The sequence below is a fragment of the Burkholderia sp. KJ006 genome, assembly GCF_000262695.1.
Classification (GTDB): domain Bacteria; phylum Pseudomonadota; class Gammaproteobacteria; order Burkholderiales; family Burkholderiaceae; genus Burkholderia; species Burkholderia vietnamiensis.
This window is the reverse complement of record NC_017921.1, coordinates 1605077-1662747: the sequence shown is the minus strand read 5'-3', so window position 1 is coordinate 1662747 and position 57671 is coordinate 1605077. Positions and strand designations below refer to the sequence as shown.

At 68.3% G+C, this 57671-nt stretch carries 48 protein-coding genes and 1 pseudogene (2 of these 49 running past the window's edge); 28 read left to right on the top strand and 21 right to left on the bottom strand.

Features of this window, described 5'->3' with window-relative positions:
* Window positions 1-13 carry the 3' end of a flippase gene (locus tag MYA_RS21380; protein WP_014725014.1) on the top strand. It extends 1241 nt beyond the left edge of the window, so only the last 13 of its 1254 coding nucleotides appear in the window; its start codon lies beyond the left edge, outside the window; the stop codon is at window positions 11-13.
* Window positions 14-140: 127 nt separating this feature from the next.
* Here MYA_RS21380 and MYA_RS21375 read toward each other — a convergent pair whose 3' ends face one another.
* Complete coding sequence (locus tag MYA_RS21375) at window positions 141-1322, bottom strand: polysaccharide biosynthesis/export family protein (RefSeq protein WP_011882055.1); 1182 nt, start codon at window positions 1320-1322, stop codon at window positions 141-143.
* A 589-nt stretch (window positions 1323-1911) separates the two neighbouring features.
* On the opposite strand from MYA_RS21375, the gene MYA_RS21370 reads away from it, so the two are divergent.
* From MYA_RS21370 to MYA_RS21355, 4 genes are all read left to right on the top strand, one after another.
* Window positions 1912-4227, top strand: coding sequence for a GNVR domain-containing protein (locus tag MYA_RS21370; protein ID WP_014725013.1), 2316 nt, complete (start codon window positions 1912-1914; stop codon window positions 4225-4227).
* Window positions 4228-4386: 159 nt separating this feature from the next.
* Window positions 4387-5811 carry a DUF6418 domain-containing protein gene (locus tag MYA_RS21365; protein WP_011882057.1) on the top strand — a complete coding sequence of 475 codons (1425 nt, stop codon included), beginning with the start codon at window positions 4387-4389 and terminating at the stop codon, window positions 5809-5811.
* 220 nt (window positions 5812-6031) lie between these two features.
* Complete coding sequence (locus MYA_RS21360; protein ID WP_014725010.1) at window positions 6032-7177, top strand: acyltransferase family protein; 1146 nt, start codon at window positions 6032-6034, stop codon at window positions 7175-7177.
* 96 nt (window positions 7178-7273) lie between these two features.
* The gene (locus MYA_RS21355; protein ID WP_041494150.1) at window positions 7274-8506 is read left to right on the top strand and encodes a right-handed parallel beta-helix repeat-containing protein; all 1233 of its coding nucleotides are present in this window, start codon (window positions 7274-7276) and stop codon (window positions 8504-8506) included.
* Window positions 8507-8597: 91 nt separating this feature from the next.
* Here MYA_RS21355 and MYA_RS21350 read toward each other — a convergent pair whose 3' ends face one another.
* Both MYA_RS21350 and MYA_RS21345 read right to left on the bottom strand, forming a co-directional pair.
* Entirely contained in the window at window positions 8598-10118 is a 1521-nt protein-coding gene (locus MYA_RS21350) for a mannose-1-phosphate guanylyltransferase/mannose-6-phosphate isomerase (RefSeq protein WP_014725008.1), read from the bottom strand.
* Window positions 10115-10699, bottom strand: a complete 585-nt coding sequence (locus MYA_RS21345; RefSeq protein ID WP_011882061.1) for a drug:proton antiporter — start codon at window positions 10697-10699, stop codon at window positions 10115-10117. Before MYA_RS21345 ends, MYA_RS21350 begins: the two co-directional genes overlap by 4 nt.
* Window positions 10700-10977: 278 nt before the next feature.
* Between MYA_RS21345 and MYA_RS21340 the strand changes: the two genes are divergently transcribed.
* Together MYA_RS21340 and MYA_RS21335 are read left to right on the top strand one after the other, a co-directional pair.
* Entirely contained in the window at window positions 10978-12210 is a 1233-nt protein-coding gene (locus MYA_RS21340) for a glycosyltransferase family 4 protein (protein ID WP_014725006.1), read from the top strand.
* Between the two features lie 689 nt (window positions 12211-12899).
* Complete coding sequence (locus MYA_RS21335) at window positions 12900-14291, top strand: sigma-54 dependent transcriptional regulator (protein ID WP_011882064.1); 1392 nt, start codon at window positions 12900-12902, stop codon at window positions 14289-14291.
* A 45-nt stretch (window positions 14292-14336) separates the two neighbouring features.
* Here MYA_RS21335 and MYA_RS21330 read toward each other — a convergent pair whose 3' ends face one another.
* The 6 genes from MYA_RS21330 to MYA_RS21305 all read right to left on the bottom strand — a co-directional run bounded on the left by MYA_RS21330 (window position 14337) and on the right by MYA_RS21305 (window position 21190).
* Window positions 14337-16778 carry a glycosyl hydrolase 2 galactose-binding domain-containing protein gene (locus MYA_RS21330; RefSeq protein WP_233624131.1) on the bottom strand — a complete coding sequence of 814 codons (2442 nt, stop codon included), beginning with the start codon at window positions 16776-16778 and terminating at the stop codon, window positions 14337-14339.
* A gap of 29 nt (window positions 16779-16807) precedes the next feature.
* A complete protein-coding gene (locus tag MYA_RS21325; protein WP_041494294.1) occupies window positions 16808-17863 on the bottom strand; it encodes a DUF1839 family protein in 1056 nt (351 codons plus the stop codon).
* On the bottom strand, window positions 17860-18840 hold the full coding sequence (locus MYA_RS21320; protein ID WP_041494149.1) for an amino acid--[acyl-carrier-protein] ligase: 981 nt from the start codon (window positions 18838-18840) through the stop codon (window positions 17860-17862). The genes MYA_RS21325 and MYA_RS21320 overlap by 4 nt, the downstream gene beginning before the upstream one ends.
* A complete protein-coding gene (locus tag MYA_RS21315) occupies window positions 18837-20033 on the bottom strand; it encodes an acyl-CoA dehydrogenase family protein (RefSeq protein WP_014725002.1) in 1197 nt (398 codons plus the stop codon). Before MYA_RS21315 ends, MYA_RS21320 begins: the two co-directional genes overlap by 4 nt.
* Entirely contained in the window at window positions 20030-20281 is a 252-nt protein-coding gene (locus MYA_RS21310) for an acyl carrier protein (RefSeq protein WP_011882069.1), read from the bottom strand. The genes MYA_RS21315 and MYA_RS21310 overlap by 4 nt, the downstream gene beginning before the upstream one ends.
* A 168-nt stretch (window positions 20282-20449) precedes the next feature.
* The gene (locus MYA_RS21305; RefSeq protein WP_011882070.1) at window positions 20450-21190 is read right to left on the bottom strand and encodes a Crp/Fnr family transcriptional regulator; all 741 of its coding nucleotides are present in this window, start codon (window positions 21188-21190) and stop codon (window positions 20450-20452) included.
* Between the two features lie 957 nt (window positions 21191-22147).
* On the opposite strand from MYA_RS21305, the gene MYA_RS21300 reads away from it, so the two are divergent.
* The 3 genes from MYA_RS21300 to MYA_RS21290 all read left to right on the top strand — a co-directional run bounded on the left by MYA_RS21300 (window position 22148) and on the right by MYA_RS21290 (window position 25675).
* Entirely contained in the window at window positions 22148-22930 is a 783-nt protein-coding gene (locus tag MYA_RS21300; RefSeq protein ID WP_011882072.1) for a Crp/Fnr family transcriptional regulator, read from the top strand.
* 11 nt (window positions 22931-22941) lie between these two features.
* On the top strand, window positions 22942-24348 hold the full coding sequence (locus MYA_RS21295; protein ID WP_041494293.1) for an undecaprenyl-phosphate glucose phosphotransferase: 1407 nt from the start codon (window positions 22942-22944) through the stop codon (window positions 24346-24348).
* A gap of 154 nt (window positions 24349-24502) precedes the next feature.
* Window positions 24503-25675, top strand: coding sequence for a glycosyltransferase family 4 protein (locus MYA_RS21290; RefSeq protein WP_041494148.1), 1173 nt, complete (start codon window positions 24503-24505; stop codon window positions 25673-25675).
* Between the two features lie 152 nt (window positions 25676-25827).
* Here the strand turns inward: MYA_RS21290 and MYA_RS31975 are convergent, their stop codons facing one another.
* Window positions 25828-26001, bottom strand: a complete 174-nt coding sequence (locus MYA_RS31975; RefSeq protein ID WP_014724999.1) for a hypothetical protein — start codon at window positions 25999-26001, stop codon at window positions 25828-25830.
* A gap of 335 nt (window positions 26002-26336) precedes the next feature.
* On the opposite strand from MYA_RS31975, the gene MYA_RS21285 reads away from it, so the two are divergent.
* Window positions 26337-26729, top strand: a complete 393-nt coding sequence (locus tag MYA_RS21285; RefSeq protein WP_011882075.1) for a TraR/DksA family transcriptional regulator — start codon at window positions 26337-26339, stop codon at window positions 26727-26729.
* A 66-nt stretch (window positions 26730-26795) separates the two neighbouring features.
* On the opposite strand, the gene ald is transcribed toward MYA_RS21285, so the two are convergent.
* Window positions 26796-27911, bottom strand: coding sequence for an alanine dehydrogenase (ald, locus tag MYA_RS21280; protein ID WP_011882076.1), 1116 nt, complete (start codon window positions 27909-27911; stop codon window positions 26796-26798).
* Between the two features lie 322 nt (window positions 27912-28233).
* On the opposite strand from ald, the gene MYA_RS21275 reads away from it, so the two are divergent.
* The 5 genes from MYA_RS21275 (at window position 28234) to MYA_RS21255 (ending at window position 35073) form a co-directional block, all read left to right on the top strand.
* A complete protein-coding gene (locus MYA_RS21275; RefSeq protein WP_014724998.1) occupies window positions 28234-28650 on the top strand; it encodes a DUF3995 domain-containing protein in 417 nt (138 codons plus the stop codon).
* 553 nt (window positions 28651-29203) lie between these two features.
* Entirely contained in the window at window positions 29204-29944 is a 741-nt protein-coding gene (locus tag MYA_RS21270) for a gluconate 2-dehydrogenase subunit 3 family protein (protein WP_014724996.1), read from the top strand.
* Window positions 29944-31722 (top strand): GMC family oxidoreductase, encoded by a 1779-nt coding sequence (locus tag MYA_RS21265; RefSeq protein WP_014724995.1) that lies wholly within the window; start codon window positions 29944-29946, stop codon window positions 31720-31722. The genes MYA_RS21270 and MYA_RS21265 overlap by 1 nt, the downstream gene beginning before the upstream one ends.
* Complete coding sequence (locus MYA_RS21260) at window positions 31719-33143, top strand: c-type cytochrome (protein WP_014724994.1); 1425 nt, start codon at window positions 31719-31721, stop codon at window positions 33141-33143. The genes MYA_RS21265 and MYA_RS21260 overlap by 4 nt, the downstream gene beginning before the upstream one ends.
* A 214-nt stretch (window positions 33144-33357) precedes the next feature.
* The gene (locus MYA_RS21255) at window positions 33358-35073 is read left to right on the top strand and encodes a cation:proton antiporter domain-containing protein (protein WP_011882081.1); all 1716 of its coding nucleotides are present in this window, start codon (window positions 33358-33360) and stop codon (window positions 35071-35073) included.
* A gap of 426 nt (window positions 35074-35499) precedes the next feature.
* Here MYA_RS21255 and MYA_RS21250 read toward each other — a convergent pair whose 3' ends face one another.
* Together MYA_RS21250 and MYA_RS21245 are read right to left on the bottom strand one after the other, a co-directional pair.
* Entirely contained in the window at window positions 35500-37386 is a 1887-nt protein-coding gene (locus tag MYA_RS21250) for a peptidoglycan D,D-transpeptidase FtsI family protein (protein ID WP_014724992.1), read from the bottom strand.
* 376 nt (window positions 37387-37762) lie between these two features.
* On the bottom strand, window positions 37763-38110 hold the full coding sequence (locus MYA_RS21245; RefSeq protein WP_041494147.1) for a DUF3564 family protein: 348 nt from the start codon (window positions 38108-38110) through the stop codon (window positions 37763-37765).
* A 562-nt stretch (window positions 38111-38672) separates the two neighbouring features.
* Here MYA_RS21245 and MYA_RS21240 point away from each other — a divergent pair.
* Window positions 38673-39878, top strand: a complete 1206-nt coding sequence (locus MYA_RS21240; RefSeq protein ID WP_014724990.1) for an SDR family oxidoreductase — start codon at window positions 38673-38675, stop codon at window positions 39876-39878.
* Between the two features lie 82 nt (window positions 39879-39960).
* Here MYA_RS21240 and hpaR read toward each other — a convergent pair whose 3' ends face one another.
* On the bottom strand, window positions 39961-40401 hold the full coding sequence (hpaR, locus tag MYA_RS21235) for a homoprotocatechuate degradation operon regulator HpaR (protein WP_011882085.1): 441 nt from the start codon (window positions 40399-40401) through the stop codon (window positions 39961-39963).
* Window positions 40402-40553: 152 nt separating this feature from the next.
* Here hpaR and MYA_RS21230 point away from each other — a divergent pair, with 152 nt between their 5' ends.
* From MYA_RS21230 to hpaI, 7 genes are read left to right on the top strand one after another with little or no spacing between them, the layout of a single operon-like run.
* The gene (locus MYA_RS21230; protein WP_014724988.1) at window positions 40554-41240 is read left to right on the top strand and encodes a fumarylacetoacetate hydrolase family protein; all 687 of its coding nucleotides are present in this window, start codon (window positions 40554-40556) and stop codon (window positions 41238-41240) included.
* Window positions 41237-42001 (top strand): fumarylacetoacetate hydrolase family protein, encoded by a 765-nt coding sequence (locus MYA_RS21225; RefSeq protein WP_041494146.1) that lies wholly within the window; start codon window positions 41237-41239, stop codon window positions 41999-42001. The genes MYA_RS21230 and MYA_RS21225 overlap by 4 nt, the downstream gene beginning before the upstream one ends.
* Before the next feature lie 22 nt (window positions 42002-42023).
* The gene (hpaE, locus tag MYA_RS21220) at window positions 42024-43487 is read left to right on the top strand and encodes a 5-carboxymethyl-2-hydroxymuconate semialdehyde dehydrogenase (RefSeq protein ID WP_014724987.1); all 1464 of its coding nucleotides are present in this window, start codon (window positions 42024-42026) and stop codon (window positions 43485-43487) included.
* Between the two features lie 51 nt (window positions 43488-43538).
* Window positions 43539-44387, top strand: coding sequence for a 3,4-dihydroxyphenylacetate 2,3-dioxygenase (gene hpaD / locus MYA_RS21215; RefSeq protein ID WP_011882089.1), 849 nt, complete (start codon window positions 43539-43541; stop codon window positions 44385-44387).
* 29 nt (window positions 44388-44416) lie between these two features.
* Window positions 44417-44809 carry a 5-carboxymethyl-2-hydroxymuconate Delta-isomerase gene (locus MYA_RS21210; RefSeq protein WP_014724986.1) on the top strand — a complete coding sequence of 131 codons (393 nt, stop codon included), beginning with the start codon at window positions 44417-44419 and terminating at the stop codon, window positions 44807-44809.
* Window positions 44810-44829: 20 nt separating this feature from the next.
* Window positions 44830-45633, top strand: a complete 804-nt coding sequence (gene hpaH, locus MYA_RS21205) for a 2-oxo-hept-4-ene-1,7-dioate hydratase (protein ID WP_014724985.1) — start codon at window positions 44830-44832, stop codon at window positions 45631-45633.
* Between the two features lie 14 nt (window positions 45634-45647).
* Window positions 45648-46454 carry a 4-hydroxy-2-oxoheptanedioate aldolase gene (gene hpaI / locus MYA_RS21200; protein ID WP_041494145.1) on the top strand — a complete coding sequence of 269 codons (807 nt, stop codon included), beginning with the start codon at window positions 45648-45650 and terminating at the stop codon, window positions 46452-46454.
* A gap of 91 nt (window positions 46455-46545) precedes the next feature.
* Here the strand turns inward: hpaI and MYA_RS21195 are convergent, their stop codons facing one another.
* Entirely contained in the window at window positions 46546-47343 is a 798-nt protein-coding gene (locus tag MYA_RS21195; RefSeq protein WP_011882093.1) for an AraC family transcriptional regulator, read from the bottom strand.
* A 96-nt stretch (window positions 47344-47439) separates the two neighbouring features.
* Between MYA_RS21195 and MYA_RS21190 the strand changes: the two genes are divergently transcribed.
* Window positions 47440-47691, top strand: coding sequence for a hypothetical protein (locus tag MYA_RS21190; protein WP_014724983.1), 252 nt, complete (start codon window positions 47440-47442; stop codon window positions 47689-47691).
* Between the two features lie 43 nt (window positions 47692-47734).
* Window positions 47735-48697, top strand: coding sequence for a quinone oxidoreductase family protein (locus MYA_RS21185; protein ID WP_014724982.1), 963 nt, complete (start codon window positions 47735-47737; stop codon window positions 48695-48697).
* A gap of 115 nt (window positions 48698-48812) precedes the next feature.
* Here MYA_RS21185 and MYA_RS21180 read toward each other — a convergent pair whose 3' ends face one another.
* From MYA_RS21180 to MYA_RS21165, 4 genes are all read right to left on the bottom strand, one after another.
* Entirely contained in the window at window positions 48813-49904 is a 1092-nt protein-coding gene (locus MYA_RS21180) for a porin (RefSeq protein ID WP_014724980.1), read from the bottom strand.
* Window positions 49905-50067: 163 nt separating this feature from the next.
* A complete protein-coding gene (locus MYA_RS21175) occupies window positions 50068-51135 on the bottom strand; it encodes an ABC transporter ATP-binding protein (RefSeq protein ID WP_014724979.1) in 1068 nt (355 codons plus the stop codon).
* Window positions 51128-52900 (bottom strand): ABC transporter permease, encoded by a 1773-nt coding sequence (locus tag MYA_RS21170; RefSeq protein WP_014724978.1) that lies wholly within the window; start codon window positions 52898-52900, stop codon window positions 51128-51130. Before MYA_RS21170 ends, MYA_RS21175 begins: the two co-directional genes overlap by 8 nt.
* A 117-nt stretch (window positions 52901-53017) precedes the next feature.
* Complete coding sequence (locus MYA_RS21165) at window positions 53018-54106, bottom strand: ABC transporter substrate-binding protein (RefSeq protein WP_011882099.1); 1089 nt, start codon at window positions 54104-54106, stop codon at window positions 53018-53020.
* A 231-nt stretch (window positions 54107-54337) separates the two neighbouring features.
* Here MYA_RS21165 and MYA_RS21160 point away from each other — a divergent pair, with 231 nt between their 5' ends.
* A complete protein-coding gene (locus MYA_RS21160; RefSeq protein WP_011882100.1) occupies window positions 54338-55012 on the top strand; it encodes a response regulator in 675 nt (224 codons plus the stop codon).
* A gap of 31 nt (window positions 55013-55043) precedes the next feature.
* Window positions 55044-56441 (top strand): annotated as a pseudogene (locus tag MYA_RS21155) (sensor histidine kinase N-terminal domain-containing protein).
* A gap of 144 nt (window positions 56442-56585) precedes the next feature.
* Here MYA_RS21155 and MYA_RS21150 read toward each other — a convergent pair.
* Window positions 56586-57452: an MOSC domain-containing protein gene (locus MYA_RS21150; protein ID WP_014724977.1), complete on the bottom strand. Its 867-nt coding sequence runs from the start codon at window positions 57450-57452 to the stop codon at window positions 56586-56588.
* A 122-nt stretch (window positions 57453-57574) separates the two neighbouring features.
* Window positions 57575-57671 carry the 3' portion of an ABC transporter substrate-binding protein gene (locus tag MYA_RS21145; RefSeq protein WP_014724976.1) on the bottom strand. Its footprint extends 860 nt past the window's final position, so 97 of the gene's 957 nt are visible here — the last part of the coding sequence; its start codon lies beyond the right edge, outside the window — the gene reads right to left on this strand; the stop codon is at window positions 57575-57577.

Here is a 57671-nt window from a genome sequence, read left to right as displayed (position 1 = left end):
GCGTTCGGGATGACGCGATCATGCGCGGGGTGGGGTGGTAGGGAGAGCGGTGAGGGTGTGACGCGCCGGATCTCCATGCAGCCGCGGTGCTGCGCCGGAAAGGCGGCGCGCACTGCCGCCGCCTTTCCGCGATCTGCCGCCTACTTCGTGATGAGCGCGCCGGTCAACCCGGCGCTGATGGCCGGCAGCAGCAGGTTCAGCACGCGGCTCGCGCGGACCAGTCCGGTATTGTCGACGTAGACGATGTCCTTCGACGCGAGCGGAAACTGGTTCGCGAGCAGCATCGAAACGGGCGATTCGAGGTCGAGGTGATAGATGACCGGCGGGCTGTCGGCATCCTTGCGCAACACGAATACCTGTCCGGCGTTCGACGTCTGCTGATTCAACTGGCCGGCCTCGGACAGCGCCGCGCTCAAGGTGAGCGTGCCGTCGCGCTGCGGCGGCACGGCCAGCGGCTTGTTCACTTCGCCCATCACGTATACGGGATTGTCGTCGCGCGCGGCCACGTGCAGCAGGTCGCCCGGCTGCAGCATGATCGCGGCGGGGCTGCGGCCGGTCTTCGTCATCTGCGCGACGTTGACCGGATAGATCGTGCCGTTGCGCGTGATCGTCACGCGGCTCTGGTCGGCGCTCGGCGCAAAGCCGCCCGCGCGATTGACGGCTTCGACGAGCGTCATCGGGATGTCGTTGATCGCCTGCGAGCCGGGCGCGCGCACTTCGCCGTCCACATAGATCTGCTCCGCGCGGAACGACGCGACGCGCACGGTCACCTGCGGCTTGATGAACACCTTGCGGAGTTCGGCGTCGAGCTCGCGCTGCACCTGCGCGGCCGTCTTGCCGGCCGCGTGAATCGGCTGCGGCACGAAGGGAAACTGCACGTTGCCGTCGCTGTCGACGACGAAGCCGGGCGCCGCGTCGGACGGCCTGGTATTCGGCGTCGGCTGGCCGACCGCGGCCGCGAATTCGGGGTGATCCCAGACGGTGATCTGCAGCACGTCGCCGGGGCCGAGCTTGTAGCCGCTCGGCTTGCCGAGCAGATTGCCGGGGATCGGCGCGGCGGTATGACCTTTCTGGGCCGCATGGATCTGGCCGATCAGCGTCAGATCGATCTGTTTGACCGCGACCTTCATGTCGCTCGTCACGTCGCCGTTGTCGGCCGTCGTGACCGGCAACGCGGCCGGCGCGGTCATGTGCTGGCCCGGCGCCATTGCGCAGGCGGACAGCAGCGCGGCAAGCGCCACGGCGAGCGCGACGCGCGTCTGTCGCAGCGGCGCATCGTTGCGCGTCGGCGCGAGCGTATCGGATAGCGAGTGGTTGTTCATGTCGTCATTCGCGATGGTAGACAGAAGAGCATTGCGCGACGTCTCTCAAGTGCTGCGTCGCTTCGGTTCGAAGCGACGCAGCACGGACGCCGACGCGACACGATGTTGCCCGGCGCGCGATCGGCCATTCGGCTTGCCGGCCGGCCATGACCCGGATTCGAATCAAGCGGGCGATTGCACGTCGTTTGATAAAGACCGTTAAATCGAGGTGAAGCGACGGACGAACGAGATGGAATCGCGCGCTCGTGAAACGGCACCGGTTCTTGATGTCATCGCTTGCGCGCACGTTTAACAACAGGCCACCCAACATAGCATGAGACCGGTCGGCGACCCAGTGGTCGGCGCACTGAGTGGCCATTAATGTAAGCCATCGCACTTAGTGGCCGGCGGGTTTAACGCATAGTGGCTCGGGTAAACAGAATCAATGGCGTTTCGTGGGCGGCGGCCGGCGCGTGCATGCTTCGCCGGCCCGCCATCCGGTGCGGCGCAGGCGCGCCGGCGGGCCGTGCCCGGACGAGCCGCGCGGCACGGACGGCCTGCGCGTATCGTCGCCACCCGCCTGTGTGGGCAGCAATTTGGGAGCATATGCATGACACTGGATAGAGCCGCATCTAATGAATACCGGGACGGAGCGGGCAGTATTTCCCGCGACGCGCCGCGGTTTGCGCTGACCGAATTGCTGGAGAACGTGCTCGATTATCGTTATGCATTTATTTCGGTCTTTCTGGGCTGTTTTTTATTGGCATTGATTTATGCCGTTTCGGCTGCGCCGGTTTACTCCGTCGATACGCTGATTCAGGTTCAGGAAAACAAACATAGCGCGTTGGGCGCGCTTTCCGAAATATCGAACGCACTCGACATTCAGAACTCTGCGGTAATCGGCGAAATCGACGTCGCGCGTTCGCGCACGGTCGTCACGCAAGCCATCGAAGAAACCGTCGCGCAGGCCGAGGCGACCGTCGGCAACCGGATTCCGCTCGTCGGCGGGTTCGTCGAATCGGTGTTGCCGAAGGACGCGGACGGGCTCGTCATCGCGCCGTTCAGTACGCCGTTCTTCGCCTGGGGCGGTGAGCGCATCGAATTCCGCAGGTTCGACGTACCGGAATCGCAGATCGACAAGAAGCTGGAGCTCGATTATCTGGCCGGCAACCGGTTTTCGCTGAAGGACAGCGACGGACAGGAGGTGCTGAAGGGCGTAATCGGCAAGCCGAGCGAAGCCAACGGCTATCGCGTCGACATCGCGCGCATCGTCGCGCGCGCCGGTACGGAATTCCGCGTACGGCGGGTGACCACGGCCGAGCGCCTCGATTCGGTCCTGACGAAGCTGGCGGGCGCGGAAACGAAGCGGCAGTCGGGGATCATGCAGCTCAGCCTCGAAAGCCGTGACCCGGTGTCCGCCGCGCGGCTGCTCAATGCGATCGCCGCCGCTTATCTCGACGTGAACGCAAGGCGGCGTTCCGAGGACGCCGAGCACAGCCTCGCGTTTCTCGAGACGCAACTGCCGGTGGTGAAGGCCCGTCTGGAGCAGGCGGAGCAGGCGCTGAATTCGTTTCGCAACGCGCAGGGCTCGATCGATTCGCAGGGCGACGTGAGGTTGCTGATCGATCAACTGGCGCTCGTCGACAAGGCGCGGCTCGAGGCCAAGCTCGAGTATCAGGACTTGTCGTCGAAGTACGTGGCCGGGCAGCCTCAGCTGACCGCCGTCGTCAACAAGCTGAAGACGCTCGATCAGCAGTCGGCCGAGTTGAAAGACAAGGTCGCGCATCTGCCTTCTCAGCAGCAGACCTATCTGCGGCTCGCCCGCGATGTCGAGGTCAACAACCAGCTGTACGTGGGCTTGCTGAACAACACCCAGCAGCTGCAGATCGCGAAAGCAGGCACGGTCGGCAATGCGTCGATCGTCGACAAGGCGGTTCCGACCGACAAGCCGATTCGCCCGAAGCGGATGCTCGTGCTCGCACTGGGCGCCGCGGTGGGCCTGATCCTGGGCGCCGCGGCCGCGCAAGGCTACGCGTGGTTCTTCCGGCGCGTGCGCGATCCGAAGCATCTCGAGGCGGCGGTCGGCGTCCCGATGCTCGGCATACTGCCGTCGTTGCCGCAGCCGGTCGATGGCGATGCACTCGGTCGCCCGGCGTCGGTCGCCGTCAGGGACGACCCCGACACGCCGCTCGCCGAAGCGCTCGCCAATCTCGCGTTGCTGCTGCGTTGCAAGACGGGCGTCGAGCACGGCCGCTCGAAGACGGTGCTGATCACGTCGCCGGAGCCGGGGCAGGGCAAGTCGATGATCGCCGCGAACCTGGCGTGCCTGTTCGCGGAAGACGGCCTCAAGACGTTGCTGCTGCGCGCCGACGCGCGGCAATCCGGCATCGAGCACGCGCTGCGGGTGAAGGCGGACCGAGGCTTGTCGGACGTACTGAAGCAATCGCTGGATCCCGAGCGGGCGATTCGCCGCGTCGACGAGAACCTCGACGTGCTGCCGGCCGGAACCCACGCGCAGCCCGCGCGCAATTTGTACGGCGCCGACAAGCTCGACGCGCTGCTCGCACGACTGCGCAGTCAATACGACATGATCGTCGTCGACGCGCCGCTGACCCGTCCGGCCGCCAACGTCGCCATGTTGGCGCGGTTCGCCGACATCACGCTGATGGTCGCGCGGCAGGGCTCGATCGGCAGCGCCGACGTTGCGGAAGCGGTCGAGAACCTGCAACGGATCGGCGCGAAGGTCGACGGCCTCGTATTCAACGGTTTCGATCCTTCGCCGCTTCGCTACGGTTATTACGCGAACGCGTATCGCGATGCGAAGGGGCCGCGCGCGCAGCCGGACCGTCGCGACGTTGCGGCCGAGACGTTCCTGTTCAGGGCCTGGACGCGCGTAAGAAAGGAACTGCTCGGCAAGGCTGCGTGACGGCGATCGCCACGGAGCGCGACACATGACCGATCGCAACGGGATGGACCGCGCGCGGCAGCCGGGCGCGCCTTACCGGCCGCAACGCGCGGCGCCGACGGTCGAACGCAACTTCGGGTTGCAGCAGCATGAATCAGCATGAGCCATGCATGAGCCAGCATGAATAGAACCACGGGAACGATGGGCGGCGGCCGCGGCGTCGCTTCTGCGAGCGGCGTGATGTTGCTGACGCTGTTCGCGCTCGCGCTGCTGTTCAATGCGGCGATGCCGGCGCTCGGCCTGAAAGAATCGAGCGCGCTGTGCACGCTGCTGTTGGCGACGGCGGCGCTGGTCGGCCTGGTCAGGTCGCGGCCGGTGTTCGCGGTGTCGATGCTGTACGTGCTCGCGATCGGCATGACCGCGTTCCTCGCCGGCGTGGGGCTGGAGAACGGCGGCTATCTGACGGAAACGGACGTGATCGGCGACGCGACCGGCGCGTTCAGCCGGCTGCTGTCGTTCTATGTGATTTTCGTGGTCTGTGCGCTCGTTGCGTTCGACCGGTTCCTGGACGAGCGTCCGGTGCGCGTACCGATCAAGGCGCGGATCACGTTGCAGCCGCACAGCATCGCGATCGGATTCGTGCTCGCGGCGACGATCATCGCGATCGGCGTGCTCGCCGGGCTGACGTCCGGGTTCTCGCTGTTTTCCGGCATCAACCGCTATGCGCTGCGCAACGACTCGTCGAACGGGACGATGTTCAACCTGTTCCTGAACAACCAGTCGTTCATGGGCTTCCTGCTGGGCACGATCGCGACCAGCCCCGACAAGCGCATCCGGGCGGCCGCGATCCTGACGATGGCGGTCGATCTCGCGCTCAACGTGATGCACGGCGAGCAGTTCATGGCCGTGCTGCACATCGGGCTGTGCTCGCTCGCGCCGTTCATCGCGATCCATGCGATGAACGGCAAGCCGGTCGTGCGTTATCTGGGCATCGGCGCGGGCCTCGCGCTGTTGCTCGGCGCCGTGTCGATCATCTACTCGTATCGCGGTCAAGGGCTGGAAGTGGCCGACATGCTGTCGTCGCGCTTCCTGCTGCAAGGGCAGCCGTGGTACGTGGTCGACAACGACGCCCATATGTTCACCGCGCCACGGCTCGGCGGCACCGATGCGTTCTGGCGTTTCGTGAGTTCGCTGCGCTCGTGGACCATGCCGACCTTCTTCGACGAATCCGAGCCGAGCGGCTTGCGCGATCTGATGATGTCGTACACCGAGCCGAGCGTGCTGCGCGCGTACATGTTCGACGACGTCACGTTCACGATGGGGAACATGGCCGTGCCCGTGTACTGGTTCGGCTATGCGGGCGGCGCGCTGTTCGTCGCGATGACGGGGCTGGTGTATGGCGCGCTCGGCGCGCTGCAGATCCTCGTCGCGATGCGCGGCGGCGTCGTGATGCTGTGGCTCATCGCCAAGGTGTTCTCCTATGCGACGTTCGCCGTTCAGCAGGGCGAGTACTGGATGATGTTCGGCTCGCGCACGGCGTTTTACGCATTGCTCGCGCTGATCTGGTGGTATTGCGTCGACGCGAGACACGCGCACGCCAGGTGAAGCACGGCGGGCGATGCCGGACGTCGCCGCCGCGCTCGTGTCGTCGTCGTCGCCACGCGGCGTGGCGCGACGAAGTTTTCGAAGCACGCTCGGCCATGGCGCGCAGGTGATCCGCCTGCGAACGGGGCGGGCGATTCCGTCTGCGTTGTCGGTGATCGGCGCCGGATGTTCCGATTCCCGTACGGGCAGCCCCGTGTGTTGAGCCGTCACCATTCCAGTCATGTCAACAGCGAAAAATCCGGAGCGATTTCAGCATATCGACGCGATGCGCGCGATTGCGGTGATCCTCGTCATATGGACGCATTACGCGGAGCGGTTCGTCGAGCTGGCCGGCTCGCAGCAGGCGCTCGACGCGCTGCAGCGGTCGGTGAACTTCGGCCGGATCGGCGTCGTGATCTTCTTCGCGATCAGCGGCATGCTGATTCCGACCAGCCTGCACGGCGACCTCGGCCCGGGCACGAAGCGGTTCGTCATTCGGCGCTTCTTCCGGCTGTATCCCGCGTATTGGCTCGCATTGCCGGCCGGCTACTTCGTTCACTGGGTGCTGTTCGACAAGACCATGGACGCGCACGGGATGCTGGCGAACGTGACGATGATCCCGGCTGCGTTCGGCGCGAGCCTGATCCTGCCGCATGGCTGGACGCTCGAGACCGAGCTGTATTTCTATGTCGTGTGCCTGCTTCTGTTCTGGTGCGGCTGGCTGCATCGGATGCTGAATTTGTGTGTCGTCACGGTCGCGCTGTGTGCGCTGTTCGCGTCGACGGTCGCGCTGCACGTGTTCCCGGCGGAGATGCTCAGTCAGTACAAGACGATGCCGTATCACCTCGGCATCATGTTCTGGGGCGCCTGTTTCCGCCAGGCCTATGACGCTCCGTCGAAACTGCTGCGTCTGCGGCTGGCCGCAAGCGGGCCGTTGTCCCGGCTGTCGATGACGTACCGGGCGGCGCTCGCGTACGTGACGATAGCGGTGGTCGGCGTCGCGCTCGCGGGCGCGATCGACGACTGGCGGCATCACAACGCGTTTCATCTGCCGATCTCGCTCGCATACATGATCGGCATCGCGGCGTTCGCGATGCTGGCGACTGTGCTCAAACTGCGCAACCGTCCGCTCGCGTGGATCGGCAAGATCAGTTACTCGGTCTATCTGTTGCACAGCCTTCCGCTGTTTGCGGCGTTCTGGTTGTGCCAGCGCTTTCATCTGGTCGGATGGCCGCTCGGCGTTTACATGATCGTGCCGCTGCTGCCGTTGATTCCGTTGTCGTGGGCCGGTTACCTGCTGTGCGAAGCGCCGTTCGTGAAGCTCGCGCATGCACTCACGTCGCGGCGCGCGAGCGGTGTGCTCGCGACCGGCGAAGCGAATGGCTGAGCGGATCGAATGGCGGATTCGTCGAGGCGTCGGTTGAGCGGCGCTCGATCGTCTCGCCGACCGCCACGCGCGGCCGATACGGAGAAACGTTTCGATATGCGCAGACCGGGATGCTTGTCTCGCGTGCTGGCCGGCATGACGCTGGCCGGCGCGCTCGGTGCACCGGCGCACGCGGACGATGTGTCGCGCGCGCCGGCACGCAGCGCGCGTCCCGCCGACAGCGCCAACGTTTACGTTCGTCCCGCGCCGAATGCGACCGACCAGGCGGACGAGCTGCAACGCGCGCTGGACGCGCTGCGGCCCGGTCAGCGATTGACGTTCGTGCCGGGGCGTTATGTCGTCGGCCGTTCGCTCGTCGTGCGGCAGCCGCACGTCCTGGTATCGGGTTACGGCGCGACGCTGAGCGCAACCGATGCCGCCGATCAGACGATCGAGTTGCGCGGCGACGGCACGACGCTCGCCGGCTTCCGCCTGGGCGGAACGGGCGCGACGCGCCTCGATACACCGGCGTCGACCAAGGTCGAAGTCACCGGGCGCGACGTGCAGGTGCTCGACAACGTGATCGACGGCGGCGCCAGCGCGGGCATCTTCGTGTTCGGCGGCGCGGACGTCGCGATCGTCGACAATCGCGTGCTGTCCACGCTCGCGGACGGCATCCACATCACGCACGGCGCGCGCAACGTGCTCGTCCGGCACAACGTCGTGCGCGACACCGGCGACGACATGATCGCCGTGGTCAGCTACGCCGCCGACGGCGCGTTGAGCCGCAACGTGCTCATCACCGGCAACGTGCTCGAGGGCAACGCCTGGGGCCGCGGGATCACGGTGGTCGGCGGCGCCGACGTGACGATCTCGGACAACGTCGTGCACGACGTGCAGGTGAGCGCCGGCATCCTCGTCGCGCAGGAGGACAGTTACCACACCTATGGCGCGTCCAACGTCCGCATCGAGCGCAACGTGATCGCATCCATCCAGACCGCGAGCGGGCGCAGCGATCCGCGGCCGCTCACGCAGCAGGCGGCGATCGACGTCAGCACGTGGTCGGGCACGGTGACGCGCGTGGCCGTGATCGGCAACCGCGTGTCGCATGCGCGGTTCGACGGCATTCGGCTGTGGGGCAACGTGTCGGGGGTTCAGCTTGCCGACAACCGCTTGTCGGAGATCGGCGGGATGCCGGTGCGGGTCGGTCCGGGACGCGATTGCACGGCCGCCGACGCGATGGCCGCACCGTGCGCGGGCGCACTGCGATCACGAGCGATCGCGCCTGACGTGGTTGGCGCGAACGTCGCGCTGCTGCCGCATGTGCGCGCAGTCGCGAAGCGCGAATGACGGCGGCAAGCACGGGTCGAGCGCCAGCGCGTAAGCAGCGTTAGCGGCGTTCGACCGCGCGCCGCTCACGGCGCGCGGTATCGCCGCCGCGCTATGCCTGCTCCGCAGGCAGCGCGTCGACCGGCCGGCCGTACTGATCGTCGAACCGCACGATATCGTCCTCGCCGAGATAGTCGCCCGATTGCACCTCGATGATCTCGAGCGGAATCCTGCCGGGATTCTCGAGGCGATGCACTTCGCCGACCGCGATGTACGTCGATTCGTTCTCGCTGAGCAGAAACGTCTCGCTGCCGCGCGTGACGCGTGCGGTGCCGCGCACGACGATCCAGTGTTCGGCGCGGTGATAGTGCATCTGCAGCGACAGGCGCTTGCCCGGCTCGACGACGATCCGCTTCACCTGGAACCGTTCGCCGAGGTCGATCGAATCGTAGTGTCCCCACGGCCGCTGCACCTTGCGGTGCTCGATCGCCTGCGGCCGCCGGTCGTTCTTCAGCCGCGCGACGATGTTCTTCACGCGCTGCACGTCGTGCTTGTTCGCGACCAGCACGGCGTCGGGCGTTTCGATCACGACCACGTCCCTCATGCCGACGCACGCGACGAGCCGCCCTTCGGAGCGCACGAAACTGTCCTGCGTGTCCTCGAACACGATCGGGCCGCGCGCGACGTTGCCGTGATCGTCCTTCGGCATGATTTCCCAGATCGCGTCCCAGGTGCCGACGTCCGACCAGCCGGCCGCGAGCGGCACGACGATCCCTTCGATGCCGAGCTCGCCGTGTTCGGGCAAGCGCTCCATGACCGCATAGTCGATCGAATCGGACGGGCATGCGTCGAACGCGGCCGCGTCGATCCGGAAGAACGGATCTTCGGCGATACCCGCGCGCCATGCCGCTTCGCAACACGCATGAATCGCGGGCGCGAGCGCGCGGATCGCCTTCAACCAGACCGACGCGCGCGTGACGAAGATCCCGCTGTTCCACCAGTAATCGCCCGATTGCAGATAGCGCTCGGCGAGCGCCTCGTCGGGCTTCTCGACGAAACGCCCGATCGAATAGCCGCCCTGGCTACCGTGGCAGCCGTTGCGCGGCGCGCCGACCTGGATGTAGCCGTAGCCCGTTTCCGCGCGGCGCGGCAACACGCCGAGCGTGACGATCGCGCCTTCCTCTGCGTAACGCGCCGCGCGTGCGATCGCGTCCTGGAACGCGCCGACGTCGACGATCACGTGATCGGCCGGCATCACCGCGAGCACCGGATCGTCCGCGAACGCGCTCGCGTCGAGCGCGGCGAGCGTGAGCGCGGGCGCCGTGTTGCGCGGCGCCGGCTCGAGCAGGATGCGCGCCGGCGCGGCACGGTCGGTCACCTGCGCAGCGCTGAGCGTCCGATGCTGTTCGCTACAGACGAGCAGCAGCGTGTCGTCGAGCGACGCGTTCGCGATGCCGTTCAGACGACGCGCGGTCGCCGACAGCGGCGATTCGTTCGACGTCAGCTCGATCAGCTGCTTCGGAAACTGCTCGCGCGACAGCGGCCAGAGGCGCGTGCCGGAGCCGCCGGCGAGGATCACGGGAAGGATGCGCGGCAGCGCGGGATCGGGGACTTGGCGAAGGGTGCGGATCATCGGTTGGCTCCGGAATCGGCGGCCAGTCGGCCATGAGCGCGGCCGTCGGCGCGCGCCTCTTCGTTGCGGTCGCGCTGTACCGACACCGCGCGAGACAGCAGCTGACGCAGCGCGCCGGCAGCGCGTTGCGCCGGGCGAATCATGCCGACGAACGGCGCGCCCTGATGGAGAAACGGACCGTAAGCCTTGCGGAATCCGAACTGCTTGTAGAACGCCTGCCGCGCGGCGGGCACGTGCGTGCGCAGCGCGGCATCGGGCCACGCGGCGTGCGCGGCGGTCAGCGCGCGTTCGAGCAGATGCTCGAGCGTATCGTCGTCGCGACACGCCTCGCTCGTCAGCACCTTGTCGATCACGACGTCGGGATCGATGTCGTCGCCGGGCAGGATGCGCGCGTAGGCGGCGACTTCGGCCACGTCGCCGTGGCGCTGCGTCGCGTAGACGTGCAGTGCGCCGGCGTCCTTGCCGTCGATGTCCAGATGCGTATGCGCATCCTCGACCACCAGCACGGCGTTGCGCGCGCGCAGGATTGCGTAGAGATCGACGGCGCTCAGATGTTCGAATTCACAACAATGCCATTCCATGATGCGGTCCTCGCGTGAAGCATTCAACACGCAGTGCCGCACGGGCCGTGCGGCGCGTGCGGTGCGGCAACGTCGATGATCCGGATGCGCCGTATGCCGGTCTGTTCGAAAGCGTACTGACGCTACGTATACGTGCAGGAGCGCGCAGCGCGAACGGCGCAGTGTGCGGCAGCACACATCGGCCGCGCTGCTCCCTTCGGATAATTGCTGCAGACGGCCGGCGCACGAACCGTGTGGCCGGCTCATGGCGAACGTGAAGGAAGAACCAGGGGCCGCACTTGAAGATAGCGATCGTTCACGACTGGCTGGTGTCGCCCGGCGGCGCCGAGCGCGTGCTGGCACATATGATCGACTGCTTTCCGCAGGCCGACCTCTATAGCCTCGTCGACTTCCTCGACGATCGCGAGTGCCTGCGCGGCCGCGCGGTACGCACGTCGTTCATCCAGAAGCTGCCGTTCGCGCGCACGCGCTATCGCAGCTATCTGCCGTTGTTTCCGCTGGCGATCGAACAGTTCGACCTGTCTGACTACGACGTCGTGCTGTCGAGCTCGTATGCGGTCGCGAAGGGCGTGCTGAGCGGCCCCGACCAGTTCCATGCGAGCTACGTGCATTCGCCGGTGCGCTACGCGTGGGATCTGCAGCATCAGTATCTGAACGAAGCCGGCCTCGCGCACGGCGCGAAGTCGGCGCTCGCGCGCGCGTTGCTGCACTACATCCGCAACTGGGATGCGCGCTCGGCGAACGGCGTCGATCGCGTGGCCGCGAATTCGCGCTTCATCGCGCGGCGCATCCGCAAGACCTATCGGCGTGACGCGACGGTGATCTATCCACCGGTCGACGTCGAGCATCTCGCGTTGCGCACCGACAAGGAGGCGTTCTACCTGACCGCGTCGCGGCTGGTGCCGTACAAGCGGATCGACCTGATCGTCGAGGCGTTTTCGCGGACGCCGGAGCGGCGTCTCGTGGTGATCGGCGACGGGCCGGAGATGGCGAAGATCCGCGCACTGGCCGGCCCGAACGTCACGCTGCTCGGCTATCAGCCGTTCGACGTGCTGCACGACCACCTGCAGCGCGCGCGCGCCTTCGTGTTCGCGGCCGAAGAGGATTTCGGCATCTCGCCGGTCGAGGCGCAGGCCTGCGGCACGCCCGTGATCGCATACGGCAAGGGCGGCGTGCGCGAGTCGGTGCGCGCGTGGCCGGGCGCGGGCGCTACCGGCCTGTTCTTTCGCACGCAGTCGGTCGACGCGCTGCTCGACGCGCTCGCGCGCTTCGAGGCGCTGCCGCGCGGCTCGATCAGCCCGCACGCATGTCGCGCGAATGCGGAGCTGTTCGGCGCGGCGCGCTTCCGGCGCGAGCTGACGCGCTTCGTGCTGGACGGCCATGCCGCGTTGCTGGACGAGATGGCCGGCGCTCCCGGCCTTGCCGATCCGGCCCAGCACGACGACGTGGCGGTCGACGGCCTCGCGCGCGACGGGCAGGCTGGGCGGCCCGCGGCGCTGGGGAGGGTCTGAGCGGCCGGGCGGCGGAGGCGATACGACGTGTAACAGTCGTGCGCGCTGCGCGCCGCCTGGCCTCGAAGCGGCGGCCCGGCCACGCCGGCAATTATGTGACGTGAGGGCGATGGTGGCGGTCGTTCTTGGGTATTTCGACAAAAATCGCGGATAATCCGCGGCGCGTATGTTGCGAAAATGTGGTATTCGCCACTAAACCTCTCGATTGTTCATGGATAATCAAAACTGGTGATCGAAAGTCGGCTGGAGGCGGCGTGCCGGCGCGGTTACCGCCGGATTCAGCATTATCTTTTGGTAACACGACCGTCCGGCGACCGGGTGTAAATTCCGGGCGGATGCAACGAGGCGGCCAGTCCGGGAGCGATATGGCGGCCGGCGGTTCGGTATCGAGCACGGCTGTCGTGTACGACTCGACGCGACTGCAAGCGGAAATTCCGTTTACCGGCGTGCCCATTGGTAATGGCGCGTCGCATGTAAGCCGGGACGTCGTGGCTTCGCGGCCGCACGTTCCTCTTCAAGTTCGATGAAAACGAGGCCGGATGACATTCGGCTCGACCTCCGGGGGTTCTCGCCGTGTGCAGTTTCGATCTTCGCCAAGGCTGCGGCAACGCAGCGCGGACCGGTGGCTATGCGCCGCCGCCCGGAGCGCACGCGAACGATTCGCGGAGAGGAGAAAGTGATGGTGCGCTATGAATATCCCAATAACGCGCGATAAAAGTGCCGGCGAAGGGAGGGCCAACGGGCAGCGTCCGCTGATCTACTGGACCCAGTCGCCGTCCGTCATGCTTCGCAAGGAACTGACGCGGCGCAACTGGAAGGTCACGGTAGTCGCGAACGCGAGCCAGTTGCGCGACACCTCCGGCGAAATCACCTGCGGCATCCTCGATCTGAGCGGCGGCCATGCCGACGCGATCGGCAGCATCGCGTCCACCTGTGCGTCGATGCGCGGCGTCGTGTGGGTCGCGCTCGTCGAGACCGGCCAGACGGCGTCGGCGAACGTGCGCGCGCTGTTGCGCGACTATTGCTTCGACTACATCACGTTGCCCGCGTCGCACCAAAGGATCGCGGATACCGTCGGCCATGCGTACGGCATGGAATGTCTGTTCGCGCGCGATCGCGAGCGGCTCGAATCGCAGGAAAACGGGATCGTCGGCACCTGCAGCGCGATGCTGAGGCTGTTCGACACGGTGCGGCGTTTCGCGCGCACCGACGCACCGGTGTTCGTGTTCGGCGAGACCGGCACCGGCAAGGAGCTGACGGCGGTCGCGATCCATCGTCATTCGGAACGGCGCAACGGCCCGTTCGTCGCGGTCAATTGCGGCGCGATTCCGCCGCACCTGTTGCAGTCGGAGCTGTTCGGCTATGAGCGCGGCGCGTTTACCGGCGCGAACGCGCGCAAGGTCGGCTACGTCGAAGCTGCGAACGGCGGCACGCTGCTGCTCGACGAAATCGGCGACCTGCCGCACGAGAGCCAGGCCAGCCTGCTGCGATTCCTGCAGGAGCGCTCGATTCATCGGCTCGGCGGCAGCGATCCGGTGCCGGTCGACGTCCGCATCGTGTCCGCGACGCACGTCGACCTGCGCGAAGCGATGGAGGAAGGGCGGTTCCGCGCGGATCTGTTTCATCGCCTCTGCGTGATGCGGATCGACCAGCCGCCGCTGCGCGCGCGCGGCAAGGACATCGAGCTGCTCGCGCATCACATGCTCGAGCGCTTTCGCAGCGACGCGCGCCATCGCGTGCGCGGCTTCTCGAGCGATGCGATCACCGCGCTCTACAAGCATGACTGGCCCGGCAACGTCCGCGAGCTGATCAACCGCGTGAGACGCGCGGTCGTGATGACGGAAGGACGTTTGATCACCGCGCACGATCTCGAGCTCGAATATTGCCTCGATGCGGCATCGCCGTCCGTGGCCGACATCCGCAAGTCGATCGAGCGCGAAGCGATCGAAACCGCGCTGCTGCGCACGCGCGGGCGCGTCGCCGCGTCCGCGCGGGAGCTCGGCGTGTCGCGCGCGACGCTGTATCGCTGGATGGAAGCGTACGGCATCGAGCGGCCGCGCGGCACGGGCTCGTCCGACTGACGCGCGACGGCCGCCGCTGCAGCGGGCGGTTCATTTCTCTCGGCGTCAGACGGCCAACGCTGCGCGTACCGTTCGCGCGGCGTTGACCGCGCGAATGTCGACGCTCGGCGGCGCGTCGTCGATGCGCGGCGTGCCGATAGGTTGCGGGATCAGCGCGACGCGCGCGGTCGCGCCGGGCGCGAGATGGAACCAGTCGTCGAGCGGCATGAAGCCCGGTGCATCGATCTGCACGTGACGCGCGACGTGGCGCGTGTCGATGTCGACGTGCCACGCGTCGCCGGCGCGCGACACGCGCGCTTCGATGCCCGGATCGCGTCGCGCGAACACGGCCGGATGCGTGCGCGACGGAAAGTGGAACGCCTGCGACAGCAGCGCGCCGTCGTCGCCGCGCAGCGACGCGACGACGGTGTCGTGCTCGCACGGTCCGAAGCGATACGCGTAGGTCCAGTCGAAGAAGCGCCCGAGCAATTCGGCCGAGCCGAGCCGCACCGCATCGTGCGCGGCGAGTCGAACCTGCCCGCCGCAGCGCGCGACCGGCGTGCGGCCGTCGCGCAACGCCACCAGCTCGACGCTCGCCGTCAGCGGCGCCGGGCGTTCGTTGATCACGTGCACGTCGAGGCCGTTCAGTCCTTCGTCGACCACGACGATCTGCACCGGCTGCAGCACCTGGCGCAGTGCGTACCATCCCGATTTCGGCAGATGCGCGGCATCGAGCAAGCCCCATCCGGCGCCCGGCATCACGTCCTGGAACTGCCACACGAGCGCGCCCGCGCAGCGCGAGCCGGTGCGGCGCCACTCGGAGAACGTCTCGCGCATCACGTCGGCGATCACCGCGCGCGACAGTTCGAAGTAGCGCGCCGGGTCTTCGCGCCGCAGGCGCTCGGGCGCCACGTCGTACAGCGTGCGCAGATAGTGGTCGCGGACGTCGTCGAAGTCCCACGACGCGCCGGGATCGCGCGGGACGGCCGCCTTCCATCGCGGTTCGTGCGGATGCGGCCGGCCGATGCGCTCCAGCGTCGCATCGCACGGCACGTTCGCGAAGGCGAGGCATTCGCTCGCGAACCGCACGTCGGCGCGCCGCGCATCGTCGAGCGGCCGCAGGTATGCGCCGACGCCGTAGTAGTGCGACACGCGCTCGCGCGGCACGAACGGCAGCACGCCGCCGTCGGGCGAATCGGAGACGTACGGTACGTCGGGCCGCCATGCCGCGGCGCGGGCGGCGAGACGCTCGGCCGTCAATTCGACGGCGCGTTGTTTCGGGCCGAGCCCCGACATCGCCGCCTGTTGCGCGATCTCGCTGCCGCCGCACAGCACCGCAAGCGACGGCGATGCGCGGCGCCGCGCGAGGAACTGGTCGGCTTCCGCGTCGACGGCGTCGGCGAACGCGCGATCGTCGAGCGCGTAGTCGAAGTTCGCGAACATGAAGTCCTGCCAGACCATCAGCCCGAGCCGGTCGCACCAGGCGTGGAAGGCGTCGGCTTCGTAGGTCATCGTGCCGCCGACCCGAATCATGTTGAAGCCCGCGTCGCGCGCGAGGCCGAGCAGGCGCGCGTAGGTCGCATCGTCCGCATGCAGCGCGAGCGGCGCCGCGCTGCTCCAGCATGCGCCGCGCGCGAACACGGGCGTGCCGTTCACGCGCAGCCCGAAGCCGTTGCCGTCGTCGCCCGCGTGCTGCTCGATCGTGCGAAACCCGGTTGCACCGAGCACGATGCGCTCGGCGCCGACATGCAGCGCGATGTCGTACAGCACCGGTTCGCCGTGCGTGTGCGGCCACCAGAGCCGCACGTTCGGCACGGCGACGGTCGCAAGCAGCCGGTCGGCGCCGGCGCGTTCGAGCGTCGCGTGGTGCTCGCCGCAGGACAGCCTGGCCGCGAACGCGTCGGGCAGCGGTGCGGCGAACGTGAGCTCGGCGTCGAGCCAGCCGGTGTCGCCATCGACGCGCGCATGCAGGTCGCAATGCGCGGGCACGGTGCCCTCGGCCGGGTCGAGCACGTCGATGGGCCGCCACGGACCGGTCGGCACGTAATGCGGAAACCAGCCGGGCATGTGTCCGAGCAGCGACGTGCGTACCGTGCGCAGCGTCGCCGGCTCCGCGAGCCGCGTGCGCCAGCGTGCGCGCCGCGCCGCGCGTGCGGTGCGCAGGTGCGGCGCGAGCGCGCGAAAACAGACGAACAACGTGTGCTGGCCGGCGAGCGTCACGCGCACGTCGTGCGTGACGAACATGCTGTCCGAGTGCAGGATCGGCGTGTCGTCGAGCCACGCTTGCGCGAGCGTCGCGAGACCGTGAAAGCGCAGCAGGCGCGCGCCGTGCCCGCGCAGCTCGACGCGATACCAGTGGTCGCGCTCGTCGAGCGACGCGGCCTCGTCGAGACGGCCCGCGACGGCGAGCGCCTGCGCGACGGTGCCCGGCACCGGCGCCGCGATCCACCCGGCGCCGGCCGGAAGATCGGACGGCGCGGGCGCCGCGCCTGCCGGCGTCGCGAGCATCGACCACGCCGGCATTGCCGACGCGCGCGTCACCGCGTCGCCGGCACGGCGGCCGCTTCGCAGCGAACGGGCGCCGGGTGCCGCAGCGGCGGGCTGATCTGCTGCGCGCATGCGATCAGGTCGGTATAGGCCGCTTCGATCGCGTCGAGCGTCGCATCGCCGCGCTCCTCCTTGCCGCGTGCGCAGGCGCGCGCAAGCCGGAATTCGAGCACCATCGATTCCGCCGCGATGCGCTCGCACGCCGTGCGTATGTCGGCGAACGGGCCGATGCAGCCGCTCGCCTGCAGCCAGCGCGCGTAATGACCGAACAGCTCGAAGTTCGCGCCGAGCTGCCGCACCGAATTGAACGAGTACCCGTGGAAGCGTTCGAGCGGCGACGCGGCGAGCGACTTCGCATCGGCCTGCAACTGGCGGCGGAACGCCGCCACCGGATTGACCAGCGGCAGGCGCCGCAGATGCCGCTGCAAGGCGGCGAGCGACACGTCGCACAGCACGCGCTCGTCGAGCGGCGCGAAACGCCGCTTCGCGCACTCGACGTACGGCGGCAACGGCATCGGCGAGCTGCCGCCGACGAGCCCGTCGTAGTCGATCTCCTCGGCCACGTAATAGCCGCTGTTGTGGAAGTAGCCGAGCTGGCGGCGCACGCGGTCGATCGCGTCGATGCCGATCGTCGTCTTCGTATGCTGCGTGCGATAGGCGCTGCCGCGCGTATCGGGCAGGAACCACGCGTCGACCTCGACGATCATCAGATGGCCGCGCGCGACCTGCGTCTCGATGTGCTGGGCGAGCGGCTCGTAGATCGAGTGTTCCTGCACGACGATGCCGTACAGTCGTTCCAGCTCGTCGTGCGGAAACTTGAAGAACGTGAACTGGTCGCCCTCGAAGTCCATCGCGATCGTAAACGGCAGCGCCGCGTACGGATTGAGCCCCCACCAGCGCAGCACCTCGAGCCACATGTCGACGTAGCAGTTGGTCTGCTTCCAGACCATCTCCTGACTGTGCAGCGGGTGCGGCCGGTAGTGGCGCGCGCGATGACGCACGTCGTCGAACGACGCGTCCTCGCCGTCGCGTGACACGAAGCTCATCGCGTGCCCCACAGCGCGTCGCGCACGTCGGCCGGCCACGCGTCGAGGTCGAAGCCGTGATGGCGGAACAGCGCGAGCGTGAGGCGCTCGAGGCCGAAGCCGACGCAGCCCGTGTGCGCGACGTCGCCGCTCGCGGTGCGGATGTCCCACAGCAGCCCGAAGTGGTCCATGTGGTAATTGAAGCTCAGGCAGGCGGTCTGACGGCCGTCGTGCTCGATCGGGATCAGCAGCTCGAACTTGAGGTTCTGCTCGCGCTGGCTGTCGGCGACGATCTTGCCGCCGCGTCCGAAGAACGGGTCGTTCGCGAGATCGATTTCGTTCGGCAGGCGCAGCGCGTCGATCATCCGCGTACCGCGCTCCATCCAGGTGCGGCGGAACGCGACGATCTGCTCGGGCGTGCCGATTCGCACGTACTCGCGCATCCGGAACAACTGCATGCGGGTCGGGTCGAGCGACGGTTCGTGGCGGAAGCAGTACGAGAACACGTCGACGATGCGTCCGTCGTCGGGCAGCGCCCCGGCGCGCGCGACGACCGGATAGACGGGATAGCAGGCGGCCGGCGTCATCACGACGTAGGTCGGCTTCTGGCTTTCGGTCCAGTCTTCGCCGCGATCGAGGCATTGCAGCACGCGCTGGTGCCGCTGTTCGTCGCCGCAGAACGCGTGAACGCTGCCCGCGAGTTGCGGGAAGCTCTTCATGTATTCGCTGCGCTCGAACTCGGTGCGGCTCATCGCTGGCGGGAAGCGCAGGACCTCCGCATGCTGGTCGGCGCCGAGGCGCGTGACGAATGCGTCGAGCGCTTCGACGACGCGCTCGAACCGCTCGCTGCGGCCGAACAGGCCCTGGATGCCGGTCGACACCAGCAGGCCGGCGTCCACCAGTTCGTCGCGCAGCGGGTTCACGCCGGCGCGGTCGAGCGGCGCGTCGGCGGGCGTGGCGGCGGAGCCGGCCGAAGTCACGGAGAGGCGATCGTTCACGAGAGTTTCTCCAGCGTCGACGGACGCAAGGCGAGCAGCAGGTTCGAAGTGTTGGCGGCGATGCGGTCGTTGCTGATCATCAGCGGCGCGGCCTGCAGGTCGCGCAGATGGCGGCCGACGCTGTACGGTGTGCCGTTCTTGTAGCCGGCCATCCCGCAGATCATCATGGCCTGCTGCACGACTTCGAGCGCGGCCGTCGATACGTAAGTCTTCAGCGTGTTGACCTCGGCGGCCCACGCCATGCCGGCCGACCACGAACGCGCCGACGCGCAGCCGTAGAGGCGCAGCACGCTGTCGACGCGCGCCTGCATCGCCTGCATCAGGTCCAGCGATTCGGCGATCCGTCGTGCCGCGGGCGACGGCGCGCCGTCGGACTGACGCGCCTGCGCGCGGAAGAACTGATGCGCGCGCTGGAACGCGTCGCCGGCCACGCCGATCCACACGGCGGCCCACAGGATGTGCGATACCGGCACCATCGTCTGTTCGGCGATCTGCGCGAACGGCACCGGCGCGCACTGGACCGTCGCGCCTTGCGCCTCCAGCACGAAGCCGTTGCTGCAGGTGCCGCGCAAGCCGAGCGTGTCCCATTCGTTGCGGCGCGTGAGCGTATAGCCGTCGCGCAGCAGCGTCACGAGCACCTGTTCGGACGCCGGTGCGTCGGCGTCGCGGCGTGCGGTCGCGAGGATGCCGTCCGCGTAGTCGCCGTACGAGATCGCCGGCGCCGCTTTGCGCAGCCTGAACTCGCCGCCGTTCGTCTCGAGCGCGCACTGGCTCGTGCGCAGGTTGCCGCCGACGCCGTCTTCGGACGTCGCCGATGCAAGCAGCCATTGATGGCGCACGAGCTGCTGCAGGAACAGCCGATGCCATCCCTGGTCGGCCGCGTGATCGACGATGCAGGCAACCTGGATCTGGTGCATCGCGAACACCATCGCCGACGACGCACAGGCGCGGCCGAGAATCGAGCAGGCCGATGCGACGTCGGCGAGCGATGCGCCGGCGCCGCCCAGATGGGTCGGCACCATCGCGCCGAGCAGGCGGCGGGCGCGCATCGCCTCGATGGCCTCGACGGGACAACGGGCGTCGCGATCGACCGCATCCGCGTGTTGCGCGGCGACCTGCGCGACGGCGAGGGCGGCCTCGTCGAGCCGATACGCTTCGTCGGGGGGCGCGAGTTCGGGAAGGAGCGCGCTCATGCGGAATGCTCGGAGCGTTGGAGGCTGGCGACCGCGTCCGCGAGCGCGTCGACGCTGCGGAACAGGTTGCGGTTCAGCATCTCGTCGGGGATCTCGACGTTGAAGTGCTTCTCGATCGCGAGCATCAGCTGGATCGTGTCGAGCGACGAGAGGCCCGCGTCGTAAAGGTCGTCCCCGTCGCCGATCGAATCGATCGCGGCTTCGAGATTGGCGACGTGCTTCAGGATGGTTCTGATTTCGTTTTTCACGTGCTGCTCCGGCGTGCGTGGTGTCGTCCGCTCGGGCGAACGCGCGCAGCGCGCTGACATCCCCCCGGCAGTCCGGCATCAGTAGACCATCCGCATGCACGACGTTCTGTTCGCCACCCTACAGTCGGCTGAACGCGATCGACCGGGCGCGCCGAAATGCCGAATCGGTCAAGCGCGCGCGGCGGTCGTCACGCCCGAGTCGGCCGACAGGATCCGGTTGATCTCGTCGCGCACGATCGCGCGGCAGCCGCACGACATCTTCTCGAGGCCGCCGAGATTCGCGAGCACGATCGAGCTTCGATACTGGCGGATCAGGCCGAGCTTCTGGACTTCGCCCGCCGCGTCGGTGACCGTCTCGCGCCGCACGCCGAGCATCTGCGCGAGCATGCTGTGGGTCACCTGGATCTCGATGCTGCGCGAGCGGTCGTACGCGAGCAGGAACCATCTGCACAACTGGTGCTTGAGCACATGGTGGCGGCTGCAGAACGTGATCTGCGACACCTGCGCCATCAGCAGCCGCACGCACACGAACACCAGATGGCGAATCACCGGGGACGCGTCGAACGCGCGCGCGAACACGCGCCGGTCGAGCCGATAGACGAAGCCGTCGCGGCATGCGACCGCGCGGCACGGCATGCTGCCGCTGCCGCCGATCACGTCGTCGCACACGATGCTCTCGCTGCCGATCTCGGCCACTTCCAGCGTCATGCCGCCCGACGATACGTACTGCAACGAAACGGCCGTCGTGACGGGTAGATAGACGGCGCTCAGCATTTCGCCGGGTTCGCACAGCACCTGACCGGATCTCAGGTGAACCAGCTGCAGGTGAGCGACCAGCGCCGCGCGTTCGTCGCGGTCGAGCGCCGCGATGAACCGGTTCGCGTCGAAGCTGTGGGAGAGCTCGATCATGCCGCTCGGGGCGGCGACGGCGTCATTGGCCTGAAGAGTCACGGCGCATCCTCATAGGGTGGGCAATCGACTTCGTGCCGTGTATCCGCGCGGATTCGGCACGAACGTTCGATTTCTGTTCGTCGGAATTGGAATGTCTATGGCTAAAAAAGCTAGCACGCAATTGAATTCCCTCAATTGCGTATTACGTCACTTCACAAAGTTTGACGCTTCGGACGTCGGTAAGGAACTGTCATATGGAGCCCAAGATTTGGTTATCCATAATTTGCCCGTCGCGCACGAATTGGGATGCTCGCTCCGGAATGAAGTACCGATCGTGAATCAATTGAGCGTCGCTTCGCATGCTACAGGAAAAAATATAAAAGGCGTTGAACATTGTTTGACAATTGAGATATTGACTTGAAGTTCAACAATAGAATCAATGTGTTGCGATATGTATGTGCGCTAGGTTACAAGCCCGTAAATCAAGCGATCGAATCAATTTTGAGACAGTTTCAAACGACCTTTCGAGTCGCGTGATGGCCGCCTGCGGGTCGCCCGGACATCATGGAATCAAATGAAAACGCGTCGTAAGTATTTGACCGGCAAGCCGTCGCGGAAGCGCGTCGGCCACCCGGCCGCGCGCGGCGCTTATTGATCAGTCGAATCACCTGCCGCGTCCGCGACGCGTGGGGGTGTCCGGAAATGAGACATTTTTTGAAGTTTCAGCGCGATTAATCCGTCGTTCTAATGCGGTCGTCATTCATATATTAAGGATGGACGGGTATTGGCACGTAAATCGCTTATTCGAGCGGGCGTGTCGAAACGGGATTGCCGATTTCCGGAGGCGGTGGAAAGCCGAGGGTCGATCGGAGCGAGGGTTGTGGGCCTCAACCTGCGTCGCCGTCGATGCGCATCGCGATAACGAGCTTCGCTGCCGCGGCTGCGTGCGGCGCGGACAATAAAAGGAATACAGCCATGCTTCATCTTCACTCGAGTTACTCCGCCAATGCCATTCTGGATGCGCTGCCGGAGGACACCCTTCATGCGATCGCACCGCACCTCGAACTGGTCAGGATCAAGGCCGGGATGCTCGATCGCGTCGGCGAACCGATGCGTCATCTGCACTTTCCGACGACGGCGATGATGTCGGTTCAGCACCTGATGGAGGACGGTGCGATGGTGGAGGTGGCGGTGGTCGGCCGCGAAGGCGCGGTCGGTCTCGCGACGCTCGTCGGCGGCGTGGCCGTGTCGAGCCGCGTCGAAGTGCGCGCCGCCGGCATGGCGTATCGCGTGCCGACCTGCGTGATGCGCGCGGAATTCGAACGGTCCGCGGCGACCTATCGCCTGATGCTGAACTACAGCCAGGCCACGATGGCGCAGATCTCGCGCAGCGCGCTGTGCAACCGGCATCACTCGGTCAGCGAGCAATTGAGCCGCTGGCTGCTGCTCGCGCACGACCGCATCGACGGCGACGAGCTGGCCGTCACGCAGCAGACGATCGCGAACATGCTCGGCGTGCGGCGCGAAGGCGTGACCGAAGCGGCCGGCGACCTGCAGGAAGCCGGGCTGATCCGGCAGCGCCGCGGCCGTATCACGGTGCTCGACCGCCATGGTCTCGAACATCACGCGTGCGAATGCTACGACCTGATTCGCGCCGACTATCGGCGCCTGCTCGGCACGCGCACGAATGCAACGCCCGCGCCGCTGCGCGCGCGCATGCCGGAACTGCAGAGCCGTTATCCGGCGCACGGTGCGTGACGATGCAGTCGATGTCCGGAGGAGCGAATGCGTTGCGGCGTGCCGCGATCGCGGCGGCCGACGTTGCGCTCGTGCTGGCCGGGGCGCTTGCCGCGCAGCAGGCGGCCGGCCTCGGATGGCGCGACCTGTCCGATGCGCAGCACGGCTCGATCGCGCTGTTGTGCGTGCTGACGGTCGCGTTGCTGCCGCGCTACGTGCGGACCGTGCGCAATGGGGTGGCCGTGCCGGACGGCCCGCACGTGCTCACGCGCACGGCGCTGGCGCTGGTGTGCGCGAGCGCGCTCACGGTGGCCGGCACGATGTGGCTGATGAATCGCAGCGCAACGGTGAACACCCGCTGGATCGTGCGCACGGTGCTCGCCGGCGACGCCGCCGTGCTGATCGGCCGCGCGATGCTGCTCGCGTTCGTGCTGACGCGCGACGACTCGCACGTGCACCGGCGCCGCGTCGCCGTCGTCGGTGCGACCGCATACGGGCGCGTGGCGGTCGAGCGGATGCAGCTGACGCCAGGCGGGCCGTTCGTCGCCGCATGCGTTTTCGACGACGAAGCGCCGGCCAATGCGGCAGGCATCGGCGGCGTGCCGGTGATCGGCGATTGGGATACCTTGCGCGACATGATCCGCGGCGCACGGATCGACGAGGTGTGGCTCACGCTGCCGATGTCGCATGAGTGGCGGATCCAGCGCATCGTGCGCGAGCTGCGCGACGAATTCGTGCAGTTGCGGCTGTTGCCCGACGTGCGGCAGATGGCCGTGGTCGAGCGCTCCGCGACCGACGTGCTCGGCATGCCGGCGATCAATCTGGCAACCACGCCACGCGCCGCGCCCGAGCTGTGGGCCAAGTTCGCGTTCGACCGGCTGTTCGCGCTCGGCGTGCTGATTCCGTTGCTGCCGCTGCTGTCGGTGCTGGCGCTCGCCGTCAAGCTGTCGTCGCCCGGGCCGGTGTTGTTCAGGCAGCGCCGCAAGGGCGTCGACGGCCGCGAATTCGACATCCTCAAGTTTCGGACCATGCGCGTGCACCGCGTACAGCCGGGCGTCATCCGGCAGGCGTCGCGCGACGACACGCGTATCACGCGCGTCGGCGCATTCCTGCGCCGCACGTCGCTCGACGAGCTCCCGCAATTCTTCAACGTGCTGTGCGGGCAGATGTCGGTCGTCGGGCCGCGTCCGCACGCGGTCGAGCACGACGACTTCTACCGGAAGCTGATCGACTGCTACATGTACCGCTATCGCGTGCGGCCCGGCATCACCGGATGGGCGCAGGTGAACGGCTATCGCGGCGAGACGCGCAAGGTCGAGGCGATGGAGGCGCGCGTGAAGTTCGATCTCTTCTACATGCAGAACTGGAGCTTCGCGTTCGACATGAAGATCATCGTGCTGACGATCGTGCGCGGCTTCATCGGCCGCAACGCATTCTGACGCCTCGAAAATCCGCCCGGAACCGCGGCGTTGTGAGAGCGAACGTACCGACCGGCGCGCGCGCGGCGCACACACTGGCCGTATAGCAGCATCCCGCCCGGCGGGATGTCCGGCGGCGCGCTGGTGCGCCGCCGCCATCGGAACAGTCACGATCATGTCAACGTCGATTCGGGAGCGCAACGGGGCCGTGCTGCAGGACGCCCGCGCGGAGCGGGGCATCGGTGCGGCAGCGCATGCCGCGCGCGCGCGCGGCCTCGTCATCAACGGAAAATTCACGGCCCAGCGCATGACGGGCGTGCAGCGCACCGCGTACGAGCTGACCTGCGAGCTTGCGCGGATCGCCGACGATGCGCCGTCGCTGATCGTGCCGCCCGATCACGACCCGGCCGCGTTGCCGGCCGGCGCACGCGCGCAGCCGTCGACGCACCTGCGCGGCACGCTGTGGGAACAGTGGGCGCTGCCGCGCACGACGCGCGGCCGGACCTTGCTGAGCCTGTGCAACATCGGCCCGCTGTTCAAGCGCGATCAGCTGGTCATGATTCACGACGCGGCGATTTTCGACCTGCCCGACGGCTATTCGCTCGCGTTCCGGCTGTGGTACCGCTTCGCGTTCTGGATGATCAAGCGACGCGCGCGCCACCTCGTGACGGTGTCGCATTTCTCGCGCGCGCGGCTGGCCGCAAGGTTGCGCATATCGCCGGCGCGCGTGTCGGTCGTGCCGAATGCGGTCGATCATATCGACCGGATCGACGCCGACCCCGGCGTGCTGTCGCGATTGAACCTCGAACCCGACCGCTATGTGCTGTTCGTCGGCTCGCTCGCGCCTGGCAAGAATCTCGTGCGCGCGCTTGCCGCGATCGCGCTGATGCGCGAGTCGCACCCGACGTTGCGCTTCGTGATCGCGGGCGGCGCCAACGCGAAGATATTCGGCGTGCGAGAGGCCGGCCTGCGCGAAGACGACCCTTGTGTCACATGGGCCGGCTACGTGACAGACGGGGAACTGAAGGCGCTGTATGCGAACGCCGGCGCGTTCGTGTTTCCGTCGCTGTATGAAGGCTTCGGTTTGCCGCCGCTCGAGGCGATGCGATGCGGTTGCCCGGTCATCGCGTCACACGAGGGATCGCTGCCGGAGGTGTGCGGCGGCGCGGCGCTGTTCTGCGACGCGTATTCGCCGCCCGATATCGCGGCGGCGATCGCGTGCGTGATGGACGATGCCGAACTGCGGGATCGACTACGCGTACTGGGTCGCGAACACGCGCAGCGATACAGCTGGCAGCGCTCGGCGCGGGCTTTGCTCGAGATCCTGCGGGCGGATGCGGTGACGTGATGCAGCTGCGGTGCGGTGCGCTCGTGGGTGGATCACACGGTGCGCTGGGAATTCGCCGAGACCGATAGCCATCCGAATGATCGACGCGACGTGACGTGTTGCGTTGCGTCGCGAACCGCCGAGCGTCGGCGTAACGAGCCGACGCGTTCGCGTCAGCCGTCCTCGTTCGACCGCCCGCTCGCCGGCAGCACGGCGGGCGCGCCTGCGGGGCGCGCGTCGGGCGCGGCTTGCGGGCCCGATGGCTGCACCGCGTGCTGCACCGTCGGCACGACCACGGTCGGGACGAAGACCGCGAGTGCCACCCAGACCACGACGCCGAACAGCATGACGTTCTCCCGCAGAGCCGCGGATATACCGCACATGCTGTCAATCTATGTCGCAAGTTTCTGCAGGGAATTGATTGACCTCAACGGCGGGAGCGTCATACGAATGGCGCGCATCGGCCCGTCGCCTCCGGCCCCGGTTTCCGTGCAACGCGCGCGGTTGCAGATGCAGGTCAACACGTCCGCGTTCAATGGGTTTATGCTGCGTCGAACGTCCGGCGCTTCGAGCGCCCGGGCGCACCTCCGGGCGCGGCATACGGGGCAATCCGGCCCGCCGTGACCGGCGACCGCCGCGCGACGTGCAGCGTCGCGCGGAACCCGGAACAGGAGACACGGCGATGGCGCTCGACCCCCAACAACGGCAGACGTTGCAGCAGCGGCTGACGGAAAGCGAACAGGCGTTGCGCGCGGAGATTCGGACGAGCGAGGATCAGCGCGCGTCGACCTCCTATGCGGACCTCGCCGGCGCCGCGCCGGACGAAGGAGACGAGGCCAACGCCGATCTGTTCGTCGACGTGGATCACGCACTGATCGGGATGAAGCTGGCCGAGCTGCGTGCGATCGACCGCGCGCAGCAGCGCATGCGCGACGGCAGCTACGGCGAATGCGTCGATTGCGACGCCGCGGTCGGCTATGAACGTCTGCTCGCGCGGCCGACGGCCGAGCGTTGCACGCATTGCCAGTCCGTATACGAGCGCCGTTACGCGACGACACCGCGCGCATCGCTGTGACGTCGGCGGCCGATGGCGGCGAAGAGGGCGACCGCCGGCACCCGGTTGCGTCGCCCGATTCCGCGATCAACCCAGCATGTCTTCAGCAGGGACGTACGGCAGCCCGAGCGCGAACGCGACGGCCTCGTAGGTGATGTGTCCGTCGCATACGTTCAGGCCCGCGCGCAGATGCGGGTCGTCGGTCATCGCGCGTTTCCAGCCCTTGTCGGCGAGCGCGAGCGCATGGCCGAGCGTCGCGTTGTTCAACGCGAACGTCGACGTGCGCGCGACCGCTCCCGGCATGTTCGCGACGCAGTAATGCACGACGCCGTCGACCACGAAGGTCGGCTGCGCATGCGTCGTCGCATGTGACGTCTCGAAACAGCCGCCCTGATCGATCGCGACGTCGACGACGACGGCGCCCGTGCGCATCGTCGCGATCATGTCGCGCGTGACGAGCCGCGGCGCCGACGCGCCCGGCACGAGCACCGCGCCGATCACCACGTCGGCGTCGCGCACGGCTTCTTCGACGGTGTGCGTGTTCGAGCAGACGGTCGAGATCCGGTTCGCGAACACGAGATCGAGCTGGCGCAGCCGCGCGACGTTGGTGTCGAGGACGGTGACGCGGGCGCCCATGCCGACCGCCATCTGCAATGCGCCGGTGCCCACGACGCCCGCGCCGAGCACGACCACGTGCGCGGCCGGCACGCCCGGCACACCGGCCATCAGCACGCCGCGGCCGCCACGCGGGCTCTCCAGGCAGGCGGCCGCGACCTGCATCGACATGCGCCCCGCGACCTCGCTCATCGGCGCGAGCAGCGGCAGTCCGCCGCCGACGCCGGTCACGGTTTCGTACGCGATGCAGACCGCGCCCGACTTCACGAGCGCGGCCGCCTGTTCGGGATCGGGGGCGAGGTGCAGGTACGTGTACAGCATCTGCCCGCGGCGCAGCATCGCGCATTCCGCCGGTTGCGGCTCCTTCACCTTGATGATCAGGTCGGCGCGCGCGAAGACGTCGCGCGCGTCGTCGCAGAGCGCGGCGCCGGCGGCTGCGTAGTCGTCGTCGAGCAGGCCGATCGCCGTGCCCGCGCCGCGCTGCACGAGCACGCGATGGCCGTGGCGCACCAGCTCGCGTGCGCCGGCCGGAGTGAGGCCGACGCGATATTCATGGTTCTTGATTTCCTTCGGCACGCCGATCAGCATGAGTCGTCTCCATGATCTTTCGTCATCGCGGTCGTGCCGGACGCGCGGCGGTTGCGCATGCACCGGCGCGATTGCGCAATTGCAATCAAAGGGTAGTGGTGGCCGGTGGGAAGTCAAGTGCCGGCCCCGCGCGCGCGGATGCGCACCGCATCGCAGCATGCGCGTGTCCGCGTGTCCGATTGCGACCGGACGCCACACTGCAGGCCGCGCGCGATTTCGGTATCGTCTCGGGGGCACGCGCAGGCGCGCGCGTGCGGGCAGGTCCATGCCCGACCGATACACGACCACACGACGACCAGATGAGACAGGGGACCCTACCGACATGACCGGCGCGTACTTCAGCGTGCCGACGCTTTGTGCGATCGCACTCGTTCACGTCTACTGGGCGCTCGGTGGACAGCGCGGCAAGCGCGCGGCCATTCCGGAGCAGGACGGTGTCCCGCTGTTGCGTCCGACCCGGCGCGGCACGCTCGCAGTCGCGGCGGCGCTGCTGTGCGGCGCCGCCGCGGTCGCGTCGCGCGCGGGCTGGTTGGGGCCGAAGGTTCTGCCCGGCGCGACCGCGTTCGCGATCGTTGCGTTCGCACTCATTTTCGCGGTGCGGGCGGTCGGCGATTTCCGATACGTCGGCTTCTTCAAGCGTGTCCGCGGGTCGCGCTTCGCGCGCATGGACACGCTGTGTTATTCGCCGCTTTGCGTGGCGCTGGCGCTGGCTTTCGCGTCGATGTACTGGGCGAGGTGAGCGGCGCGCGCGCCGGGTCGACCGGAGCCATCCGGCTGGCGCGCTCCTGCCTGCCGCCCGCCGTCTCGCGCTGCGGCGGCCGGCGATCGCGCCGCGCCGCGCCGCGCCGCGCCGCGCCATTTTTCAACTGTTGCGCTTCGCGATGCAATGGCATGCCTCGAACTCATTTTGCAATGGAACCGGTTCCATTTATAATGCGCAGCACGTCGCTTGTCCCTGACGAGGGCCGTGCGCGTCGCGCTTGCCGGTGGCGGGCGCGGCGTTCGAGGTAATTCGGGGGAAGGGCGATGAGGGCGGATGACGGCAATAGCCGTGCGTTTGCCCGACGATAGGCCCGCGAAGAGGCCGACCATGCGCGGCGGGCCGCAGCCGGCACGCCGCGCGCGGGCATTGACGCACCGCGTGCGGCGTCCGGCCGATGCCGGACGCGCCGAGGTTCGCAGTGTTGCCAATCCAGGACGGCCGGCCGCACGCGGCATGGCTGCCGTGCCGGGCATGCCGCATGCGGAACGCGCCTTCCCGGATCTCGCCCCCAACGATCAACATCCCGACCATGTCCACGCCCACCGACAAATCCAACTCGCGGCGCCGCTTCCTGCGCACGTCGGTCGCCCTCGTGCCGATCGCCTCGGTCGCAGGCTGCGATCTGCGCTCGCCGCCATCGTCCGGCAGCCCGTCCGGCGCGGCCTCCGCCGCATCCGCGAGCGCCGAACGCACGCCGTACAAGCCGACCTTCTTCGACGCGAAGGAATGGGCGTTCGTCCAGGCCGCCGTCGACCGTCTGATTCCGGCCGATGCGGAAGGCCCTGGCGCGCTGGAGACCGGCGTGCCGGAGTTCATCGACCGGCAGATGGAAACGCCGTATGCGCACGGCGCGACCTGGTACATGCAGGGGCCGTTCCAGCAGGGCGTGCCCGAGCTCGGCTACCAGCTGAAGCTGGTGCCGCGCGACATCTACCGGCTCGGCATCGCGGCCGTCAACCGCTATTGCGAGAAGGCGCACGGCAAGGCCTTCGCCGATCTCGACGCGCCCACGCGCGATAGCGTGCTCGGCGCGCTCGAGAAGGGCGCGACGCCGATCGACGACGTGCCGTCCGCGGTGTTCTTCGGCCAGTTGCTGCAGAACACGCGCGAAGGGTATTTCTGCGATCCGGTGCACGGCGGCAATCGCGACATGGCCGCGTGGAAGATGATCGGTTTTCCGGGCGCGCGCGCCGACTTCATGGACTTCGTCAACCAGAACGGCAAGCCGTATCCGTACGGCCCGGTTTCGATCAACGGGGAGCGCACCTGATGGCCGGAGAAAACAAGCCGCACGTCGATGCGGTGATCGTCGGCTTCGGCTGGACCGGCGCGATCCTCGCGAAGGAACTGACCGAAGCGGGGCTGAACGTGGTCGCGCTGGAGCGCGGCGAGTATCGCGACACCTATCCGGACGGCGCGTACCCGAACACGATCGACGAACTGACCTACAACGTGCGCAAGAAGCTGTTCCTCGACCTGTCGAAGACGACCGTGTCGATCCGGCACGGCGTGCAGGACACCGCGCTGCCGTACCGGCAGCTGGCGGCGTTCCTGCCGGGCGAGGGCGTGGGCGGCGCGGGGCTGCACTGGTCGGGCGTGCACTTCCGGATCACGCCCGAAGAACTGCGGCTGCGCAGCCACTACGAAGAACGCTACGGCAAGAAGTTCATCCCGGACGGGATGACGATCCAGGACACGGGCGTCAGCTACGACGAGCTCGAACCGTACTTCGATTTTGCGGAGAAGGTGTTCGGCACGTCGGGGCAGGCGTACCAGGTCGGCGGCAAGGTGGTCGGCGACGGCAATGTGTTCGAGGCGAACCGCAGCGACCACTTTCCGCTGCCCGCGCAGCTCAATACCTATTCGGCACAGCGCTTCTTCGATGCCGCGAAGTCGCTCGGGCTGCATCCGTACCGGTTGCCGTCGGCCAACACGTCGGGGCCGTACACGAACCCGTACGGCGTGCAGATGGGGCCGTGCAACTTCTGCGGCTATTGCAGCGGCTACGCGTGCTACATGTACTCGAAGGCGTCGCCGAACCTGAACATCCTGCCCGCGCTGCGGCAGACGCCGAACTTCGAGCTGCGCTCGAAGTGCCACGTGCTGCGCGTGGATCTCGACGACACGAAAAAACGCGCGACCGGCGTCACCTACGTCGATCCGGCCGGCCGCGAGATTCACCAGCCGGCGGATCTCGTGATCGTCGCGGCGTTCCAGTATCACAACGTGCATCTGCTGCTGCTGTCGGGCATCGGCAAGCCGTACGATCCGATCTCGGGCGAGGGCGTCGTCGGCCGCAATTTCGCGTACCAGAACCTGTCGACCATCAAGGCGTACTTCGACAAGGATACGTACACGAATCCGTTCGTCGGCGCGGGCGGCAACGGCGTCGCGGTGGACGACTTCAATGCGGACAACTTCGACCACGGGCCGCTCGGCTTCGTCGGCGGCTCGCCGCTGTGGGTGAACCAGGCGGGCGTGAAGCCGGTCAGCGGCATCGCGACGCCGCCCGGCACGCCGCAGTGGGGCTCGGCGTGGAAGAAGGCCGTGAAGGACAGCTACGCGCACACGATCTCGATGGATGCGCACGGCACCAACATGTCGTACCGCGACGTCTACCTGGACCTCGATCCGACCTATCGCGACTCGTATGGCCAGCCGCTGCTGCGCATGACCTTCGACTGGAAGGACAACGACATCAGGATGGCGCAGTACGTGACCGGGCAGATGAAGAAAATCGCGGAAGCCATGGGGCCGAAGGCGATCGGCGTGTCGACGCGCGAATTCGGCAAGCACTTCGATACGCGCGCGTACCAGACCACCCATCTGGTCGGCGGCGCGATCATGGGCACCGATCCGAAGACGAGCGTGCTGAACCGCTACCTGCAGTGCTGGGACGTGCACAACGTGTTCGTGATGGGCGCGTCGGCGCTGCCGCAAGGCATCGGCTACAACCCGACCGGGATCGTCGCCGCGCTGGCCTACTGGTCGGCGCGTGCGATCCGCGAGCAGTACCTGAAAAATCCCGCCCCGCTGGTGACCGCATGAACCGCACGATGAACCCTCGCAACGCGGCGCGCCGCGTGTTTCCGCTGCGGCGCGCCGCGTTGCTCGGCGCTGCATGGGCGGCGATCGGCGTCGCGGGTGCGCCGGCTGTCGCGCAACCTGCCTCTCAATCGGTCGCGCCAGCGCCCACCGCAACCCGCGCCGCGCAATCGGCGGACGACGACCTCGTCAAGCGCGGCGCGTACCTCGCGCGCGCCGGCGACTGCGTCGCGTGCCACACCGCGAGCGGCGGCAAGCCGTTCGCAGGCGGGCTGAAATTCGACACGCCGATCGGCGCGATCTATTCGACCAACATCACGCCCGACCGGAACACGGGCGTCGGCGGCTGGACGCTCGACGACTTCGCGCGGGCAGTGCGCGAGGGCGTGCGCAAGAACGGCGACACGATGTACCCGGCGATGCCGTATCCGTCGTACTCGCGCCTGTCCGACGACGACGTGAAGGCGCTGTACGCGTACTTCATGCACGGCGTCGCGCCGGTCGAGCAGCAGAACCGCGCGGTCGACATCGTGTGGCCGCTGTCGATGCGCTGGCCGCTGGGGTTCTGGCGCAAGATGTTCGCGCCGGCGCCGAAGCCGTTCGATGCGGCGCAGTACGCCGATCCGGTCGTCGCGCGCGGCGCGTATCTCGTGCAGGGCCTGGGCCATTGCGGCGCCTGCCATACGCCGCGCGCGGCGACGATGCAGGAGCGCGCGCTGACCGACGCCGGCGGTCTGGATTTCCTGGCCGGCGGCGCGGCGATCGACGGCTGGGTGCCGACGAGCCTGCGCGGCGAGCCGCGCACCGGGCTCGGCACGTGGAGCGAGACCGAGATCGTGCGGTTCCTGAAGACCGGCCGCACGCTCCGCACCGCGGCGTTCGGCGGGATGACGGACGTGGTCGGCCACAGCATGCAGCACCTGAGCGACGACGACCTGACCGCGATCGCGCGCTATCTGAAGACGTTGCCGCCGCGCGTGCAGGGCGAGCAGCCGCACGTGTACGACGCGGCGGCCGCCACCGCGCTGCGGGCCGGCGATGCGAGCAAGCCCGGTGCGGCCGTCTATCGCGACAACTGCATGGCATGCCACCGCAGCGACGGCCACGGCTACACGCGCGTATTCCCGGCGCTGGCCGGCAACCCGGTGGTGCAGGGCGACGATCCGACGTCGCTGATTCACGTGGTGCTCGAGGGCAGCGCGCTGCAAGGCACGCATACCGCGCCGTCGACGTTCACGATGCCGCCGTTCGGCTGGCGCCTGTCGGACCAGGAAGTCGCGGACGTGTCCAACTTCGTTCGCACCAGTTGGGGCAATTCCGGCACGCCGATCACGGCCGAGCAGGTCGCGAAGCTGCGCAAGCGCGTGCCGTCGACGCGACCGGAGCCGCCCCCCGGCGCACGCTTCCCGCAGGCGTCGCGCTGACGGGCGCGGCGGTTGCGCGCCGGTATTCGCCGGCGTGCGTCGGCGTGCGGCTGCGGCGACGGGCCGGCCGCCGCCGTGCGCAGCACCGTGCTGCCACGCCGCCATGGCGCGCCAGGCCGCGAATTTTTCGCGGCGGCGCGCCATTTCCTTGTCCCATCCCGTATCCTTTGGTTTTTGAGCCTTACTAAATAGTTACAAGACCTTGGGAGAGGGGATGCCACATGACGTCAGCCTGATTGCACTGCTCGCGGCCGGTTTCGGGCTCGCGATGGTCTTCGGTTATCTCGCGTCGCTGCTCAGGATGCCGCCGCTGGTCGGCTATCTGCTCGCCGGCATCGTCATCGGCCCCGGCACGCCGGGGTTCGTCGGCGATCTGTCGCTCGCGCAGCAGCTCGCCGAAGTCGGCGTGATGCTGCTGATGTTCGGCGTCGGTCTGCACTTTTCGCTGCGCGACCTGCTCGCGGTGCGCAAGATCGCGCTGCCCGGCGCGGTCGTGCAGATCACCGTCGCGACGCTGCTCGGCGGCGCGCTCGCGCTCGCGTGGGGCTGGAGCGTCGGCGCGGCGCTGGTGTTCGGCCTCGCGCTGTCGGTGGCGAGTACGGTCGTGCTGCTGCGTGCGCTGGAAGGGCGCGGGCTCGTCGAGACGGTCAACGGGCGCATCGCGGTCGGCTGGCTCGTCGTCGAGGATCTCGTGATGGTGCTGGTGCTCGTGCTGCTGCCGCCGGTCGCGGGCCTGCTCGGCGGCACGCCGCCCGGCGATGCGCAGGCGGCGGGCGGCGGCGTCTGGAGCACGCTCGGCGTCACGATGCTGAAGGTGGCGGCGTTCATCGCGCTGATGCTCGTGGTCGGCAAGCGCGTGTTCCCGCGCATCCTGTGGCTCGTCGCGCGCACCGGGTCGCGCGAGCTGTTCACGCTGTGCATGATCGCCGCGGCGGTCGGCATCGCGTTCGGCGCCGCGAAGCTGTTCGACGTCTCGTTCGCGCTCGGCGCGTTCTTCGCCGGCATGATGATGCGCGAATCGGAATTCAGCCGGCGCGCGGCCGACGAGACGCTGCCGCTGCGCGACGCGTTTTCGGTGCTGTTCTTCATTTCGGTCGGGATGCTGTTCGACCCGAAGGTGCTGATCGAACAGCCGCTGCACGTGATCGAGGTCGCGGCGATCGTGCTGATCGGCAAGACGCTGGCGGCCGTCGCGCTGGTGATCGCGTTCCGGTATCCGCTGAACACCGCGCTCACGGTCGGCGCGGGGCTCGCGCAGATCGGCGAGTTCTCGTTCATCCTCGCGGGTCTCGGCCGTGCGCTCGGCTTGCTGTCGGCCGAGGGGCAGAGCCTGATACTCGCGGTCGCGCTGATCTCGATCGCGATGAACACGCTGCTGTTCGCGATGATCGATCCGGCGCTCGCATGGATTCGCAAGCATTCCGCGTTCGCGCGCAGGCTCGAGGCGCGCGACGATCCGCTCGCCGCGCTGCCGATGTCGACGCCGCAGACGCACCTGACCGGGCAGGTCGTGATCGTCGGCTACGGCAAGGTCGGTACGCGCATCGCGCATGCGCTGGACGAGCGCGGGATCGCGTATGTGGTGGTCGAGCAGAACCGCGAGCTCGTCGAGAAACTGCGCGCGGACGGCGTCGCGGCCGTGTCGGGCGACGCGATCGAGCCGGTGGTGCTCGTGCAGGCGCACATCGCGCGCGCGGGGATGCTGGTCGTCACGCTGCCCGACGTGTTCGACGTGCGGCAGATCGTCGAGATTTCGCGCACGCTGAATCCGGCGCTCGAGGTCGTGTTGTGCACGAACAGCAGCGACGAGGCCGGCCTGCTGTCGAGCGAGGGCGTCGGCACGGTGTTCATGAGCGAGAGCGAACTCGCGCGCGCGATGACCGAACACGTGCTCGGCAGAATGGCCAGGCCTGCGGCGGTTGCGCATTGAGGGGCGTGGCGTGGGGCGGCGTGTGTCTTGCTGCTCGTGGCTCGCCGTTCGTAGCTCGCTGCTCGTAGCTCGTAGCTCGTAGCTCGTAGCTCGTGGATCGTGGATCGCGGATCGCGGATCGCGGATCGTGGCGAACGGCGAACGGCGAGCGGCGAAGGGCGAGCGGCGAAGGGCGAAGGGCGAAGGGCGAAGGGCGAAGGGCGAAGGGCGAAGGGCGAAGGGCGAAGGGCGAAGGGCGAAGGGCGAAGGGCGAAGGGCGAAGGGCGTGCGGCCGGGCGGCAGCACATGGCACAGGATCGTGCGGCGCGGGACGCGGGCCGTCTGCGGGCGCGGCGTCGGCAATGCGGCCAGCATCCGAAGCCCGAGCGCAACGCGTTCGACGCGGAGCGTCGCGCTGGCACGCTCTCGCCGCCGCGCCAGCCGGCTTCAGCCCGCCGCGGCGTCGGTCCGTGCCGTCGCGCGCGGTCCGGCGTCCGCCGTCACCGGCGCCGTCGCTTTCCGCGCGGTTGACGTCTTCGGCGGCGCGGCCGAGTCGGCTGCCGCGGCCGTCTTTTGCCGCGCCGTGGGTGCATCGGGCGCCGTCTCGAACGGCGCATCCGGCGGCACGCCGAGCAACTGCAGCGAGCCGCTCGTGATCGACGAGAACACCGGGCCGGCCACCGTGCCGCCGTAATAGCCCTTGCCGCGCGGCTCGTCGATCATCACCGCGACGATCAGGCGCGGGTTGCTCATCGGCGCCATCCCCGCGAACAACGCGCGATATTTCCCCTTCGCATAGCCCGTGCCCACCTGCTTGCGCGCGGTTCCGGTCTTGCCGCCGATCCGGTAGCCGTCGACGCGCGCGCGGCGCCCCGTGCCGCCCTCGCTGACGGCCAGCTCGAGCATCGAGCGGATGGCTGCCGCGGTTTGCGGCGACGTCACGCGATGGCCGCGATGCGCATCGGCCGTGTGCGGGTCGGTGCCGTTCTTCAGTAGCGACACCGGATGCAGCGTCCCGTCGCCCGCATACGCGGTGTACGTCTGCGCGATCTGCAGCAGCGACATCGACAGCCCGTAGCCGTAGGCCATCGTCGCCTGCTCGATCGGCCGCCAGCGCTTGTAGCCGCGCAGGCGGCCCGACGCGACGCCGGGGAACGTCAACTCGGGTGCACGGCCGATCCCGTACTCCTGGTACTTGTTCCAGATCGTCTCGGCGGGCAGATTCAGCGCGAGCTTCGCGAGCGCGACGTTGCTCGACTTCTGCAGCGCCTGCGCGACCGTCAGCGAGCCGTGGTTCGACGTGTCGTGGATCACGGCCGGGCCGATCCTGTAGGTGCCCGGCGACGTGTTGACGATCGTGTTCGGCGTGACCTTGCGTTCGTCGATCGACAGCGCGACGACCAGCGGCTTGATCGTCGAGCCCGGCTCGAACGTGTCGATCACCGCGCGGTTGCGCAATTGCTGACCGGTCAGCCGCGCACGGTCGTTCGGATCGAAGGTCGGGTAGTTCGCGAGCGCGAGGATCTCGCCGTTCTGCGCGTCCAGCACGACGACGCTGCCGGCCACCGCGTTGTTCTCGATCACCGCCGCCTTGAGCTGGCTGAAGGCGAGCTGCTGAATCCGCCGGTCGATCGTCAGCTCGATCGTCGCGCCGTGCTGCGCGGGCACCAGCGGGCGCGTGTCGGAGACGATGCGGCCGAGCCGGTCGCGGATCACCTCGCGCTGGCCCGACGTGCCCGACAGCCGCGCGTTGGCCGCGAGCTCGACGCCTTCCTGGCCCTTGTCCTCGACGTTCGTGAAGCCGACCACGTGCGCGGCCGATTCGCCTTCCGGATAGAAGCGCTTCGAATCGGCGATCTGCGTGATGCCGTCGAGCGCCAGCTTGTCGAGCCGGCTCGCGGTGTCGGCGTCGACCTGCCGCTTCAGCAGCACGAACGTACGATCGTTGCGCAGCCGGCGCTTCACCTCGGCGAGCGGCATGTCGAGCAGCTTCGCGATCTGCGGATAGTCGATTTCGGCGACCTGCTTCGGGTTCGCCCAGATCTCGTAGGTCGACAGGCTGACGGCGAGCATCGCGCCGTTGCGATCGACGATGCGCCCGCGCATCGCATCGAGCTCGATCGTGCGCTGGTAGCGTTTCTGGCCTTCGCCGACGTAGAAGTCCTGATTCGCGACCTGCACCCAGAACGCGCGTCCGATCAGCGCGGCGAAGCCGGCGGACACCATGATCACGACGAACTTCGAGCGCCACATCGGCAAGCGCGACGCCAGCATGGGATGCTTGGTCGCGGCGGAATACGGGTCGGCGGGGTGGGTTTTCTTCTTTGCGCTCATGCAAGGGCCGGGTCGGGCCGCCGGGCGGCGGCAGGTCAGTCTGAATAATGTGATTGTAATAAATGAGTAAGAATCGTGTGGGGAAAGTGTGGGCCGCAGGCCGGCCGCTGCTGGCCGCGCAGCACAAGCAACGAGGACGACGGAAAAGAATGGACGCGCTCCGTGGCCGCGCGCGAGCCGCGACCCGCGAACCCGCGACACGTGCGCCGGCCGTTATTGCCGAGCTGGGCGGATTTACCCGTCCCCGATTAGTTTTCTCGCGCCAAAAGAAAAAGCGCCTCGTCGAGAGGCGCCTTATTGATGAATATCGAAATTAATATCGCGTATCGCGAAATGGGAATATCCCTAAAACCGCAGACGATTGCCGTCAAAAAAACTAACGCGCGACGGAAATAAATTCCTCGTATTCCGGCTCCGCGGTGGAACGATCGACCGCCTGCAGCCGCCAGGCTCCGTCGGGATGCTCGCCGGCGAGCACCGCAGGGCCATGATCGCGCTGCATCGCGCTGAACGACAGGCCCTTCAGCTGACATACGGCGTTGCCGCTGTCCGCCGCGCACAGTGCCATCGCGCCTTCGACGTTGCGGACCTTGCCCCAGCTCGGAAGATCGATCCCCTGGTGTGCCTCGCGCGACCACAGCCCTTCCTCCGTGTCCACCCACAGCACTGCGTAAGCGTGGCGGGTTGCCGAGTCGCTGCCATTAATACGAATAGTGAGGCGCATTGGATCCTCTCCTGAAGAAAATCACACGTTCGACCGTTTTGGTTTGACCAGTCTAGATAGACTGTGGTGAAACGCAAGTGATAATCCTCAATAAATCGAATTGCGTGCATTCGTATACGCCATGAAACGACGTCTGACGATCGGCCGAGATCCGAATCTCGCCGGCAAAGACCCGCCGTAGCGCGATCCGTGCGTCGCGGCGGCAAATCGAGTGGCTCCGGACATGCGACGACTCGGATCGACCGGCGTCGAAGTGTCGCGCCGGCGCCGTCACGACATACCCCGACATACGCATACAAATCCTCACACTTTCACGAAACTTTCAGGACAGACATCCGGACGATCGGGCCCCACACTGCCGGTTTCCGATCCTCTGTCGCGGACGCCCCTCCGTGGCGTCCCACGGCCTTCCACGCCGAGACGCGTTCGACGCATATCCCTGCGGCAGCGCAACGGGATCGGGAGCCCCGGGACCCATGCCAGTCCCGGCCGGCCGGGCGCGAGGCGCATTCCGTGAACCGGGGCCGCGCGGCGCCGCGCCGATTTTTCGAAGGAGACTATCGTGCTGATCTGGAAAACCGCGCTATCGCTCAACTGGCGCACGAGCCTCGTCTCGCCCGCCAGCGCACCGGTCGCGGCGGCCAACGTCGGACGGCTGGTGCTGACCGGCGCGACCGGCTTCATCGGCAGCAGCGTGCTGACGGCGCTCGTCAACGCCGGGTTGCTCGAACGCATCGTCTGCGTGGTGCGCGCGGACGACCGCGGCCACGCGCTCGCGCGGCTGCGCGAAGCCGCGCTGCGCGCGGGGCTCGCGCCGTACTGGGCGTCGCGTCTGAGCGACGCGAACGTCGCGCTCGGCGCACTCGGCGACGTGTGGCAGCGCGCCGACGCGCCGCGTCTGGCCGGCGCGACGCACGTGATCCATTGTGCGGGCCATGCGTCGCCGGCCGGCGGCGCGCATCTGCAGGCCGACCTCGCCGATTCGGTCGGCTTCGCCGCGCGCTTCGCGGATGCGCCGCAGCTGCAGCGTTTCGTCCACATCGGCACCGCCTACGCGCATGCGGGCCGCGGCGGCCTCGTGCATGAGGAGTCGCGCAGCGCGGGCGAAGCCGCGCAGGCCGCCCACGCGCTGCCCGGCGCGGTGCTCGCCGCCGACTACCTGCGCGCGAAGGCGGAAACCGAGCAGCGGCTGCGCGGGCTCGGGTTGCCGCTGGTGGTCGTGCGGCCGTCGCACGTCGTCGGCCATACGGTGCTGGGCACGCGGCCCGCGCCGAATTCGTTCTGGACCTTCCGCGTCGCGCATGCGGCGCGCCGCTTCACGGCGCGGCCGATGACGCGCATCGACATCGTGTCGGTCGACGACGTCGCGCGCGCGACGATGCTGCTCGCCGTGAAGCCGACGCTGATGCACGACGTGTACCACGTGTCGGCCGGTGACGAGGCGCCGCAGGTCGCGCAGATCGTGCGCGCAATGGACGAGGCGGCCGGCATGACGGCCGCGCCGCGCTACGCGGCCTGTGCGCCGGCCGAGTTGCCGCTGGTGGTGCGCGACGTGCTGGGGCGGCGCGATGCGGCGCTGGAGCGCGTGATCGGCCGCGCGTTGCAGCGCTGCGCGGAGTTCGCGACGGTCGATCGCGTGTTCGACAACAGCCGCGTGCGCGACGAGATCGATTTCGAGCCGCTGCCGTTCGTCGATTACGTCGAGGAATGCATGCGCACGTCGCGCGGTGTCGCGGTAACCGAACTGGTGCGCGGCACGCCGCACTGATCGTTCGCGCCGTTCGCGCGCTTCGCTCGGGCCGCGCCAGCGGCCCGTCGCGGATCGGCCGCGGCGCGCCGCCCGGCGTGCGTCACGGCGCGTTGCCGAGTTCGATCAGCCGGTCGAGTGCGCGATAGATGTCGTCGAGGCCGTCCGCGCCGAACCGTGCTTCGAGCAGACGATACTGCTCGTCGATGCGCGGCCCGATTTCCGATACCAGCTTCCTGCTTTGCGGCGTCAGGCTCACCAGCAGCCGGCGCTGATCCTCCTGCGCGCGCGTGCGCGTGATCAGGCCGTCGCGCTCCATCCGCTCCAGCACGCCGGTCAGGCTCGGACTCAGGATGCAGCAGCGCCGCGCGATCTGTCCCGCCTCGAGCGCGTGCGCCGGTTCGCCGTCGAGCACGCGGACGATCCGCCATTGCTGTTCGGTCAGCGCGAATTCCTTGAGAATCGGGCGGAACATGCCCATCAGCGTCTCGCGTGCCTCGAGCAGCAGCATGGCCAGGTTGCGATGGTCTAGCGTACGGTTCATCGGCGTGGAGAGTGGGCGGGTACGCGGCAATCTTAACAGCGGCCGGAGATGAATTTCGCGTATCAGGGTAATCGAGGTTGTGGGCCGTCCATGCCGTACTTAAGATATTAATTATCGACGATGCGCCGCGACGCGCGGCAGGGGAACGACGCATGGAGCTGTCTTGCAGGACCGCCGGGGCGCCGCTGCCGGTCGCGATCGGCACCGTGTACGGCGCGCTGCTGAACCAGCGCAGCGCGCTCGACGCGCTCGGCGACGCCGTTCATGCGCCGCCCTATGGCCGGCCGCCGCAGGCGCCGGTTCTATACATCAAGCCGGCCAATACGCACGCATGCGACGGCGCGGCGGTCGTCGTGCCGGCCGGCGTCGAGGCGCTGGAAATCGGCGCGTCGGTGGCCGTCGTGTTCTCGCGGCGCGCGACGCGCGTGCCGGCCGAGCATGCGTTCGATTACCTGCACGGCTTCACGCTCGCGAGCGACGTGTCGATTCCGCATCCCGACTATTACCGGCCCGCGGTGCGCTTCAAGTGCCGCGACGGCTTTTGCCCGCTGGGCCCGGCGATCGTGCCGGCGCACGCGCTCGCCGATGCCGACGCGATCGCGCTGAGCGTGAAGATCGACGGTGCCACGGCCGCCGCCGCCTCGACCGCCACGCTGATTCGCCCGGTGCGCGAACTGATCGCCGACGTGACGGCCTTCATGTCGTTCGACGCGGGCGACGTGCTGCTGCTCGGCGTCGCGGGCGGTGCGCCGCATGCGCGCGCGGGCAGCGCGATCGAGATCGCCGCGGCCGGCCTCGGCACGTTGCGGCATACGCTGATCGCGGAGCCTGCGCAATGAAGACCGCACGCGTGATCTACAACGGCGCCGTGCATGCGGCCGAGCCGGCCGACGACGGCGCGATCCGGCTCGATACCGGCCGCGTGCTCGCCGAAGCAGCCGTGACGTGGCTGCCGCCCGTCGTGCCGCGCACGACCTTCGCACTCGGGCTCAATTATGCGGACCACGCGAAGGAACTCGTGTTCGACGCGCCGAGCGAGCCGCTGATCTTCCTGAAAGGACCGAACACGTTCATCGGCCATCGCGCGCACACGGTGCGCCCGACGGACGCGACGCACATGCACTACGAGTGCGAGCTGGCCGTCGTGATCGGCCGGCCCGCGCGCCGCGTGAGCCGCGCGCAGGCCATCGACTGCGTCGCCGGCTACACGGTGGCGAACGACTACGCGATCCGCGACTACCTCGAAAACTATTACCGCCCGAACCTGCGCGTGAAGAACCGCGACACCTGCACGCCGCTCGGGCCGTGGCTCGTGAGCCGCGACGAGATCGGCGATGCCGGCGACCTCACGCTGCGCACGACGGTCAACGGCGTGGAGACGCAGCGCGGCAGCACGCGCGACATGATCTTCGACGTGCCGGCGCTGATCGAGCACATCAGCGGCTTCATGACGCTGTCGCCGGGCGACCTGATTCTCACCGGCACGCCGCAAGGGCTCGCGGACACCCAGCCCGGCGACGAAGTGGTGACCGAAATCGAACGGGTCGGCCGGCTGGTGAACACGATCGTCGGCGAAGCGGACTACTATCGCGCCGGCTGAGCCGGTCGCGCGAGGAGCACTGATGACCATCAAGCACTGGATCGACGGCCGCGAAGTCGCGAGCCGCGACACCTTCACGACGCTGAACCCGGCAACCGGCGACGTGATCGCCGACGTCGCGTCGGGCGGCGACGCCGAAGTCGATGCGGCGGTGCGCGCGGCGAAGGCGGCGTTTCCGAAGTGGGCGAACACGCCGGCCCGGGAGCGCGCGAAGCTGATGTGCAGGCTCGCTGAATTGATCGAGAAGCACGTGCCGATGCTCGCGGCGCTCGAGACGCAGGACACCGGCCTGCCGATCGCCCAGACGAGCAAGCAGCTGATTCCGCGCGCGGCCGAGAACTTCAACTTCTTCGCGCAGGTGTGCGTGCAGATGAACGGCCGCACGTATCCGGTCGACGATCAGATGCTCAACTACACGCTGTACCAGCCGGTCGGCGTGTGCGCGCTGGTGTCGCCGTGGAACGTGCCGTTCATGACCGCGACGTGGAAGACGGCGCCATGTCTCGCGCTCGGCAACACCGCCGTGCTGAAGATGTCGGAGCTGGCGCCGCTGACCGCCGACCAGCTCGGGCGTCTCGCGCTCGAAGCCGGCATTCCGCCGGGCGTGCTGAACGTCGTGCACGGCTACGGCGCGACCGCCGGCGACGCATTGGTGCGCCATCCGGACGTGCGCGCGGTGTCGTTCACCGGCGGCACGGTCACCGGCAAGCGCATCATGGAGCGCGCGGGCCTGAAGAAGTATTCGATGGAGCTCGGCGGCAAGTCGCCGGTGCTGATCTTCGACGATGCCGATTTCGACCGCGCGCTCGACGCGTCGCTGTTCACGATCTTCTCGATCAACGGCGAGCGCTGCACGGCCGGCTCGCGCATCTTCGTGCAGCGCACGATCTACGACCGCTTCGTGCAGGCGTTCGCGCAGCGCGCGAACCGGCTGGTGGTGGGCGACCCGGCCGATCCGGCGACGCAGCTCGGCGCGATGATCACGCGCCAGCACTGGGAGAAGGTGACCGGCTATATCCGCCTCGGCGAGCAGGAGGGCGCGCGCGTCGTCGCGGGCGGCGCGCAAGCGCCGGCGGGCCTCGCCGCCCATCTGCGCAACGGCAACTTCGTGCGGCCGACCGTGTTCGCCGACGTCGACAACCGGATGCGCATCGCGCAGGAGGAGATCTTCGGGCCGGTCGCGTGCCTGATTCCGTTCGACGACGAGGACGACGGGTTGCGGCTCGCCAACGAGACCAGCTACGGCCTGGCGTCCTACCTCTGGACCCAGGACGTCGGCAAGGTGCATCGGCTCGCGCGCGGGATCGAGGCCGGGATGGTGTTCGTCAACAGTCAGAACGTGCGCGACCTGCGCCAGCCGTTCGGCGGCGTGAAGGAGTCGGGCACCGGCCGCGAGGGCGGCGAGTACAGCTTCGAGGTGTTCGCCGAGATCAAGAACGTCTGCATCTCGATGGGCTCGCATCACATTCCGCGCTGGGGCGTGTGACCGGCCGCCGCGCGCGCTTCGGTTCGCCGCGCCAGAACAGGAGACTTCACGATGGGCAAACTGTCCCTCGCCGCGAAGGTCACGCACGTGCCGTCGATGTACCTGTCCGAGTTGCCGGGCCGGCATCACGGCTGTCGCGACGCGGCGATTCGCGGCCACCGGCTGATCGGCGAGCGCTGCCGCGCGCTCGGCGTCGACACGATCGTCGTGGCGGACGTGCACTGGCTCGTCAACGCCGGCTATCACGTGAACTGCAACGCGCGATTCGCCGGCACGTACACCAGCAACGAGTTGCCGCATTTCATCCGCGACATGCAGTACGCGTATCCGGGCAACCCGGCACTCGGCCGCCTGATCGCGCAGACGGCCAGCGCGCGCGGCATCGCGACGCGCGCGCACGAGATCGACAGCCTCGAGCTCGAATACGGAACGCTCGTGCCGATGCGCTACATGAACGCCGACCAGCACTTCAAGGTCGTGTCGATCGCCGGCTGGTGCATGTGGCACACGCTCGACGAGAGCCGGCGCTTCGGCGAGGCGCTGCTCGAAGCGATCGGCAACAGCGATTCGAACGTCGCGTTCCTCGCGAGCGGTTCGCTGTCGCATCGCTTCAACGACAACGGCAGCCCCGAGGAATCGATCCACACGATCAGCCGCGAATTCTTCCGGCAGGTCGATCTGCGCGTGATCGAGCTGTGGAAGCAGGGCGACTTCAGCACGTTCTGCGCGATGCTGCCCGAATACAACGTCCATTGTCACGGCGAAGGCGGCATGCACGACACGGCGATGCTGCTCGGCCTGCTCGGCTGGGACCGCTACGACCGGCCGGTCGAGATCGTCACCGACTACTTCGCGAGCTCGGGCACCGGGCAGATCAACGCGATCTTCCCGCTCGACTGAGCGCCGCATTTTCCATCAGGAGCATTGCCATGCCACACATCGTCGTCGAATACACCGCGAACATCCGCGACGACGCGCACGTTCCCGCGCTGCTGCGCACCATCAACGCGACGCTGATCGCGCAGGGCGGCGTGTTTCCGACGGGCGGCATCCGCTCGCGCGCGATCGAGCTGCACGACTACTGCGTCGCCGACGGCACGCACGACGACGCGTTCGTGCACGTGACGCTGAAGATCGCCGCGGGACGCAGCGACGCCACCAAAAAGGCCGCGTGCGATGCGCTGTTCGCAGCGATCACCGCGCACTTCGCGCCGTTGTACGCGACGCGCTACCTTGCGCTGTCTATGGAGCTGATCGAGTTCAGCGAAACCGGCTCGTACAAGCAAAACAACATCCACGCCCGCTATCAGCGGGCCGGTTGAACCCCGCTCCCGAACCGACCATGCTCGAACCCGCCCTCATCGACCAGCTCGCGCGGCGTTTGCACGACGCCGAGCGCGAGCGCAAGCAGATTCGCCAGATTTCGCTCGACCATCCGGACATCACGATCGACGACGCGTACGCGATCCAGCGCGCGTGGGTGGCGCTCAAGCTCGGCGAAGGCCGCACGCTGAAGGGCCACAAGATCGGCCTCACGTCGAAGGCGATGCAGAGCGCTTCGCAGATCGACGAACCCGATTACGGCGCGCTGCTCGACGACATGTTCTTCGACGACGGCGGCACGATCCCGACCGGCCGCTTCATCGTGCCGCGCGTCGAGGTCGAGCTCGCGTTCGTGCTCGGCAAGCGGCTCGGCGGCCCGCGCTGCACGATCTTCGACGTGTACGACGCGGTCGATTACGTGGTGCCGGCGCTCGAGATCATCGACGCGCGCAGCCAGTCGATCGATCCCGCGACGCAGCGGCCGCGCAAGGTGTTCGACACGATCGCCGACAACGCCGCGAACGCGGGCGTCGTGATCGGCGGCCGGCCGGTGCGGCCGCACGACCTCGACCTGCGCTGGGTCGCGGCGATCATGTCGCGCAACGGCGCGGTCGAGGAGACGGGCGTCGCGGCCGGCGTGCTGAATCATCCGGCCAACGGCGTCGCGTGGCTCGCGAACCGGCTGGCGCGTTTCGACGTCGCGCTGGAGCCCGGCCAGATCGTGCTCGGCGGATCGTTTACGCGGCCCTGCGCGGCGCGGCCGGGCGACACGTTCAGCGTCGATTACGGCCCGCTCGGCACGATCCAGTGCCACTTCGCGTGACGGGAGGGCAGGCGATGCAGATGCCGTCGAATGGCTTCAAGGCTGCGCTCGCCCGCGGCGATGCGCAGATCGGGCTGTGGCTCGGCCTCGCGAATCCGTACAGCGCGGAAGTGGTTGCGGGCGCCGGTTTCGACTGGCTGCTGATCGACGGCGAACATGCGCCGAACACGGTGCCGACCATCCTCGCGCAGTTGCAGGCGATCGCGCCGTATCCGTCGCATCCGGTCGTGCGCGTGCCGTCGAACGATCCGGTGATCGTCAAGCAGGTGCTCGATCTCGGCGCGCAGACGCTGCTCGTGCCGATGGTGCAGAGCGCCGACGAAGCGCGCGCGGCGGTGGCGGCGACGCGTTATCCGCCGCACGGGATGCGCGGCGTCGGCAGCGCGCTCGCCCGCGCGTCGCGCTGGAACCGGATCGGCGACTATCTGCAGCGGGCGAACGACGCGATGGCGGTGCTGGTGCAGGTCGAGACGCGCGCCGGGCTCGATGCGATCGACGCGATCGCGCGGGTGGACGGCGTCGACGGCGTATTCATCGGCCCGGCCGATCTGGCCGCCGATCTCGGGCATCTGGGCAATCCCGCGCATCCGGACGTGCAGGCGGCGATCGACGGCGCGCTCGCGGCGATCAAGCGCGCCGGCAAAGCGCCGGGGATTCTCAGCGCCGATGCGGCGGCCGCGCGGCGCTATCTGCGCGCGGGCGCGTCGTTCGTCGCGGTGGGCGTCGATACGACGCTGCTCGCGCGCAGCGCGGAACGGCTGGCCGCGCAGTTCAGGAACACGGGCGGCGGCGCTTCGACGAACGGCGACGCAACGTATTGACGATGCGGGCGGTGGCGCGGTGGGGCGATGGAGCGTCGAGCCGCCGCGCGCCGGCATTCGGGAACCCGCGCCGGATCGCGACGCCCGCGCGCTATGCAGCGCCGCGCACTGCGCTGCCCGCGACCGGATATTTTCCCGGCGTGGTGCCGGTCGCGCGGCGGAACATGTCGATGAAGGCGCTCACGTTGTCGTACCCGAGATCGAGCGCGATCGTCGTCACCGGCGCGCCGTCGGCGATTTTCTCGAGCGCGCGCAGCAGCCGCGCCTGCTGACGCCATTGCGCGAACGTGAGCCCCGTTTCGGCCACGAAGCGGCGGCTCATCGTCCGCGCGCCGATGCCGGCCCATTCGGCCCATTCCTCGAGGCGCCTGTTGTCCGCGAGATTGGCGGCCAGCGCGTCGGTAATGCGCGCGAGCCGCGGCTCCTGCGGCCGGATCAGGCCGAGCGATTCCGCCGGCGCCGCGGCGATCTCGTCGAGGATCACGTCGGCGATGCGGGTCTGCGCCGCGTCGAGCGCCGCGCCGTCCCAGCTCGCCGCACGCTGCACGGCCTCGCGCAACAGCGGCGTGGTGCGGATCGCGCGCGGCGCGGCGGGCAGCGACGCGCATCGCGCGGGCGCGATGAACGCCGACCAGCCGGCGATCGGACCGAACGAGTGCAGCGAATGCCGGAAGTGCGGCGGAATCCACACCGCATGGATCGCGGGGACGACCCATTGCTGATCGTCGAGGCCGATCGACACCAGCCCGCTCAGCGTGCCGACGAGCTGGCCGCGCGCGTGCGCATGCGATGGCGTCACGCGCGGGTCGCGCTGCGTGAGCAGCGCGGCGGCGACGAACGGGCCGTCGTCGGACGCGATCAGATGAGCAGGAAGCAAGGGATCGGGCATGGCCGGATTTCAGTATCGAATGGCTTTTATACCGGAGATTGGCCGGCGCTGCACGCGTACATTGGGCGCATCGACAACCCAAGGGAGTGCTGCACGATGCGAGCCGAACAGGTCCTTCCCGACCATGCCGACCAGATCGACGCGTGCGGAACGACGATCCGCAAGGGCACGGTCGCGGCGTTTCTGATCAATGCGCGCGTGCTGGCCGACCCGCATGCGGAGCCGGCCGAGCGCGCGCGTGCGGAAGCGGACACGATCGCCGCGTTGCCGGCGTTGCGCGCGCTCGGCCTGTTCGACGTGCTGGAGGTGCGCGACGCCGCGCTGCGCGCGTGGCTCGCCGCCCGATGACCGGCGCGCCACCTTGGCCGCCATCCCGATTCAAGGAGTGAACATGAAAGCTGCAGTCGTCACGGGCGCCGGCGAGTGTCCGGTGTATATGGAGTTCGACGCGCCGCGCGCGCTGCCCGGCCATCGGCTGGTGGACGTGGCGGCATCTGCGCTGAGCCGCCTCGCGCAGGGGCGGGCGGCGGGCACGCATTATTCGTCGAGCGGTCGCTATCCGTTCGTCGTCGGCGTCGATGGCGTCGGACGCACGGACGACGGCCGGCGCGTGTACTTCTTCGGCGCGCCCGCTCCGTTCGGCGCGATGGCCGAACGCACGATCGTGCCCGACGACCGCTGGGTGCCGCTGCCGGACGATCTCGACGACGTCTCGGCGGCGGCGCTCGCGATCCCCGGCATGTCGTCGTGGGCCGCGCTGACCGAACGCGCGCGGCTTGCCGCCGGCGAGACGGTGCTCGTGAACGGCGCGACCGGCACCTCGGGCCGGCTGGCCGTGCGGATCGCGAAGTATCTGGGCGCCGCGAAGGTGATCGCGACCGGGCGCGATCCGGCTGCGCTCGATGCGCTGCTGGACGCCGGCGCGGATGCGGTCGTGTCGCTGCGGCAGGACGACGCCGAGCTCGTGCGCGCGCTGGAGCCGCACTTTCGCGCCGGCGTGGACGTCTTGCTCGACTATCTGTGGGGCGGCAGCGCCCGCGCGGCGCTCGTCGCCGCGGCGAATGCGACGGACGAAGGGCGCCGGCTGCGTTTCGTGCAGATCGGCTCGATCGGCGGCGCCGACGTCTCGCTGCCGGGCGCCGTGCTGCGCGCGACGGCGATCGAGCTGATGGGCAGCGGCCTGGGCAGCGTGCCGATGCCGCGTCTGCTCGCGGCGATCCGCGGCGTGTTCGACGCGGCCGCGCCGGCGGCGCTGTCGATCGACACGCGCACCGTGCCGCTTGCCGCGGTCGGCGAGCATTGGGCCGATACGGACAGCCGGACGCGCACGGTGTTCGTGATGCGCGATCGATAAAGCGGGTGCACAGCGTGCATCGAACGCGCCCCGGCCGTCCAGTGCTCGCATCGGCATCGGCATCGGCGCCCGCGGCGCGTCTCGCCTTCGCGCCGCGCCGCGGGCCGGATCCGCGTCAGAAGCGCTGCTGAATCCCCGCCGTCACGCCGACCTGCGTCGTCCCGTATCCGGCGACATCGCGCGACACGCCGACCTTCTCGCCATGCTGCGCGATCGCGAACGCGCCGGCCGCATACAGCACCGTGCGCTTCGACAGCGCGTAGTTCGCGCGCACCGACACCAGCGTCGGATCGGCGTCGCTGCCGCCCTTGATGTTCTGGTGATAGACGGCGGCGATCATCGAGAACGTCGGCGTGAACTGGTACGTGCCGCCGACCCACATCATGTCGCTCAACTGGTTCGCGGCGCGCGTGTGGTAGGTGCGGCGGTAGTTGCGATAGCCGGCCATCGTTTTCAGGCTGCCGAAGTCGTAGCTGACGCCCGCGTGTATGCCCTGAACGTAGTTGACGGTATCGGCCGGCGTGACGCTGTCGGCCGCGCCGTTCTGCCGGTCGAACGTGACGACCGCCGCGAACGGGCCGGCCTCGTAGCCGAGCGCGAAGTCGTACTTCGAACTGGTCTTCACGCTGCCCGGCACGTTGCCGAAGCCGTACAGCGCGCCGAACCGGAAGCCGCCGAATTCGCCGTCGTAGCGCACGGCGTTCGACGCGCGCGTGAACAGCCCGTCCTTGCGCGCGCCCGTCGCCATCGACGACGTCGCCCACGAGTAGTTCTGCGCGTAGCCCATCGGGTCGAACGGCAGCATGTAGTCGTAGGTGACGGTGAAGTTGCGCCCGAGCGATACCTCGCCCCATTTGCCTTTCAGGCCGACGGTCGCGCGGCGCGCGAAGATCGCGTCGGGGCCGTCGTCCGACGCGCCGTTCGCGAGGTCGATCCCGCTTTCGAGGCGGAACACGGCCTTCAGCCCGCCGCCGAGATCCTCGACGCCGCGCAGGCCCCAGCGCGACGTGTTCTTGTTGCCCGACTTGAGCTTGAACGAATCGCCGCCGTCCGGCGCCGCGTGATTCGCGTATTCGATGCCGGCGTCCATGATCCCGTACAGCGTGACCGACGACTGCGCGTGCACGGCGCCGGCCGCGACGCCGACCGCGAGGGCCGGCACGCTCACGCGGGCGGTGCGGGCGAAACGTTGAACGCATGACTTCATTGACGGTGTCTCCTGGTTCGTTATGGGTTCGGTGAAACGGATGCGCGGCGCGCAGCGGCACGCGGCGCACGCCGGGGAGCGCGCGCCGCATGCGGGTTGAAACGGGGTGGAGCGGGGTGGAACGGGTGGGGGATGCGGCGGCGCGCGGGCCGCCGCAGGCGGCTCAGCCCGCCTTCGCGAACGCCCAGCAGTCGTTGGCCGGGAATTCGATCCAGTGCGCGCCCGCCGCGCGCGGTGCGTGGCCGAACGCGCGCAGCCGCATGTCGCCGCGATGGAACAGGTATTCCCAGCGATCGCCGAGATACATCGACGTGACGAGATCGGCCTGCAGCCGGTTCGCGCCGGGGCCGTCGACGACCTGCACGCGTTCGAGCCGGATCACGGCCTGCGCGGGCTGGCCGGGCGCGAACGTGTCGCGCGCGAGCGCCTGCAGCTGCCAGCCGTCGCCGGCCAGCGTCACGCGCTCGCCGTCGACGGCCGCGACGCGCGCATCGATCCGGTTGTTGCTGCCCATGAATTCGGCCGTGTACAGCGAGCGCGGTGCGCCGTACAGCTCGGCCGGCGTGCCTTCCTGCTCGATGCGGCCGTTGCGCAGCAGCAGGATGCGGTCGGACATCGCCATCGCCTCGGTCTGGTCGTGCGTCACGCACAGCGCCGACAGCCCGAGCGACACGATCAGTTCGCGCAGCCACGCCCGCGCTTCCTCGCGCAGCTTCGCGTCGAGGTTCGACAGCGGCTCGTCGAGCAGGATCACCGGCGGGTTGTAGACGAGCGCGCGCGCGATCGCGACGCGCTGCTGCTGGCCGCCCGACAGTTGATGCGGGAAGCGTTCGGCCAGATGACCGAGGCCGAGCTGGTCGAGCGCGGCCTGCACGCGGCGCTTCTGTTCGGCAGCCGCCACGCGGCGCAGCTTGAGCCCGTAGCCGACGTTGTCGGCGACGGTGCGGTGCGGCCACAGCGCGTACGACTGGAACACGAGGCCGAGCGAGCGCTGTTCGACGGGCAGGTCGATGCGCTGTGCGCCGTCGAAGAACACGCGGCCGTCGAGCTGGATGCGCCCGCCGGACGGCTGTTCGAGGCCGGCCACCGCGCGCAGCAGCGTGGTCTTGCCGCTGCCCGACGCGCCGAGCAGGCACACGACTTCGCCGGCCTTCAGTTCGAACGACACGCCGTTGAGGATCGGGTTGGCGCCGTAGCTGAGATGCAGGTCGTCGACGATGAGCTTATCCATGAAGTTTCACTCCGAAGCGCAGGGCCACGCCGAGTCCGGCGCCGACCATCGCGATGTTGATGACAGACAGTGCGGCGACCTGGTCGACGGCGCCGGTCGCCCACAGCGACACGAGCAGCGCGCCGATCACTTCGGTGCCGGGCGACAGCAGGTAGACGGCCGTCGAGTATTCGCGCTCGAAGATCATGAAGATCAGCAGCCACGCGGCGAGCAGCCCGAAGCGCACGAGCGGCAGCGTCACGTCGAGCGACACGCGGCTGCGCGTCGCGCCGACGCTGCGGCCGGCTTCCTCGAGTTCCGGGCCGACCTGCAGCAGCGCGCTCTGGATCAGCCGCATCCCGTACGCGAGCCACACGACGGTGTACGCGATCCAGATGCTCCACATCGAGTTCTTCAGCTCGCGCAGGCCCGGCACGAACAGGAAGATCCACAGGAACGCGAGGCCGGCGAGCAGGCCCGGCACCGCGCGCGGCAGCAGCACGAGGTAGTCGAGCAGCCGGGTCGCCCAGTCGTGGCGGCGATGACCCGCGAACGCGACCAGCGAGTAGAAGCCGACCGCGAGCGCGCCGCCGATCACGCCGATGCCGAGCGTGTTGACGATCGCGCGCACGAGGTTGTCCTGCTCGAACAGTTCGACGAAGTTCGCCAGCGTCAGCACGTCGGCGAGCGGCACGCCTTCGCCCCAGTTGGTCACGAACGCGCGCAGCACGATGCCGGAGATCGGCACGATGACGGTCAGCGCGAGCCACAGCGCGACGATCGCGAGCGCGACCCAGCGCCATGCGCCGAGCGGCAGCACGGTCGAGCGGCCGGCCTTGCCCTTGACGGTGACGAAGCGGTTCGCCGTCTTCAGCAGCCGGCGCTGCAGCAGCACCAGCGGAAACGTGATCGCGACGATGCACACCGCGACCGCGGCCATCAGGTGATACGACGGCACGCCGAGCTTGTTGGTCAGCTTGTACAGGTAGGTGGCGAGCACGAGGTGGCCTTCGGGGTCGCCGAGCACGAGCGGCAGCCCGAACACCTCGAAGCCGAGGAAGAACACCAGCACGCCGGCGAACAGCAGCGCGGGCATCGTCATCGGCAGGCTCACGTCGAGCGCGACGCGGAACGGACGTGCGCCCGTCACGCGTGCGGCTTCCTCGACGTCCGAGCCGAGATTGCGCAGCGCCGCCGACGAGTACAGGTACACGTGCGGCACGTGCGTGAGGCCGACGATCACCGTGATCGCGAGGATCGAGTACACGTTCCACGGCACGTCCTGCACGCCGAACAGCTGCCGGAACCAGACCGAGTAGAAACCGACCGGGCCGGCCGCGACGACGTAGCCGAACGCGAGCACCATCGGCGACACGAACACCGGCGTGAGCAGCAGCGGCTCGAGCCAGCGGCGGCCGGGCAGGTCGGTGCGCACCATCACGAACGCCAGGATGCCGCCGAGAGGGATCGAGATGAACAGCATCCCGCCGGCGATGATGAACGAGTTCTTCACGGCCGACCAGAAATCGGGATCGGCGAAGATGAAGCGGAAGCCTTCGACGCCGAGCGTCTTGTTCGCGTCGAAGAACGGCGCGGTGAGCAGGCTCTGGAACAGGATGAAGCCGAGCGGCAGCGCGACCGCGATGGTCAGCACCGCGACGACGATCCAGCGCAGCATGCCGGCGAGCGGCTGCAGGCCGTTGGCCGGGAGCGCGGGGATCGCGTCGCCGGGGCCGGTGGTGCGCGCAACGGCCGGCGTCGTTGCCCGTGTGCTGGTTGAAAGCATGAGTACACCCCTGCGGCCATCCGGATGGCCGCCTACGGAAAGTCGGTAACGGGAAGCGGCCGGCCCGCGGCATTTTCAGCGGGCGGCCGGGGCTCGGCGGGTCAGCGCATCAGCGGATCAGCGCTTGATCGCCTGCTGCCATTGCTTCAGGAATGCGAGCCGCTTCGACTGGTCGAGATACACGAGCAGGCCGGTGCCGATCTGGATCGGCTTCAGCGAGTCGCCGAGCTCTTTCGTGAGGCTCGCGGCCGACGTTTCGCCGGCGACGTCCGTGCGGATCGCATACAGGTTCGCCTGGTTCGCGATCAGCGTCTGGCCGCGCTTCGACAGCAGATAGTCGACCCACAGCTTCGCGGCGTTCGGGTTCTTCGCCTTCTTCGAGATCGTCGCGAGGCGGCTCACGACCTGCGTGTAGTCCTTCGGAAACACGTAGCCGATCGACTTGTCCTTCTTCGCCTTCGCGTATGCATACGAGCCGATGATGTTGTAGCCGATCAGGTTCTCGCCGGACGAGATGCGCTCCATCATCGCGCCCGTGCTCGACTGCAGTTTCGGGCCGGTCGCGCCGATCGCCTTCACCAGCTCCCACGTGACCTTTTCGTTCACGTGCGCGTCCTGCGTCAGGTAGTTGAAGCCGACGCCGGACTTCTCGATGTCGTAGGTCGTGACCTTGCCCTTGAACTTGTCGGCCTGCGTCGTGAGCAGCCGGATCAGGTCGGCGCGCGTCTTCGGCACCTCGTTCTCGGGGATCAGGCGCTTGTTGTAGACGATCGCGAGCGGCTCGAATGTCGTGCCGTACGCCTGCTTCTGGTATTGCGCCCATTGCGGCACGTGCTGGCTTTCGGGCGAATCGTACGACGCCATCAGGCCGTCGTTGACGAGCTTCACCTGCAGGTCCATCGCGGAGCTCCACAGCACGTCGGCGCTCGTGCTGCTGGCGGCGTTCTCGCTAATGTAGCGGTTGTACAGCTCGGTGCTGTTCATATCGTTGTATTCGACCTTCACGCCGTACAGGCTTTCGAAGTCCTTGATCAGCGGGCGCACGAGGCCCGTGTCGGTGGTCGAGTAGACGATCAGCTTGCCTTCCTTCTTCGCGGCGTCCACGACGCCCTGATAGCTGCCCGGATATCCGGCGGGAACCTGTGCGACGGCGGTGCCCGCGACGAGTGCCAGCGCGGCGGCGAGCGGCTTCGGTGCAAACGGCATGTCTTCCTCCAGTGATGCGTGTGTGGTTCGAGTGACGCGGATGTTAATTGCGCGGCACTTTCATCCTGCTTTCATTTTCTTGAGCGATCGCGTCCGGCGGGTCATGGATTTCCCGGAGACGATGGGGCGTCGGGCCCGGCTGCGCGGGCGCGCAACCGGTATTTGCGCGAAGCGTCGGCGTGGAAAGGATCATGTAATGTAGCGGCCTGTCGCTGACCTTACGGAATCCGAATGCGTGTGCTGCTCGTCGAAGACAACCCGAACCTCGCGCAGTCGCTGCACGACGCGCTGAGCGCCGCGCGCTTCGCGGTCGATCACATGGCGGACGGCGAAGCCGCCGATCACGTGCTGCGCACGCAGGACTACGCGCTGGTGATCCTCGATCTCGGGCTGCCGAAGCTCGACGGGCTCGAGGTGCTGCGCCGCTTGCGCGCGCGCCGCAATCCGGTGCCGGTGCTGATTCTCACGGCGCACGGTTCGGTCGAGGACCGCGTGAAGGGGCTCGATCTCGGCGCCGACGATTATCTGGCCAAGCCGTTCGAACTGACGGAGCTGGAGGCGCGCGCCCGCGCGCTGATCCGGCGCAGCCTCGGCCACGAGCACTCGCGGATCGAATGCGGGCCGCTCGCGTACGACAGCGTCGACCGCAGCTTCCAGCTCGCCGGCGCAGCGCTGTCGCTCACGCCGCGCGAACGCTCGGTGCTGGAGGTGCTGATCCTGCGCAACGGCCGCGCGATCAACAAGGAGACGCTGTCGGAGAAGATCTTCGGGCTCGACGAGTCGGTGAACGCGGACGCGATCGAGATCTACGTGTACCGGCTGCGGAAAAAGCTGGAGAACACCGGCGTCGCGATCGTCACGCTGCGCGGGCTCGGCTACCTGCTCGAAGCGAAGGCCGCCGCATGAGGCGCGCGCCGACGCATCCGCGGGCGGCGGCGTGACGATCCGCCCGAACCTGCGCACGCAGGTCGCGCTGTGGCTGCTGCTGCCGCTGCTCGGCCTGCTCGCGCTCGACTCGTGGCTCACCTACCAGCGCGCGATGAGCGCCGCGCACGTCGCGTTCGACCGCACGCTGTCGTCGTCGCTGAAGTCGATCCGGGAAGGCGTGCGGCTCAACGACGGCGAGATCGAGGTCGACCTGCCGTATCTCGCGCTCGAGATGTTCGAGTCCGGGGACGGCGGCAAGATCTACTACCTGATCCGCGACGACCGCGGCCGCACGATCACCGGCTACCCGGACCTGCCGCTGCCGCCGCGCGGCGGCGCGCTGTTCGTCACGCAGTACTACGACGTCGTGTATCGCGGCGAGCAGTTGCGGATGGCCGCGCTGCGGGTGCCCGTCCACGACGTGCCGAGCGCGCAGACGCGCATCGTGTGGGTGATGGTCGGCGAGACGATCTAGGCGCGCCAGGCGCTCGCGCGCGAGATCCTGACCGGGTCGCTGCTGCAGGAAGGGCTGCTCGTCGTGCTGGCGCTCGGGATCGTGTGGCTCGGCGTCGGGCGCGGGCTGCGACCGCTGAACCGGCTGTCGGCGACGGTCGCCGCGCGCAGCGACGGCGATCCGACGCCGCTCGACACGGCCGGCATGCCGAGCGAACTCGCGCCGCTGGTCGAGTCGATCAATCTGTACATCGCGCGCACGCAGCGGATGCAACTGGCGCGGCGCCGATTCTTCGCGGATGCCGCCCATCAGCTGAAGACGCCGCTCGCCGCCGTGCAGGCGGGTGTCGAACTGGCGCTGCGGCCCGACGAGCAGCCGCGCGTGACTGCGCATCTGCGGCGCGCGAACGGCGCCGTGCGGCAGGCGGCGAAGATCGTCCAGCAATTGCTGTCGCTGTCGCGGCTCGATTCGGACAGCGGCCACGCGGTCGCGCATCAGCCGGTCGCGCTGCACCGGATCGCCCGCAGCGCGACGCTCGACTGGTCGCCGGTCGCGCGCGCGCGCGACATCGACCTCGGCTTCGAGCACGACGCCGACGTCGACGTACTCGGTCAGCCGGACCTGCTCGGCGAACTGATCGGCAACCTGATCGACAACGCGATCCGCTACGCGGGCGACCGCGCGGTGATCACCGTGCGCGTGTCGCGCGACGGCGCGCGCGCGCGCCTCGACGTGATCGACGACGGGCCGGGCATTCCGGCCGGCGAGCGCGATGCGGTGTTCGAACGCTTTCATCGCGGCAGCACCACGCAGACGATCGAGGGCACCGGGCTCGGGCTGTCGATCGTGCGCGAGATCGCGCGCGTGCATCGAGGCAGCGTGACGCTCGCCGATGCGGACGGCGGGGGATTGATCGTGACGGTGTGGCTGCCGGTGTTGCCGGAGGCGGGGTAGGGACTGGTGGTGGAGGCCGAGCGGCTGAGGCGGCCGTTACGAACGAGCCTCGGAACCGGCGCGTCAGAAGGCGGCGCTACAAACGAACGTTGGCGCCGAGCAGCAGCAAAACCGACGCGCCACGAGCGACGCGTCCACTTCCCCTCAGTCCCCGAACCCCAGTTGCGCGTCGAGCGCCTGCCCGACTTCGAGCCATGCGCCCGCGCCCGCGACGACGATCGCGTTGATGCCGAACGTCAGCGCACCGTCGAAGTTCGGGTTCGCGCGATACGTCTGCATCGTGTCGGTCGGCTCGTGCGGCCATTGCGGGTTCGGCTCGCCGCTCGCCTGGTCGATCGTCGGGATCGGGCAGCGCGTGCACAGCTTCACGAGGCGCAGCCGCACGGGCGTCGCGCCGGCCGCGTCGAGATGCTCGACGAAGTCTTCCTCGTACGCATCGAGGTCCGACACGACGAGGTTCGGGCGGAAGCGGTTCATCGGAATCGCGGGCGCGCCTTTCGCGGCGAGCCGCGCGTTCAGGTCGTCGAGCGACGACTGGCCGATCACGAGCAGCGGATAGCCGTCGGCGAATTGCGTGTGGGTATCGACGTCGCCGGTCCATTTGCGGTTGCAGCCGCGGCGCGCGCCGTCGCCGAAGCGGGCGAGCTTCAACGGCGTACCGACGAATTGCGTGAGCCATGCGGCCGTCTCGGCGCCCGTGTCGATCGCGTCGACGGTGTCGCGCCACACGGTCGCCGCCATCGCGGGCGTGGCGGGCGTCGCATCGCAGTCGAGCGGCGTGCGGATCTCGGGCATGCCCGGCGCGTTCAGCACCAGCGCGTCGTGCTCGAGCGCCGTGCGGATCAGCGCGAGCCGCGGATGCGTGCGCTGCGTGATCATCATCCCGTCGGGTGTGGTGATCAGCCAGTGGCGATCGTACGCGAGGCCCGTCTCCAGCAATTGCGCGCGCGGCAGCGCGATGCCGGCGCAGGATTTGATCGGGTAGACGAACAGTTCTGAAATGGCTGGCATGACGCTGGCTGGCAAACACGGGATGGGCGAATCGCGATTGTGCCAGATCGTGCGCCGGCCGTTTGGACGGTTGCTCGCGTGTTTGCCTGCACCTGCCTGCCTGCGCGCGCGGCGCCGGCCGGTCACGCGAGCGGGAAGCCGCGGTCGAACGTCGCGCGCACGTCGAGCGGCTCACGCAGTAGCCCGGCCTTCAGATAGAAATCGGCGGTGCGCTGCTGC

Excerpts from the sequence above, each read along its gene's own strand:
- MYA_RS21375 (WP_011882055.1), bottom strand. The coding sequence starts at position 1,322 with ATGAACAACCACTCGCTATCCGATACGCTCGCGCCGACGCGCAACGAT.
- MYA_RS21370 (WP_014725013.1), top strand. The coding sequence starts at position 1,912 with ATGACACTGGATAGAGCCGCATCTAATGAATACCGGGACGGAGCGGGC.
- MYA_RS21365 (WP_011882057.1), top strand. The coding sequence starts at position 4,387 with ATGAATAGAACCACGGGAACGATGGGCGGCGGCCGCGGCGTCGCTTCT.
- MYA_RS21360 (WP_014725010.1), top strand. The coding sequence starts at position 6,032 with ATGTCAACAGCGAAAAATCCGGAGCGATTTCAGCATATCGACGCGATG.
- MYA_RS21355 (WP_041494150.1), top strand. The coding sequence starts at position 7,274 with ATGCGCAGACCGGGATGCTTGTCTCGCGTGCTGGCCGGCATGACGCTG.
- MYA_RS21350 (WP_014725008.1), bottom strand. The coding sequence starts at position 10,118 with ATGATCCGCACCCTTCGCCAAGTCCCCGATCCCGCGCTGCCGCGCATC.
- MYA_RS21345 (WP_011882061.1), bottom strand. The coding sequence starts at position 10,699 with ATGGAATGGCATTGTTGTGAATTCGAACATCTGAGCGCCGTCGATCTC.
- MYA_RS21335 (WP_011882064.1), top strand. The coding sequence starts at position 12,900 with ATGAATATCCCAATAACGCGCGATAAAAGTGCCGGCGAAGGGAGGGCC.
- MYA_RS21330 (WP_233624131.1), bottom strand. The coding sequence starts at position 16,778 with ATGCTCGCGACGCCGGCAGGCGCGGCGCCCGCGCCGTCCGATCTTCCG.
- MYA_RS21325 (WP_041494294.1), bottom strand. The coding sequence starts at position 17,863 with ATGAGCTTCGTGTCACGCGACGGCGAGGACGCGTCGTTCGACGACGTG.
- MYA_RS21315 (WP_014725002.1), bottom strand. The coding sequence starts at position 20,033 with ATGAGCGCGCTCCTTCCCGAACTCGCGCCCCCCGACGAAGCGTATCGG.
- MYA_RS21305 (WP_011882070.1), bottom strand. The coding sequence starts at position 21,190 with ATGATCGAGCTCTCCCACAGCTTCGACGCGAACCGGTTCATCGCGGCG.
- MYA_RS21300 (WP_011882072.1), top strand. The coding sequence starts at position 22,148 with ATGCTTCATCTTCACTCGAGTTACTCCGCCAATGCCATTCTGGATGCG.
- MYA_RS21295 (WP_041494293.1), top strand. The coding sequence starts at position 22,942 with ATGTCCGGAGGAGCGAATGCGTTGCGGCGTGCCGCGATCGCGGCGGCC.
- MYA_RS21290 (WP_041494148.1), top strand. The coding sequence starts at position 24,503 with ATGTCAACGTCGATTCGGGAGCGCAACGGGGCCGTGCTGCAGGACGCC.
- MYA_RS31975 (WP_014724999.1), bottom strand. The coding sequence starts at position 26,001 with ATGCTGTTCGGCGTCGTGGTCTGGGTGGCACTCGCGGTCTTCGTCCCG.
- MYA_RS21285 (WP_011882075.1), top strand. The coding sequence starts at position 26,337 with ATGGCGCTCGACCCCCAACAACGGCAGACGTTGCAGCAGCGGCTGACG.
- ald (WP_011882076.1), bottom strand. The coding sequence starts at position 27,911 with ATGCTGATCGGCGTGCCGAAGGAAATCAAGAACCATGAATATCGCGTC.
- MYA_RS21275 (WP_014724998.1), top strand. The coding sequence starts at position 28,234 with ATGACCGGCGCGTACTTCAGCGTGCCGACGCTTTGTGCGATCGCACTC.
- MYA_RS21270 (WP_014724996.1), top strand. The coding sequence starts at position 29,204 with ATGTCCACGCCCACCGACAAATCCAACTCGCGGCGCCGCTTCCTGCGC.
- MYA_RS21265 (WP_014724995.1), top strand. The coding sequence starts at position 29,944 with ATGGCCGGAGAAAACAAGCCGCACGTCGATGCGGTGATCGTCGGCTTC.
- MYA_RS21260 (WP_014724994.1), top strand. The coding sequence starts at position 31,719 with ATGAACCGCACGATGAACCCTCGCAACGCGGCGCGCCGCGTGTTTCCG.
- MYA_RS21255 (WP_011882081.1), top strand. The coding sequence starts at position 33,358 with ATGCCACATGACGTCAGCCTGATTGCACTGCTCGCGGCCGGTTTCGGG.
- MYA_RS21250 (WP_014724992.1), bottom strand. The coding sequence starts at position 37,386 with ATGAGCGCAAAGAAGAAAACCCACCCCGCCGACCCGTATTCCGCCGCG.
- MYA_RS21245 (WP_041494147.1), bottom strand. The coding sequence starts at position 38,110 with ATGCGCCTCACTATTCGTATTAATGGCAGCGACTCGGCAACCCGCCAC.
- hpaR (WP_011882085.1), bottom strand. The coding sequence starts at position 40,401 with ATGAACCGTACGCTAGACCATCGCAACCTGGCCATGCTGCTGCTCGAG.
- MYA_RS21230 (WP_014724988.1), top strand. The coding sequence starts at position 40,554 with ATGGAGCTGTCTTGCAGGACCGCCGGGGCGCCGCTGCCGGTCGCGATC.
- MYA_RS21225 (WP_041494146.1), top strand. The coding sequence starts at position 41,237 with ATGAAGACCGCACGCGTGATCTACAACGGCGCCGTGCATGCGGCCGAG.
- hpaE (WP_014724987.1), top strand. The coding sequence starts at position 42,024 with ATGACCATCAAGCACTGGATCGACGGCCGCGAAGTCGCGAGCCGCGAC.
- hpaD (WP_011882089.1), top strand. The coding sequence starts at position 43,539 with ATGGGCAAACTGTCCCTCGCCGCGAAGGTCACGCACGTGCCGTCGATG.
- MYA_RS21210 (WP_014724986.1), top strand. The coding sequence starts at position 44,417 with ATGCCACACATCGTCGTCGAATACACCGCGAACATCCGCGACGACGCG.
- hpaH (WP_014724985.1), top strand. The coding sequence starts at position 44,830 with ATGCTCGAACCCGCCCTCATCGACCAGCTCGCGCGGCGTTTGCACGAC.
- hpaI (WP_041494145.1), top strand. The coding sequence starts at position 45,648 with ATGCAGATGCCGTCGAATGGCTTCAAGGCTGCGCTCGCCCGCGGCGAT.
- MYA_RS21195 (WP_011882093.1), bottom strand. The coding sequence starts at position 47,343 with ATGCCCGATCCCTTGCTTCCTGCTCATCTGATCGCGTCCGACGACGGC.
- MYA_RS21190 (WP_014724983.1), top strand. The coding sequence starts at position 47,440 with ATGCGAGCCGAACAGGTCCTTCCCGACCATGCCGACCAGATCGACGCG.
- MYA_RS21185 (WP_014724982.1), top strand. The coding sequence starts at position 47,735 with ATGAAAGCTGCAGTCGTCACGGGCGCCGGCGAGTGTCCGGTGTATATG.
- MYA_RS21180 (WP_014724980.1), bottom strand. The coding sequence starts at position 49,904 with ATGAAGTCATGCGTTCAACGTTTCGCCCGCACCGCCCGCGTGAGCGTG.
- MYA_RS21175 (WP_014724979.1), bottom strand. The coding sequence starts at position 51,135 with ATGGATAAGCTCATCGTCGACGACCTGCATCTCAGCTACGGCGCCAAC.
- MYA_RS21170 (WP_014724978.1), bottom strand. The coding sequence starts at position 52,900 with ATGCTTTCAACCAGCACACGGGCAACGACGCCGGCCGTTGCGCGCACC.
- MYA_RS21165 (WP_011882099.1), bottom strand. The coding sequence starts at position 54,106 with ATGCCGTTTGCACCGAAGCCGCTCGCCGCCGCGCTGGCACTCGTCGCG.
- MYA_RS21160 (WP_011882100.1), top strand. The coding sequence starts at position 54,338 with ATGCGTGTGCTGCTCGTCGAAGACAACCCGAACCTCGCGCAGTCGCTG.
- MYA_RS21150 (WP_014724977.1), bottom strand. The coding sequence starts at position 57,452 with ATGCCAGCCATTTCAGAACTGTTCGTCTACCCGATCAAATCCTGCGCC.